This is a genomic window from Phycicoccus avicenniae (assembly GCF_050496545.1).
GTDB lineage: Bacteria > Actinomycetota > Actinomycetes > Actinomycetales > Dermatophilaceae > Phycicoccus > Phycicoccus avicenniae_A.
On the sequence record NZ_JBNVZV010000006.1, the window covers coordinates 1 to 56331 of the forward strand.

The following is a 56331-nucleotide window of genomic DNA, read 5'->3' on the forward strand; positions in this document are numbered from 1 at the left end:
GCCCCCCCCCCCCCCCCCCCCCCCCCCCCCCCCACCGACGCGTCGTCCATGATGTGGCGGGCAGCCGGCCCGCGGGGACGGAGGGGATGACGGTGGACGGACACCACGACACGGGGGGAGCGCTGCGGGCCGTGCTCGACCGGGCGGGCACGCCCTCGGTGCCCGAGGGGCTGCTCGACGAGGCGCTGGCACGCGGCGGTCGGCTGCGGCGACGGCGGATGATGGCCCGCGGGGCCGCCGGGACGCTGGGCGCCGCGGCCCTCGTGGCCGGCCTGGTCGTCACGGTGCCGGCCCTCGGCGCCGGACCGGACCGGACGGCACCGCCGGCGGCATCGGGGGCCCGGTCCACGCCGACACCCTCGGCCTCGCCCTCCGGCGGCGAGGGCGCGGCAGTGCAGGCGCTGTTCCCGGACGAGGACGACCTCCGGGGGCTGCGCTACCGCGGCGGCCCGATGACGGGGCCGGACCAGCCCGCCGTCCTCGGACCGCAGATCTGCGACTCGACGGTGGTGGGCCCGGCCAGGGGCGCGGTCGACCCCGTGGACGTCGCGACCATGGGCGCGGTCCTGCCCGAGGTCACCGAGGAAGGGGTGGACGACGCGTCCTTCACCGTGGCCGCGTGGACGGACTCGAGGGGCTGGCAGCAGCTGGTGGCGGACACCGGCCCGTGCCGGTGGATCGGCGTCGAGCAGGTCCCCTGGCCCGGGGGCGACCGCCCGGACCGGCTGCTCCTCGTCGGCCGGGACGACCCCCGGTGGGTCGTGGCCGTGCGGCGGGTCGGCACCCGGTCGGTGGCGGTCAGCATCCACCGCAGCGGGACGACGGACCCGACGGTCGAGGCGGTCCGGCTGGTCGGCCTCATGGCGACGCGCCTCGAGGACTCGCCGTGGCCGGCGGTGGGCCCGTGAGGTCCGCCCGCGCGCCTCGGGCTCCGGAGGGCGTCGAGGAGTACGCCCGGGCCGCCGGCCCACGTCTCCTCCGGTTCGCGCGCAGCCTGACGCTCCACGACGCCGACGCGGAGGACCTGCTGCAGGACACGTTGGTCCGCCTCGTCGTGCACTGGCGCCGCGTGGAGCGGTCCGACGACCCCGACCGCTACGTGCGACGGATGATGGTCAACCGCTTCGTGTCGGGGCGACGGCTGGCATCGGCCCGGACCGTGACCTCCGACGCGCTCGTCGAGGCCTCTGCTCCCGTCGCGTCCGCCGGCGACGGTGCGGTCGAGGCGCGGGTGCTCGCCGACGGGATGCTCGCGCTGCTCGACCCGCGCTCCCGGGCGGTGCTCGTGCTGCGCTACCTCGAGGACCAGCCCGACGAGGTCGTGGCGGACGTGGTGGGGATCTCGACGGGCAACGTCCGGGTGATCGCGCACCGGGCGCTGACCCGGCTGCGCCCCCTGCTCACGGCGGACGAGCTCGTGCCCTGACCCGGGGCACGGGGGTCCGCACCGATGTCCGACGTGGTCGGTGTAACGAGCGGGGGAGTCGCGGCGTCGTCCATGGTGTGAGGGGCGGATGCCCCCGACGACCCGAGGGGGAGCATGGACGACGACCAGCTGCGGAGCCGGCTGCGCGAGCTCGCGGTGCTCGCCGAGCAGGACGGGCCGGCCGCCGGCGACGACTTCTTCGACCGGATCATCGACACCTCGGTCGTGGCCCGGCGCCGCCGGGCCGGGCGGGTCACCGTCCTCATGGGAGTCGCCGTCGCGGGAGCCGTGCTCGTGCCGCAGCTGTGGTCCGCCTGGACCCCGGAGCGGGCTCTCCCGGCCGCTCCGCGGACGACCACCCCGGTGACGCACTACACGTGGACCGACTGGCCCACCCCGACGACCCCCACCCCGACGCCGTCGAACGCCGTCGCCGTCCCCGACGTCCTGCCGGACCCGGCGCAGCTGGGGGACCTGGACTACTCCGAGGAATCGCCCGTCGAGTACCCCTTGTCGGCCCCCGTCTTCGGTGCCCAGAGCTGCGACCCGACGCAGGCCGACTCGCCGCCGGGACCCGACGCCACCCACCAGCTCGCCACGGTGCTGGGATCCGCGTGGACGGCCGACCAGAGCCGCTCGGTCAACATCACCGTGTCCGTGTGGTCCGACGGGCGCGGGTGGCAGCAGCTGGTCGACGACACCGGGCCCTGCCGCTGGGCGCGGGTCGCCCCGGCTCCCTGGCCCGAGGGCGCGCCGCCCGGCGACGCGCTCTACCTCGAGGGGACCTACAACGCGCACCAGTCCGTGGTCGTGCGGCGCGTGGGGCGGGTGATCGTCTCCGTCGTCACCCTCGACGTCTCGGACGCGCGGGCCCGGACCGAGGCCCTGCGGCTGGTCGGCATCGTCGTGGCGAACCTCGAGGAGTCCGGCTGGTCGTGGGCGAGCGACCGGTGAGGCGCAGGTGGCCGGCCACGCCACCGGCGGCCGAGGAGTACGTGCGGGCAGCCGGCCCGCGGCTCCTGCAGTTCGCGCGCCGGCTCACCCTGCACGAGGCGGACGCCGAGGACCTCGTGCAGGACTCCCTCGTCAAGGTGCTCGTCCAGTGGCGCCGGGTCTCGGCCGCCGACGACCCGGACCGCTACGTGCGCCGGCTCATCGTCAACACCTTCCTGTCCGGGCGGCGCCCGGCCCGCGCCCGGACGCTCACGTCCGATGCCGCCGTCGAGCGCCGCCTCGGGTCGAGCCCGCCCCCCGACGAGGCGGTCCAGGCCCGCGTCGTCCTCGAGGGGCTCCTCGGGGTGCTCGACGCCCGCTCGCGGGCCGTGCTCGTCCTGCGCTACCTCGAGGACCAGCCGGACGAGGTCGTGGCCGACGTCGTGGGGATCTCGACCGGCAACGTCCGGGTCGTCGCGCACCGGGCGCTGGCCCGGCTGCGCCCCCTGCTCACGGCGGACGAGCCCGTGGGCTGACGCGCGCCGCTCGACGCCGGGACCGTGCGGAGGGGCGCGGTCCGGGCGCCGAGATCAGGGGACACGCAGGCGTGCGGGCGGAAGCGGCCGACTTCTTGCGCATCCGCCACCTCTCAAGGCCTCGTCAGGCCCCTCCGAGGTGGCAGATGGGCAATGAGTGGGATGCAGCGGCGAGCCCCTAGGCTCGCGGGCGTGAGTGCCGCAGCGTTGCCGTCCCGCGCCCGTGTCGTCGTGGTCGGCGGGGGTGTCATCGGCACCTCGATCGCCTACCACCTCGCCCACGCCGGCGAGAGCGACGTCCTCGTCCTCGAGCGCGACCGGCTGACCTCCGGCACGACCTGGCACGCGGCCGGGCTGATGACCTGCTTCGGCTCCCTCAGCGAGACGAGCACCCGCCTGCGCCTCTACTCGCGCGACCTCTACGGACGGCTCGAGGCCGAGACGGGCCAGTCCACGGGCTTCAAGCCGGTCGGTCTCGTCGAGGCCGCCGCCGACCGCGACCGGCTCCAGGAGTACCGCCGGGTCGCGGCCTTCCAGCGCCGGCTCGGCCTGGACGTCGACGAGGTGAGCCCCACCGAGATGGCCGAGCTCTTCCCGCTCGCCCGCACCGACGACCTCGTCGGCGGCTTCCACGTGCCCGGCGACGGCCGGGTCAACCCCGTCGACCTGACGATGGCCCTCGCCAAGGGAGCCCGGGCGCACGGCGTCCGCGTCGCCGAGGGGGTGCGCGTCGAGCAGGTCCTCACCCGCCGCCGGGGCGTCGTCGAGGAGGTGGCCGGGGTCGTCACCGACCGCGGCACCGTCGAGTGCGACGTCGTCGTCAACGCGGCCGGGATGTGGGCCCGCGAGCTCGCCGCCCAGAACGGCGTCGTCGTGCCCAACCAGGCCGCCGAGCACTACTACCTCGTCACCGAGCCGATCGAGGGGATGAGCCCCGACGCCCCGGTCTTCGAGGACCCCGCCTCCTACGGCTACTACCGCGAGGAGGGCGGCGGCATGATGGTCGGCCTCTTCGAGCCGGTCGCGGCGGCGTGGAGGGTCGAGGGCATCCCGCGCGACTTCTCCTTCGGGACGCTGCCCCCCGACACCGACCGCGTCGGCCCGTTCCTCGAGAAGGCGATGGCCCGCGTGCCGGTCGTCGAGACGGCCGGCATCCGCACCTTCTTCTGCGGCCCGGAGTCGTTCATGCCCGACCTCTCGCCCGGGGTCGGGGAGGCGCCCGGCATCCACGGCTACTTCGTCTGCGCCGGGCTGAACTCGGTCGGCATCCTCTCGGCCGGCGGGCTCGGGCGGATCCTCGCCCACTGGGTGCTGACCGGCCGCCCGGACGTCGACGTCACCGGCATCGACGTCGCCCGCTTCCGCGAGCACCAGCTGCTGCCCGAGCACCGCAGGGCCCGCACCGCCGAGGTCCTCGGCACGGTCTACGCGGCGCACACGCCGGGCGTGCAGCTGGCGACCTCCCGGGGCGTCTTCCGCTCGCCGGTCCACGACCGTGTCGTCGCGGCCGGCGGGTACCTGCGCGACGTCTCCGGGTGGGAGGGCGCCGCGTGGTACGCCGGCCCGGGGGAGACCCCGCGGGCCGACCCCACCTGGGGCCGCGCCCCCTGGTTCGCGCACTGGGAGGCCGAGCACCGCGCCGTGCGCGAGGCCGCCGGCCTCTTCGACATGTCGTTCATGGGCCGTTTCGCGGTGCGCGGGCCCGACGCCCTCGCCGTGCTCGAGCACCTGAGCGCCGGAGACCTCTCCGTCGACGGCCGCATCACCTACACGCAGTGGCTCGCCGACGACGGCCGCCTGCTCGCCGACCTCACGGTCACCCGGCTCGCCGCCGACGACCTCCTCGTCGTCGCCTCCGACACCCAGCACCCCCAGGTCCTCGGGATGCTCCGGCGCGCGCTCGGTGACGCGGACGCCACCGTCGAGGACGTCACCGAAGAGCACGCGATGCTCAGCCTCCAGGGCCCGGCCTCGCGCAGGGTGATGGAAGCCGTTGCGCCGCAGACCGACTGGAGCAACGAGGCCTTCCCCTTCCGCGCCGCCCGCACGGTCGAGATCGACGGGACCGGAGTCCTCGCCGTCCGGGTGACCTACGTCGGCGAGCTCGGCTGGGAGCTCTACGTCCCGGCCGGCGCCGCGACCGCCGTCTGGGACCGGCTGCTCGAGGCCGGGGCGCCGCACGGGCTGCGGCCGACCGGGCTCGCCGCGCTCGGCAGCCTCCGCCTCGAGAAGGGCTACCGCGACTACGGGCACGACGTCGACACCACCGACGACGTCCGGACCGCGGGCCTGTCGTTCGCCGTGGCCACGGACAAGCCGAGCGGCTTCCGGGGTCACGACGCGGTCGTCGCGGCCGCCGACGCCGGACCCCCGCGCCACCGCGTGGTCTCCGTCGTCCTGGCGGACCCCGAGCCGCTGCTGTTCCACGGCGAGGTGCTGCACCGCGACGGCGAGCCGGTCGGCGACGTGCGCAGCGGCTCCTTCGGCTGGACCGTCGGCGGCGCCGTCGGGCTGGCCGGTGTCGAGCACGCAGACGGCGTCACGGCCGAGTGGCTGCGCGAGGGCCGGTGGGAGGTCGACGTCGCCGGGACCCGGTACCCGGCCGAGGTCACGCTGCGCCCGCCGTACGACCCCTCGTCGTCCCGCGTGCGCGGCTGATCCGGGAGACTGGGGGCGTGCCCCGGTCCAACCGTCGCCGACGCGACCTCGAGAGCCGTCCCCTCGGCGGCAGCACCGAGGTGGCCACCGAGCAGTGGCGCGGCCGGCCCTGGCACGTGCGTCGGCTGAGCGGCGCCACCTCGGGCCGCGAGTACGTCTGCCCCGGCTGCCACACCGGCATCCCCGTCGGCACGCCGCACGTGGTCGCGTGGCCGGCCACCGGCGTCGGCGGCGTCGAGGAGCGGCGGCACTGGCACACCCGGTGCTGGGGCGCCCGCGAGGCCGCCCGCCCCTGATCGCGCCCCGCTACGCCTCGTTCTGGCGCGGCACGAGCACTTCCTCGTAGAGGAGCAGCATCCCCGCGGCGACCGGGATGGCGAGCAGCGCCCCCAGCACCCCGAGCAGTGCGCCGCCGGTGAGGGCCGCGATGATCGTCACCGTGCCCGGCACCGAGACGGTGCGCTGCATGACCCGCGGGGCGATGACGTAGTTCTCGATCTGCTGGTAGACGACGTAGTAGACGAGCAGGATGAGCGCCGTGCGCGGCTCGTCGAAGAACGCGACGACGCAGACGAGCGAGGCGCCGAGCGTGGCGCCGACCATCGGGACGAGCCCGAGCAGCCCGACGCTCACGGCGAGCACCGCGGCGTAGGGGACGCCGAGGATGGTCATGACCAGCCACGACATGCACGCGTTGAGCGTGGCGATGGCGACCTGGCCGATGGCGTAGGAGCCGACCCGCCGCATGATCTCCTCCGACAGGGAGGCGACGCGCGGCCGGCGGCTCGCCGGGACGAGCGCGTAGGCGGCGTGCTTGACCCGGGGGAGCGAGGCCAGCAGGTAGAGGGTGAGCACGAGGACGGTGAGCACCTGGAAGACGCCGGAGAGCACGGCCCGTCCCGCACCGAGGATGCCGCCGAGGACGCCCCCGATGAACGACTGGTCGGTGAGCCGCGCGTTGACCTCGGTCTGCAGCCGGTCGATGACGTCGTAGTGCTGGTCGAGGTCGCGCACCCACCGGGCGTTGAGGAGGTCGGTGACGTAGGACGGCGCCTGCTGCACCAGCGCCCCGCCCTGGTCCACCACGGGCGGCACGACGAGGAACCCCATGACGACGAAGGCGAGGATCAGGCCGGAGAAGACGAGGGTGACGGCGGCGCCGCGCGGCATCCGGCGGGCCAGCCGGTCCACCACGGGGTTGAGCGCGAGCGCGAGGAAGAACGAGACCAGCAGCAGCGTGATGGTGGTCGCCAGCCGCCCGAGGCTGGTCCAGAGGCCGAAGGCGAGCATCGCCCCGCTCGCGCCGAAGAACCCGAGGTAGAAGGGGGAGTGCCGGTTGAGCGGCTGACCGGCGGCGCCGAACGCGGCGAGCGGGCCGGAGGTCGGCGCGGACGTCGGCCCCGGGACCGCACCGCCCTCGGGCGGGTGGGTGACGGCCTCGACGGGCAGCAGCTCGACGTCGGGCACGTCCGCCGGGTCGAGCCGGTTGCTCTCCTCGAGGGCGGCCCGCTGGCGGCGGCGGAACTCACCCCACCGCTCGACCGGCGCCCACAGCGTCGACAGCCTCACGAACACACCTCCGGCCCCTCACCCTAGTGGCGGGCGGGGGCCGGAGGTCGGTGGTCCGGGCGGTGTGGCTCAGGCGTCCCGGAACCGGTTGATCTCGGTCTCGAAGCGGGCCCGCTTCTCGGGGTCGGTGATGCCCAGGCCGGCCTCCGGCGCCAGGGTCAGCACGCCGACCTTGCCCTGGTGGGCGTTGCGGTGGACGTCGAGCGCGGCCTGCCCGACCTCCTCGAGCCGGTAGGTCTTGCTCAGCGTCGGGTGGATCAGGCCGCGGTTGACCAGCTCGTTGGCCTCCCACGCCTCGCGGTAGTTCGCGAAGTGCGAGGAGAGGATCTTCTTGAGGTTCATCCAGAGGTAGCGGTTGTCGTACTCGTGGAGGTAGCCCGAGGTCGAGGCGCAGGTGATGATCGTGCCGCCCTTGCGCGCGACGTACACCGACGCGCCGAAGGTCTCCCGGCCCGGGTGCTCGAAGACGATGTCGACGTCGTGGCCGCCGGTCAGCTCGCGGATCCGCTTGCCCAGGCGCTGCCACTCCTTCGGGTTCTGCTCGGTGTTCTCCTCGTTCCAGAACCGGAAGCCCTCGGCGGAGCGGTCGATGATCAGCTCGGCGCCCATCGCCCGGCAGATGTCGGCCTTCTCGGGGGAGGAGACGACGCAGATGGGGGTCGCGCCGCCGGCCAGCGCCATCTGGGTGGCGTACGAGCCGAGCCCGCCGCTGGCGCCCCAGATGAGCACGCGGTCGCCGAGCTTCATGTGGGCGCCGTTCTTGCTGATGAGCTGCCGGTACGCCGTGGAGTTGACCAGCCCGGGGGAGGCGGCCTCCTCCCACGACAGGTGCGCCGGCTTCGGCATCAGCTGGTTGGCCTTGACGATCGCGAGCTCGGCGAGGCCGCCGAAGTTCGTCTCGAAGCCCCAGATGCGCTGCTGCGGGTCCATCATCGTGTCGTCGTGGCCCTCGGCGTCCTCGAGCTCGACCGACAGGCAGTGCGCGACGACCTCGGTGCCGGGCTTCCACTTCGTGACGCCCGGGCCGGTGCGCAGGACGACGCCGGCGAGGTCGGAGCCGACGACGTGGTACGGCAGGTCGTGCCGCTTCGCGAACTCCGAGGTGCGGCCGTAGCGCTCGAGGAACCCGAACGTCGAGACCGGCTCGAAGATCGAGGTCCACACGGTGTTGTAGTTGATGGCGCTGGCCATCACGGCGACGAGCGCCTCGCCGGGGGCGAGCTCGGGGACGGGCACCTCGTCGACGTGGAGGGACCGGCGCGGGTCCTTCTCCTTGGTCGGGAGGTCGCCGAACATCTCGACCTCGTCCTTATGCACGGTCGCGCCGCGGTAGGACTCGGGGACGGCGAGGGCGGCGTAGGTCTCGGGACTGCGGTCACCGGAGAGGATGGCCTCGCGGATCTGCTCCATGGGGTCGTGCTCCTTCGGTGGTGCTGGGGGACAACTGGACGCGAACCTAGCGGCCGGTCCTACCCGCCGGTACTGCCTGAGACGGCAGTCACCCGTGACCCTGCTCACGACGGCGTGGGACGGCGCCGCGGGCTCCGGGATACCGTTCCGGGGTGAGTCCCGCCACCGTCAGCCGCCGCGGCCTGCTGATCGGTGGCGGCGGGCTCGTCGCGGCCGGGGGTGCGGCCGGAGCCGTGGCGCTCGAGCGGGCCCGGCACGCCGAGGTGCCGCTCTACAGCGAGACGGTCGCGTTCTCGGCCCCCTTCGTGCGCACGCTGGTCCCGGCCGGGCGCGCCGAGTCCCTGGTCCCCGGCACGCGGGTGCTCGCGGACTGCGCCGAGCGCTCGCGGCTCGTCGACGACGAGGAGGCCTGGCTCGGCGGGTGCGCCCCGTGGGTGGGGCGGGTCCGCGACGACGGCCTGCTGCGCTCGGCGCTGCTCGACCTGCGGGCGCTGACCACCGGCCTGCCGGCCGCCGTCGCCGGGTGGACCGACCGCTGGCGCTACGCCTGGCCGCGGGACACGGCCTTCGTCGCCGTCGCGCTGGCCCGGGTGGGGCGGCCCGACGAGGCGATGGCCCAGCTCTCCTTCCTCCAGGCCGTCCAGCGCGAGGACGGCTGGTTCGAGGCCCGCTACGACGTGCGCACCGGCACCACGCCGGACGACCGGCCGCCCCAGCTCGACGGGGTCGGCTGGACGCTCTGGGCGGCGGCCGAGGTCGGCGCGCGCTTCCCGGACGACGCGTCGCGGCTGCTGGCCCCGGTCCGGCCGATGCTCGTGCGCTGCGCCCGCCGGCTCCTCGCCTCCCGCGACGCCGGCACGGGGGTGCCCTCGCCGTCGTCGGACTACTGGGAGCTCGTCGAGCACACCCTCACCCTCGGCACGGCGGCCGCCGTCCTCGTCGGGCTGCGCAGCGGCACCGACGCTCTGACGCACGTCGGCGAGATGGCGCTCGCCGACCGGACGCGGCAGGCCGCCGACGAGCTCGACGCCCAGCTGCACCGCCAGTTCGGGGCCACCGGATACCCGCGCCACCTCGGGGACGACGTACCCGACGCGGCCGTCACCTTCCTCGTGGCCCCCATCGGGCCGCGCGAGCCGTCCATCGCGGTGCTCCAGGCCGTGGACCGTGCGCAGACCGCGATGGCCCGCCCGGCCGGCGGTCTCGCACCGGGGGCCGGGTGGAAGCAGGACGGCATCAGCTGGACGCCCGAGACGGCGCTGTTCGCCGCGGCCTGGGCGGCCAACGGCTTCCCGGACCGCGCCGCCCGCCTCCTCGACTGGCTCGGGGCACACCGCACCGACGCGGGCTCGCTGCCGGAGAAGGTGCTCCACGACGGGCGCCCGGCAGCGGTGGCGCCCCTCGCGTGGACGGCCTCGCTCGTCGTCATCGCGCAGCACGAGATGGTGACCGCGTGAGCGCCGCGGTGCATCGACCCCGGTGGTCGGTCGGTGTGGTCCTCGCCGTCCTCGTCGTGCTCCTCGGCGGGCTCGCCGCGCCCGCGGCGTCGGCGTCGCCCTCTGCGACCGACGCGGCGGGGGAGCGGGTCATCGTCCTCGGCGTGCCGGGCCTGTCCTGGTCGGACGTCAGCGAGACGAGCGTGCCCGTGCTGTGGCAGCTCGCCGGCGACGGTGCGGTCGGCTCGCTGACCGTGCGGACCGTGCGCTCGCGCACCTGCGAGGTGGACGGGTGGCTGACGCTGTCGGCCGGGCGCCGCGCGGCGGACGCCCCCGGCCCCTGCCTCGCGCCCGAGGCGGTCACCGACGGACGCGTCGGCGGGTGGGACCGGTACCTCGCCGCCGCACGGGCCGCCTCGTACGGCGCCCGGCCGGGCACCCTCGCCGAGCGCCTCACGGCCGCCGGGACGTGCGTGTCGGCCGACGGCGACGCCGCGGCGATCGGGGCGGCCGACCCGCAGGGGCGCGTGGTGAGCGGCGAGTGCGCCGTCGAGCTGCGCAGCGTGGCACCGCTGCCCGTGGGCCCCGGGCGGCCGGAGGCGCTGCGTGCCCTCAACCTCGAGCTGTCGCGCATCGTGTCCGACCCGGCATCGCGCGGGACCCGGCTGGTCGTGGCGGGGCTCGCCGACGGCGACGGCCCGGTGCGGCCGCGCGCGGTGGTGCTCGTCGGCGCCGGGGTCGAGCGGGGCGTGCTGACCTCGCCCTCGACGCGCCAGCCCGGGCTCGTGCAGCTCCAGGACCTCACCGCCACCCTCCTGGTCGGGGCCGGTGCCGACGACGCCGGCCTCACCGGACGCCCGGTCACCGTCGACCCCGACGACGAGCCGGTGGCCGAGCGGGTCGCGGACCGCGTCGGCTTCGAGGTCCGCTCGGGCACCCTGCGCTCGGTCAGCCCCCAGGTCACCGGATGGCTCGCGGCCGGCTTCGCCCTCTGGTGCGTGGCCGTCTGCCTCGCGTGGTGGCGCCGGCCCGGGCGCGCCGTACCGACGGCGCTCGCCGCCGCCGGGGTGGCGCTCGCGAGCGTCCCGACCGCCACGTTCGTCGCCAACCTCGTCCCGTGGTGGCACGCCGGGGCCCCGGGGCTCGCCTTCAACGGCGTGCTCGCCGTGGTCGTCGCGGCGATGACGGCCGCGGCCCTCCTCGCCGGCCGGCGGTGGCGGCACGGGGCGCTGGCCGTGGTGGCCGGCGTCTCGCTCGTCGTGCTGGGGGGCGACGTCCTCACCGGCTCGGGGCTGCAGCTCGCGTCGGTCTTCGGGCAGAACCCGACCGTCGGCGGCCGGTTCTACGGGGTCGGCAACACCAGCTACGCCGTCTACGGGGTCGCCGTCCTCACCGTCGTCGCGCTCGTCGGGTCGTGGCGGCGGCCCGGGCGTCGCTGGGCGGTCGCGCTCGCGGCCGTCGTGCTCCTCGTCGCCACCGCCCTCGAGGGACACCCGTCCTACGGCGCCGACTTCGGCGGTCCTCCGGGTCTCCTGCTGGGCGGCCTTGTCGTGCTCGCCGCCGCAGCGGGCCTGCGGCTCACCGTGGTCCGCGTGGTGACGGCGGTCGTCGCGGTCGGTCTCGTCACCGGCGCGGTCGCGGTGCTGGACTGGCTGCGGGCCCCGGCGGCGCGCACACACCTCGGCGAGTTCGTGCAGACCGTCGTCGACGGCGGTGCCGACGAGGTGATCGGGCGGAAGCTGTCGCAGAACCTCACGAACCTCGGGTCGCCGCCGCTGCTCGCCACGGCGATCGGCGTCGCCGTGCTGGCCGTCCTCGCGTGGCGGCTGGGCCGGCGCCCGGATCCGGTCGGGGGACAGGTCGCGCGTGGGACGGCGGTGCTCGCGCTGGTGGGGTTCCTCGTCAACGACTCGGGGCTGGTCATCCCCGCGTACGCGGCCCTCGTCCTCCTGCCGCTGCTCGTCGCCGCCGGCCCGGACCCCGGGCCCGAACCCCGTCGAGAGTAGAGAACACGCCGCGTGGAACGCCGGTCGGACGGCGTGTTCTCTACTCTCGACTGGTGGTGGGGGCGACGGCCCGGTGGAGGGTGCTGCCGTTCAGTGGTCGTTCCCGGCGGCCGGCTCGACGAGCTCGACGAGGATGCCGCGGGCGTCCTTGGGGTGGATGAAGTTGACCCGGCTTTCGCTCGTGCCGCGCTTGGGGGTGTCGTAGAGCAGCCGCATGCCGCGCTCGCGCAGGGTGGCGCAGACGGCGTCGAGGTCCTCGACCCGGTAGGCGAGCTGCTGGATGCCCGGGCCGCTGCGGTCGAGGAACTTCGCGATCGTCGACTCGGGGGAGAGCGGCGCGAGCAGCTGGATGCACGAGCCGGAGTCGCCGACGCCCATCATCGCCTCCCGAACGCCCTGCTCCTCGTTCGTCTCCTCGTGGAGCAGGCGCATCCCGTAGGTGGACTCGTAGAACGCGATCGCGTCGTCGAGGTCCGGGACGGCGACGCCGACGTGGTCGATGGCGGTGAAGAGGTCGCTGGCGGTCATGGATCCAGCCTAGGAGCGGTGGGCGGCCGGGGGTCGAGGGCGTGGCGGGTCTCACCGTCCCGGCGGCAGTGGTCAAGGACGCTTGACGTCGGTCACGATGTCAAGCTACCTTCACGTCAAGCATCCTTGACACACGGAGGTCACCATGGACGTCACCGCAACCCGGCGCTGGCTGCCGGCCACGCTCCTCGGCCTCGCGGTCGCGCTCGCCTTCGCGGGGCTCGTCGTCTCGCGGCGCCCGGACTGGCCGGCGGCGGTGGGGCTCACCGTGTTCACCCTGACGACCTGGCCGGTGGTCACCGTCGGTCTCCAGATGCTCTGGTTCGACCGCGCCCGCACCGACCGCGAGGTCGCGCAGGGCGAGATGAGCGTCGAGCGCACGTGGTTCCAGGAGGCGGCGGCGACGGCGTTCGTCACGTTGATCGGCGGGCTGCTGTTCCTCGACGGCGTCGGCGATGCGCTCGACGTGGGGTGGATGTCGCCCGTCGGCCTGCCGCACGCCCTCGTGCTCGGCCTCGGCACCTTCGGCCTCTCCTACCTCTGGCTGCGCGCCCGGGGCCGGTGACCGGGATGGAGAACCACGTCGCCGAGCTGCGGGCCGGGCTGGGGCTGTCCCAGGCCGCCCTCGCGGAGCGGCTCGGTGTCTCGCGCCAGACCGTGATCTCCATCGAGCGCGGCCGCTTCGACCCCTCGCTGCCGCTCGCCTTCCGCATCGCCCGGACCTTCGAACGCTCCATCGAGGACGTCTTCGTCCCTGAGTGAGAGTCCCGGGGCGCCGTCCGGGCGCGGGTGGTGAGCGTCACCGTCCGGCGGGGTCGGCAGGCCCCGGGATGGCGGTCTAGCATCGAGGCGATCCCCCACGTCCCAGACCCGGAGGCCCCCGCATGTCCACCGACCCGACCGTCATCGTCGCCGGCGCCCGCACCCCGATGGGGCGGATGAGCGGCTCGCTCAAGGGCTTCAGCGGCTCCGACCTCGGCGGCCTCGCCATCCAGGGTGCCCTCGAGAAGTCCGGCGTCAGCCCCGACGCCGTGGACTACGTGATCATGGGCCAGGTGCTCACCGCCGGCGAGGGTCAGATCCCCGCGCGGCAGGCGGCCACCAAGGGCGGCATCCCGATGTCGGTGCCGGCGCTGACCATCAACAAGGTCTGCCTCTCCGGCATCGACGCCGTCGCCCTCGCCGACCAGCTGATCCGCGCCGGCGAGTTCGAGGTCGTCGTCGCCGGCGGCCAGGAGTCGATGACCAACGCCCCGCACCTGCTCGAGAAGAGCCGCGACGGCTTCAAGTACGGCGACGTGACCATGCACGACCACATGGCCCAGGACGGCCTGTGGGACGCCTTCACCGACCAGGCGATGGGCCTGCTCACCGAGTCCGCCAACACCGGCGACCTCGCCTTCACCCGCGAGGAGCAGGACGCCTTCGCGGCGCGCAGCCACCAGCTCGCCGCGCGCGCCTGGAAGGACGGCCTCTTCGACGACGAGGTGCTCACCGTCTCCATCCCGCAGCGCAAGGGCGACCCGATCGAGTTCCGCACCGACGAGGGCATCCGCGCCGACACCACCACCGAGTCGCTCGGCCGGCTGCGCCCGGCCTTCAGCAAGGACGGCACCATCACCGCCGGCTCGGCCTCGCAGATCTCCGACGGCGCCTGCGCGGTCGTCGTCATGAAGAAGGCCAAGGCCGAGGAGCTCGGCCTCGAGTGGCTCGCCGAGATCGGCGCGCACGGCGTCGTCGCCGGCCCGGACTCCACCCTCCAGAGCCAGCCGGCCCGCGCCATCGCGAAGGCCTGTGAGCGAGAGGGCATCTCGCCGACCGACCTCGACCTCGTCGAGATCAACGAGGCCTTCGCCGCCGTCGGTCTGGCCTCGGCCAAGGAGCTCGGGCTCGACGAGGACAAGGTGAACGTCAACGGCGGCGCCATCGCCCTCGGCCACCCCATCGGGATGTCCGGCGCGCGCATCGCCCTCCACCTCGCGCTCGAGCTGAAGCGTCGCGGCGGCGGTGTCGGTGCGGCCGCCCTCTGCGGCGGTGGCGGCCAGGGCGACGCGCTCGTCGTCAAGGTCCCGGCGCAGGGCTGACCACGCTGGCCACGGCCCGCGACGTCGACGTCCCCTCCCTCGTCTCCGCGGCGCGGGAGGGGAACCCGCGTGCCGTCGCCCGGCTGATCTCGCTCGTCGAGGACGCCCACCCCGCGCTGCGCGAGGTGATGGCCGCGCTCGCCCCGGCCACCGGCCGGGCGCACGTCGTCGGCCTCACCGGTGCCCCGGGCGTCGGCAAGTCGACGACCACCAACGCGCTCGTCGCCGCGTACCGGGCACGGGGGCAGCGGGTGGGCGTGCTCGCGGTCGACCCCTCGTCCCCGTTCTCCGGCGGCGCCCTCCTCGGCGACCGGATCCGGATGTCCGAGCACGCCGCCGACCCCGAGGTCTTCATCCGCTCGATGGCCTCGCGCGGCCACCTCGGCGGCCTGTCGTGGGCGGCGCCGCAGGCCCTTCGCGTGCTCGACGCCGCCGGCTGCGACGTCGTCCTGCTCGAGACGGTCGGGGTGGGGCAGAGCGAGGTCGAGGTCGCTCGGGCCGCCGACACCACGGTCGTGCTCGTGGCGCCGGGGATGGGCGACGGCATCCAGGCCGCCAAGGCCGGCATCCTCGAGGTGGCCGACGTGCTGGCGGTCAACAAGGCCGACCGCGCCGATGCTGCGCGCACCACGCGCGACCTGCGGCACATGGTCGCGATGGCCGAGCGGGACGAGCAGGGGTGGCGCACACCGGTGGTCCGCATGGTCGCCACCTCCGGCGAGGGTGTGACCGACCTCGTCGAGGCGGTCGACGAGCACCGGGTGGCGCTCGGTCCCGAGGGGCTGCGCGCTCGACGCCGGCGCCGGGCCGCCGGTGAGGTCGAGGCGCTCGCCCTCGAGGCGCTGCGGGCGCGCGTCGCCGCGCTGCCGGGCGAGCACCGGCTGGACGCGCTCGCCGCCGAGGTGGTCGACGGCCGCACCGACCCGTGGGCCGCGGCCGACCGCCTGGTCGCCGAACTGGGTTGAGCGCGAGGAGGGGCCGTGGTCGGATGACCGCATGCCCACCGTCGACCTCGCCCGCAAGCCCGTGCTCGAGGGCCGGCTCGTGCGGCTGCGCCCCTTCTCCGTGGACGACGTGCCCGCGATGGCCGAGATCCTCTCCGACCCCGAGGTGCGCCGGCTGACCGGCAGCGTGGAGAGCACGGCGGAGGCGGAGGAGCCGGAGCCGGTCGACGAGCGCCTCACGAGCTGGTACGCCACGCGGGCCGAGCAGCCGGACCGGCTCGACCTGGCCGTCGTCGACCTCGCGACGGGACGGGTGGTGGGCGAGGTGGTCCTCAACGAGCTGGACGCCGACGCCCGCACGGCGAACCTCCGGTGCCTCGTCGGGCCGGAGGGGCGCGGCCGGGGCCTCGGCACCGAGGCGCTGCGCCTGCTCTGCGAGCACGCCCTCGGCCCCGCCGGGCTGCGGCGGCTGACCCTCGAGGTGTTCGAGTTCAACCCCCGCGCGCTGCACGTCTACGAGACGCTCGGGTTCGTCGAGACGGGCCGCCGCCCGGACGCCCTCGTCTTCGACGGGGTGTCGGTGGGGGCGGTCGACATGGAGCTGACGGCGCCGACCGGCTAGCGCGGTTCGGGTAGCTCGAGGAGCTCCATCTCGTCGAACGGGATCGGGTCGGGCACACCGGCGGTGATGGTGCTGCCGTCGGCCCGGGTGCCGCCGATGTGCGGCTTCGGGCCGAGCGTGCCGTCGAGCCGGGGGCCCTGGCCGTCGAGCGGGCGAACCACCGCGGCGCCGGGGGCGACGACCACGGTCGCGCCGCGCACGTCGAGCGTCACGGGACCGTCGCCCTCCTCGACCACGAGCTCGATCTCGGTGGGGCGCACCGAGACCCGGATGCGGGTGCCGCGCCACGTGAGCCGGAAGGTGAGCGACGTCCAGCCGGTGGGGAGGCGCGGGTCGAGGTGCAGGCCGCCGTCGTGGTCGCGCATCCCGCCGAAGCCGCCGACGAGCGCCGCCCACACCCCGCCGGCCGACGCGACGTGCAGGCCGTCGACGGTGTTGCCGTGGAGGTTCGCGAGGTCCACGTACAGGGCGCGGCAGAAGTACTCGTAGGCGACGTCGCGGTACCCGACCTCGGCCGCGACGACGGACTGCACGACCGCCGACAGCGTGGAGTCGCCCGTGGTGATCGGGTCGTAGTACTCGAAGTCGGCGCGCTTCTCGGCGGCGCTGAACCGGTGCCCCTGCAGGTAGAGGGCGAGGACCACGTCGGCCTGCTTGAGCACCTGGAAGCGGTAGATCACGAGGGGGTGGTAGTGCAGCAGCAGGGGGCGCACCTCCATCGGGGTGCGGCTGAGGTCCCACACCTCGCGGTCGAGGAAGAAGTCGTCCTGCGGGTGGATGCCGAGCCCCTCGTCGAACGGGATGTGCATCCCGGCCGCGCACGCCCGCCACTCGGTGACCTCGTCGTCGGTGACCTCGAGGGTGCGGGCGAGGCGGGCCCACTCGTCGGGGTGCTCGTCGCGCACGCGCTCGGCGGCCAGCGCGGCCTGCTCGAGGGTGAAGCGGGCCATCACGTTGGTGAAGAGGTTGTTGTTGACGACGGTCGTGTACTCGTCGGGGCCGGTGACGCCGTGGATGTGGAAGCTCGGCGAGCCGTTGCTGCGCCAGAAGCCGAGGTCGGCGTAGAAGCGGGCGGTCTCGACGAGCATCGCGAGCCCGTCGCGCAGGAGGAAGCCGGTGTCACCGGTGGCCGCCAGGTACTTCACGAGGGCGTGCGCGACGTCGGCGTCGATGTGCACCTGCGCCGTGCCCGCCGCGTAGTAGGCCGACGCCTCCTCGCCGTTGATGGTGCGCCACGGGAAGAGCGCGCCGCGCTGGGACATCTCGCGCGCACGGTCGCGGGCGGCGGGCAGCATCCGGCTGCGGAACAGCAGCAGGTTCCGGGCGAGCTGGGGCTGGGTGTAGGTGAGGAACGGCGCGACGTAGACCTCGCTGTCCCAGAAGTAGTGACCCTCGTACCCCGAGCCGGTCACGCCCTTGGCGGGCACGCCGTCGCGGTCGGCGCGCGAGCTGGCCTGGGCCAGGGTGAACAGGTTGAAGCGCACCGCCTGCTGCACCGCGTCCGCGTGCTCGTCGCCGGTCTCCGTCTCGACGTCGCTGCGGGCCCAGAAGCGGTCGAACCAGGCGCGCTGGCCCGCGTGTAGCGCGGCGACGGGATGACGGCCGGCGCGGTCGAGGGTCCGCTCGCACCGGTCGAGCAGCTCGCGCACCGGCAGGCTGCGCGAGGTGTGGATGGCGACCCGCTTCTCGATGCGGATCGTGTGGCCCTCGCGCGCCTCGACGCGGTAGACGGTCTTGGCGAGGTCGTCGTCGGCCCGCACCACGACCTCGTGGGGGTCGGCGATCTCGACGCGGTGGTCGGCGGCGACGGTGACCGTCATCCCCGAGTTCGCGCACTGGTGGCCGAGGACGAGCCGGTCCTCGTCGGCGGTGTGCAGCCGGGGGAGCAGGACCCGGCCCTCGAAGGCGCCCGCCTTGCGCGGGTCGGCCAGCGCCACGCGGCTGGCCGCCGGCTCGTGGTACTCGTCCTCGCCGTCCTGGCGGTTGAGCAGCTGGGAGGAGACGACGACCGGCGCGTCGCCGGACACCATCGTCACCTCGAGGGTGAGCAGCGCGAGGTGCCGCTCGGTCATCGAGACCATCCGCGTCGACTCCACGCGGACCCGCTTGCCCGACGGCGTGCGCCACAGGAGCGAGCGGCGCAGGATGCCGTCGCGCAGGTCGAGGCTGCGCTCGTAATCCTCGAGGTCGGCCTGCCCGACCACGAGCGGCTCGTCGTCGACGTAGACCTTCATCAGCTTGGCGTCGGGGACGTTGACGATCGTCTGGCCGGTGCGAGCGAACCCGTAGGCGCCCTCGGCGTGCCGGATGGGCCAGGTCTCGTGGAAGCCGTTGACGTAGGTGCCGTGCTCGTGGACCTCGCGCCCCTCCTCGGGGTTGCCGCGCATCCCGATGTAGCCGTTGGCCACCGCGAAGAGCGTCTCGCTGACACCGAGCTCGTCGAGGTCGGGCGTGCGCTCGACGAGGCGCCAGGGGTCGGCGGGGAAGCGGGTGCGGTCGACCGGGTCCGGGCCGACCGTGCCGGCCATCACGCGAGGTCCCCGAGGTCCGGGACGACCAGGTGCGCGCCGGCGGCGGTCAGCGCCGCCTCGCCCGCGCCGCGGTCGACACCGACGACGAGCCCGAACGCACCCGCCGCGCCGGCGCGCACGCCGGAGACGGCGTCCTCGACGACGACGGCCTCGCCCGGGGCGGCGCCGCACTCGCGCGCGGCGTGGAGGAAGGTGTCGGGGGCGGGCTTGCCCGGCAGCCCGAGCGCGGCCGCGACCCGGCCGTCGACCACGGTGACGAACCGGTCGGTGAGCCCGGCCGCGTCGAGGACGGCGGGCGCGTTGGCCGAGGACGACACGACGGCCAGCGGGACCCCGAGGTCGCGCAGGTGGTCGAGCAGGGCGACCGAGCCCGGGTAGGGGCGCACGCCGTCGCGCTCGAGCACGGTGGTGAACGCCTCGTTCTTGCGGTTCCCGAGGCCGCAGACGGTCTCGGCGTCCGGCGGGTCCGCGGGGGACCCCTGCGGCAGCGTGATGCCCCGTGCGGCCAGCAGGTCGGCGACGCCCTCGTACCGGGGCTTGCCGTCGACGTGCGCGAAGTAGTCGGCGTCGGTGTACGGCGAGGTGTCAGCGTGCTCGAAACCGGTTCTGCCGGTGTCGATCCCGGAGAAGAAGGCGCCGAACATCTCGGCCCAGGCCGCCATGTGCACCTCGGCGGTGGGGGTGAGCACACCGTCGAGGTCGAAGAGCACGGCGGCGTGCGAGCGCCAGGCCACGTTTCTCGAGCCGTTCATCCGACCCACGCTAGGGACTGTGGGGCCGAGACACCGAATCAGCCACGCCGGAGCACGCAGTAGCGTCTAGGCCGTGAGCGAGCCGGTCCGCCTCCCCTTCGACCCCATCGAACGGGCGCGCGAGCTGTGGGTCCGGCGGTGGGGCGAGGACTCCCGGGCGGGGTCGATGGCCACCGCCACCTCCGTCATGCGCGTCCAGCAGCTGCTGCTCGCCCGCTTCGACGCCATCGCCGGACGGCACGGCCTGACCTTCGCGCGCTACGAGTGCCTCGTGCTCCTCGCCTTCAGCCGCGAGGGCCGGCTCTCGATGTCGCGGATCGGCGAGCGGCTCATGGTGCACCCGACGAGCGCGACGAACATCGTCCAGCGGCTCGTCGCGCAGGGGCTCGTCGAGCGCGTCCCGAACCCGGCCGACCGGCGCGGCGCGTTCGCCGTGGTCACCGACGCCGGCCGGGAGGCGATGGAGGCCGTGACCGCCGACCTCGAGGCCGCCGACTTCGGTCTCGGCATGCTCGACGCGCAGCAGCACGACGTCCTGTTCTCCCTGTTGCGGGAGGTGCGCGTGGGGGCGCGCGACTTCACTCCCTGAGCGGCGGGATTTGTCCGGGCCCCCGGGCGTTTGTCATCGTGGAGGGTACGTCGCACCCCCGGACCTCGCCTCCGGGAGCCCCGGACCGAAGGACCCAGACCCCATGCCCAAGCTCCTCACGCGCGTCGCCGGTGCGCTGCTGGCCCTCCTCGGGCTCGCGCTCACCGTGCTCGGCGTGTGGTTCGCGACCCGCCTCGGCGGGTCGGGGACGGCCGAGTTCACCGCCCGCCCGACGGCCGGCAAGCCCGTCGTCATCCCGCCCGACGTGCTCAACCGCGTCGATGCCGACGTCGTCGTCACCGCACGGCCGAGCACCGGCGGCAGCGTGTGGATGGCGCTGGCCAACCCCTCCGACGCCCGCGACGTCCTCGGCGACGCCCAGCGCGTCGAGGTGACCGGCGTCTCGGTCCGTGACTGGGCCCTCACCACCAGCAGCCGCGGCTCCGGCCCGGCGCCGACCCTCGGCACCGCGGACCTGTGGCGGCTCCAGGACGACGCCGAGGGCCCCGTCACCCTCACCGTCGAGCAGGCCGACGCGCCGGAGACGCTCGTCATCGCCGCCGACGACGGGTCGGTCGCGTCCGTGACGCTGCGCGTCGTCGACAAGACGTGGTTCGTCGAGTCCGTCGTCGCCGCGCTCGTCGGCCTCTTCCTCCTCGCGGCCGGCGCCGTGCTCCTCTGGCCCCGCCGCCCGCACCACACCACCACCGAGTCCCCGACCACCGAGCACCCGACCACCGAGCACCAGGAGGTCGCTCCGTGACCCGCCCCACCCGACGTGTCCTCGCCGCTACCGCGGCCGCCCTCGCCCTCACCACCTCCGCGTGCGGCACGACCGACGCCCTCGTCGGCCTGCACCCGGCCCCCTCCGAGAAGGCCGTCGCGGCGCCCCTCGACGCCGAGGGTGCCACCGCCATCGCGAGCCGGCTGCTCGCGGGCGCGCAGGCCGCCGCCACCACGAAGGGCGAGAAGGGCAAGGCCGCCCGTGCCGCCGTGATGTCGGGCGACGCCCTGACCTTCGCCGACGCCGCGGCCGCCCGGAGCGCCGCCGGCGGAACCGAGAGCGCCCTCGCGAAGGAGCCGAGGCCCACGGTGCTCGCGCAGTCCCGCGGCCGGGAGTGGCCGCGGGCCATCCTCGCCACCACGCTGGACGAGGCGACCAGCACCCAGTACCTCCACGTCATGGTGTCCGGCTCGCCGGACGCGCCGTTCCGCATCACCTCCTCGGTCCCGATGCTGGCCGGGGCCGAGCTGCCCGGCCTCGGGTCGCAGGAGACCGGGGCGCCCTTCGTGAAGGTCGCCGACGGCGAGGGCCTCGCGATGACCCCCGAGAAGGCCTTCGGCGCCTACGCGGCCGGGCTGGCCCGCCCGGCCCCGAAGAAGGCGCCGGCCGGTGTCTCGGTCGACGACCCGTTCGGCACGGCGCTGGGCCAGTCCGCGGCCGTCCAGACCAAGGCCCTGGGCAAGCTCGCGACCTTCACCCAGAAGCACACCCCGACGCTCAAGAGCGCCGTCGCCTTCCGGCTCGCCGACGGCGGCGTCGTGGCCTTCGGGATGATGAGCCGCGCCGACACGATCGCCGTGCGTGCCGGTGCCAAGGAGCTCGTGCTGCCCAAGCGCTACGCGAGCCTCGTCGGCGAGAGCAAGGTCCAGAAGTCGATGACGCTGACCAGCCTCGAGCCGGTGGCGCTCGTCGTGCCCGCCGACGGCGACGTGAGCGCCATCGCCGCCACCGAGCTGCTCGTGGGCGGCAAGGGATCCTGACCCCCTGCGCGACGCCGCGACCGGACTGCGGGAGAATCCGAGCATGACGCAGACACCCGACCCCGCCGGCACCCGCGGTGCCGTCGACCTCTCCGCCGTCACGGCGATGACGACCCCCGGCGCGGCGACCGCCGGTGCGCCGCCGGCCGCCGCGGCCGGGGCCCCGGGTGCGGGCGCGCCGGCCGCCGTCCCGGAGGGACTGGTCGTCGAGGTCACGCCGGAGAACCTCCAGCAGGCGCTGACCCGCACCGTGCAGGTCGCCGGGCTGCTCGTCCTCTGGTCCTCGGGCCACCCGCAGACCCGCCAGCTCCTCGACACCGTCGCCCGGGTCGCCGCGCGCCAGGACGGCCGGGTGCTGGTGCTCACCGCCGACCTCACCGGCCACCCCGAGCTGCTCCAGGCCTTCCAGCCGCTGCTCGTGCAGGCCTTCGGCCAGGCCACCGTGCCGGCCACCTTCGGCCTGCTCCAGGGCCAGCCGGTGCCACTGTTCCCGGGCGTCGCCGACGAGCAGCAGGTCGGCCAGGCCGTCGAGCAGCTGCTCCAGGCGGCCGTCCAGAACGGCATCACCGGGCGGCTCGACCTCGCGCCGGTGGAGGGTGAGGACGAGGACGAGGAGCTGCCGCCGCTGCACCAGGCGGCCTACGACGCCATCGAGCGCGGCGACCTCGCGGCCGCCGCGACGGCCTACGAGCAGGCGCTCGCCGCGAACGAGAAGGACGAGGACGCCCGGCTCGGGCTGGCCCAGGTGCGGCTGATGCAGCGCACCGAGGGGGTCGACCTCACCGCCGCCCGCGCGGCGGCGGCCGCCGACCCCGCCGACGTCGAGGCCGCCGTCGTCGTGGCCGACCTCGACGTGCTCGGCGGCCATGTCGAGGACGCCTTCGCCCGGCTGCTCGACCTCGTGCGCACCAGTGCGGGGGAGGAGCGCGAGCGCGCCCGGACCCACCTCCTCGAGCTGTTCGCGGTCGTCGGCGCACAGGACGAGCGCGTGCGCAAGGGGCGCACCGCGCTCATGAGCGCCCTCTTCTGAGCGTGCCGCCCGAGCTCGTCGACGGCCGCGTCCGGTTCCGGTACGCGGCCGACGACCCGACCGTCACGGGGGTCGCCCTCGACTGCGACCGTGCCGTCGAGGGTTCCCGCGCCCTGACGCGCGACGACGACGCGCCGGACTGGGCGCTCGACCTGCCGCAGCCCGCCCTGGACCGCGTCGAGTACCGGTACGCCGTGGAGCGGGAGTCCGGGACCGAGGTCGTCCTCGACCCCGACAACCCGTGCACCGTGCCCACCGCGTTCGGGGACCGCTCGGTCCTCGAGCTGCCCGGCTACGAGCGGCCGTGGTGGCTGGACGCGCCGGTCGTCGAGGGGCGGTACACGACGATGGCCCTCGCCGGGGAGACCGCCGACGAGGTGCCGGTCGACGTCTGGTCGCCCGAGGACCTCGCCGACGACGAGCCCGCCCCGCTGCTGCTCGTCCACGACGGCCCCGAGTACGACCGGCTCGCGGCCGTGACCCGGTTCAGTGCGGCGCACGTGGCGGCCGGCTCGCTGCCCCCGCACCGTGTGGCGCTGACCCACCCCGTGCTGCGCGACGCGTGGTACTCGGGCTCCCCGCAGTACCTGCGCACGGTCGCCGACGCGGGGCTGGAGCGCATCGGCGAGCGGTTCGCCGTCGACCGTCCGGTCGTGGTGCTCGGCGCCAGCCTCGGCGGGCTCACCGCGCTGCTCCTCGGGATGATGGCCGCACCACGCGTCGGTGGCGTCGTGGCGCAGTCGGGGTCGTTCTTCCAGGTGCGCCACGACGAGGCCGAGAGCGGGTTCCCGTTCTTCGGCCGGATCTCGCGCTCGGTGCAGGCCGTCCTCGACATGCGGCACGCCGACCACCCCCTCGTCGTCGGGATGACCTGTGGCGCACGGGAGGAGAACGCCGCGAACAACCGCGACATGGCCGCCGCGCTGACCCGCGCCGGCCACGACGTGCGCTACCGCGAGGTCGCCGACCTGCACAACTACACGGCGTGGCGCGACGCCCTCGACCCGACCCTCACCGACGTCCTGCGGACGGTGTGGTCCTCGGAGGGCGCGCCCGGGTGACCCGCCGCTAGGGTCGTGCGGCATGGAGCAGCGCAGCGTCCGGCTCGGGGTGCCCGGTCACGACGCCGACCTCGAGGTCGTGCGGTACGGGCACTGGGGCCGGCCGGTCCTGCTCTTCCCGTCGGAGGCCGGCGCCGCCCGGGACGCCGAGGGCAACGGGATGCTCGACACCGTCGCGCCGCTGGTCGAGGCCGGCCGGATGAGTCTCTTCTGCCTCGACTCCCTCGACGGCTGGAGCTGGTCGGACTCCTCGCTGCCCACCGAGGAGCGCGCCCGTCGGGCCGGCGCCTACACGTCCTGGCTCTCCGAGCGCGTGCTCCCGTGGGTGCAGGGCGAGAGCGGCGGCAGCAGCGACCTCGTGGCCGTCGGGCCCTCGCTCGGGGCGTACCACGCGGTGCACCTGGCCCTGACCCGCGCCGACGTCGTGCCGCTGGCCATCGGCCTCTCCGGCAACTACGACCCCACGACGTGGAACGGCTGGGGCGACCTCGGCGACGCCACGTACTTCGCCAACCCGAGCGCGTACGTCGCGAACGCCGACGGCGACCACCTCGACTGGTTGCGCTCGCGCGTCTCCATCCTGCTCGTCGTGGGGGAGGGGCCGTTCGAGGTCTCACCCACACGCTCCCTGCCCGCCACCCGTGAGTTCGCGGACGTGCTCTCCCGCAAGGGAATCCGCCACGAGCTCGACGTCTGGGGCCACGACAGCGCCCACGACTGGCCCTGGTGGCAGCGCCAGCTCGCCCACCACCTGCCCCGTTTCGTCTGACCGGAAGGACCTCCGTGCCCGCACCGACCGACCACCTCGTGGGGCTGCTCCTCGGCGCCGAGGAGGACTGGCCCACCGCTTTCGAGTCCCTCGCCCGCCGGCTGGGGGTGCTCCGCGCACCCGACGGCACCGAGCACACCCTGACCACCGAGCGGATGACCATCGAGCCGTTCAACCTGCGCGACAAGCCGCGCCACGAGCTGGTCATCGACCGCCTCGCGCACTGGTACTACCACCCGCGCGAGTGGCTCAAGAAGGTCGCGCTGATGGACGACGTCTACCTGCTCAACAGCCCGTTCACGTTCCAGTCGATGGAGAAGCACTCGGCGTACTGCGCGCTGATGCGGCTCGGGTTCGACGTCCCCGAGACCGTGCTCGTGCCGTACAAGAACCCCGTCGACAACGCGCGGTGGGCCTACACGTCGGCGAAATACAACCGCGGCTTCGACCTCGACGAGATCGCCGGCTCGCTCGGGTACCCGCTCTTCATGAAGCCCTTCGACGGCGGCGGCTGGCGCGGGGTGTCGATGGTCCGCGACCCCGAGGACCTGCACCGCTCCTACGACGACTCCGGCGAGATGCTCATGCACCTCCAGGCCTCGGTCCCGGACTTCGAGCACTTCGCGCGGTCGCTCACCATCGGCCCGGAGACGATGGTGATGCGCTTCCGCCCGGACGAGCCGATGCACGACCGGTACTCCGTGGCGCACGGCTTCCTCAGCGACGAGGTCGGACGCGAGGTGGTGACGACGAGCCAGACGGTGAACGCCTTCTTCCGGTGGGAGTTCAACTCCTGCGAGATGCTGGTCAAGGACGGCGTCGTGTACCCCATCGACTACGCGAACGCCTGCCCCGACGTCGCGGTCACGTCGCTGCACTACTACTTCCCGTGGGCGATGTCGGCGCTGCTGCGCTGGACGGCGTTCTGCACCGTCACCGGTCGCAAGCCGCGCACGCAGGTCGACACCGCACCGTGGTTCGCGGTGGCCGACGACGAGGTGCTCGACCACGCCGGGCGGCTCGGCGCCTACCAGGCCCTCGCCGACGACTACTTCGAGACCGAGCGCTACCGGGCCTTCTGCGACACCACGCTCGCCCATGTCGACGAGATGGTCCTCGACTGGATCGGTTCCGACGACTTCCGCCGGCTGCTCACCTCGACGATCCAGCAGACCTACCCGCCCCAGGAGTGGGAGCGGTTCGAGGCCCACTTCGGCGGCCTGCTCGGGCTCTGGCTCTCCGACGAGCAGGCCCGCCTCGCCGCCTCGTCCGTCACCGACTGACGGTGACGCCCTCAGCGAGCGAGCCGGTCGACCCCGTCGCCGAGCGCCGCCGCCAGGCCCGGGAGAACGCCGAGTACCACCACGCGGCCGCCGCCCGCGCCGCCGAGGCCGAGGCGCGGCAGACGGCCCCGATGGTGGCCGCGTTCGCCGAGGCGATGCGCTCGGCCGGGGTCGAGCCGGTCCGGCTGCGGGCCCGCCCCTACAGCGGCGGGGGGAGCCTGCGCACCGACGTCGTCGGCTGGTACGTGCGGCGCGACCAGCGGGCCGGCGTCGGTACCGACGGCCGGTGGTACGTCCTCGTCGTGGCACCCAGCCTGCGCGGGCGGCTGGCCGGCGTCCACGTCGAGCCCGCCGACGCCCCGCTCCAGGTCGGCGCGGGCGGCCGGGACGGTGACTCGGTGGCGCTCGACGTCCTGCTCCGGCTGCGTCTCGAGGCGGGCGCGGACTTCCCCGCCTGAGCGTCAGGGCGTCCGGGCCACCGCGACGCCGTGTTCGGCGGCCACCCGCGCCACGAAGTCGGCGTACGGGGTGGGCGGTCGACCCAGCAGCCGCTCGGTGGTCGCGAGGTCCGAGCGCGACGTCGCCACGGGGAGACCCCGGATGAGGCGCATCGAGGCGAGCCAGTCCTCGAGGCGGTGCCCCGTGACGTGGGCCCGCAGCGCGGCCTCGAGCGCCGCGTCGTCGTCCCCCGCGTAGCGGACCGGCCGGCCGAGCACCGAGGCCCAGGTGGCCGCGCACTCCGGCCCGGTGACCGAGCGCGGCCCGACCACCGGGTAGGTGCCCGCCGGGAACGCCGGGTCGAGCAGGGCGGTGGCGGCGATCTCGCCGAGGTCGCGCAGGTCGACGCGGTTGAGCCCCTTGGGGTGGCACGGGTGGACGAAGGTGCCCTCGCGGACGACGTCGAGGAGGACCTCGTCGTTCTGCATGAAGTTGCTGACGGCGAGCACCACCGGGCGGGTGGCCGAGGTCTGCACCATCCGGGCCACCTCGAGCTTCCCGCGGTAGCGCGGCAGCTTGTGGCCGAAGTAGCGGCGCATGACCCAGGCGAGGAGCGGGTTGCCGGCGATGGCGACGCCGGCGAAGACCATCCGGGCCCCGGCGTCCTCGCAGGCGCGCACGACGGCGGTGCTGAGGGCCACCTCGTCCTCCTCGTGGGGGGAGATGTGGAAGACGGCCCGGATGCCGACGAGCGCGTCCCGCAGGTCCTGCGGGTCGCGCAGGTCGCCGACGCGCACGTCGAGGTCGTCGGTGGCGGCGAGGCGGGAGGGGTCGCGGACGAGCACGCGGGCGCCGGCGCCGCGACGGCGCAGGGCGGCGAGGACCTCGCGGCCCATGAGGCCGGTGCCTCCGAGGACCAGGACGTCGGACGGGGTGATGGTGGGCATCGGAGCTCCTCGGATCGGTGGGGTGGGCCGGCCCTCGCCGGTCCCGTCGCTGCTGACGGGGAGACCCTCGCGCGGCCCGCTTCGGCGCCTCTTGCGTCCGGCTTGGGCCGGACCGGCGCGGCGCAGCGCGCCGGCCCAAGTGGCGGTCAAGCGCCTCCCGTCACGGTGGTCGCAGACGGCCCCCACCGGTGGCCGACCGACCGAGGAGCACCGATGCACCCCGACACCACCGTCCTGCAGCACCCCCGCCAGCTCGACCTGCCCGGCCAGAGCCACGTCGCGGAGGGCCCCCACGACCAGACCGGCATGTACGTGATGCACCACGCCTTCCGCCGCGACCTGGACGCCTTCCGCCGCGCCGTGCCACGGACCCCCACCGGCGACGCGGCCACCTGGAAGGCGCTGGACGCGCGCTGGGCCCGCTTCGCCGCGATCCTGCACCACCACCACACCGCCGAGGACGAGGCGTACTGGCCGCTGCTCGCCGCCGTCGCACAGCGCGGGACCGACGAGGACCGGGCCGAGGTCGCGGCGATGGCCGACGAGCACGCCGGCATCGACCCCGAGCTCGAGGCCTGCGCCGCCGCGTTCGCCGCGGTCCTGGACCACCCGTGCGACGCGCACCGCAACGCGCTCGACCTGCGCGTGGCGGGCCTCCAGGAGCTGCTCCTCGAGCACCTCGAGCACGAGGAGGGCGTCGTCCTCCCGATGCTCCAGCGCATCTGGACCGACGAGGAGTTCGCGGCCGCCGAGAAGGGCGTGCAGGAGTACTACCCGGTCAAGGACGCGCCGTTCATCGTCGCCTGGGCGCTCGACGGCCTGCCCGAGGAGGGGCGCCGGCGGATGGTCGCGCTCGCCGGGCGCGCCTACGGCGTGCTGCACGTCCTGGTGCGCGGCCGCTACGCCCGCCGCGAGCGGATGACCTTCCGCTACGCCGACGCCCCGTGAGTCCCGTGGGTCAGAACCCCACCGCGGCGCGCCGCTCGGCGAGCCAGCCGAGGTAGGTCGTGAGCTCCCACTCCCGGCCCAGGGCCTCGGCACGGGCCGCGGCCCGGGCGGCCTCGTCGGGCTCGCCGAGCACGGCCAGCGCGACGGCCAGGTAGCCGTCGACGGGCCCGAAGCCGATGGAGACCCCGGCCACGACCATCCGCCCGCTCGTGGACCGCAGGGTCGCGAGGGCCTGCCGGGCGGGTGCCGGGTCGCCGGTGAGGGCCGAGATGTCCGCGCGCTCGGCGGCCTCCATCGTCGCGTGCCAGAGGTCCGGGACGGGGGGCAGGGGACTGCGGGTGATGGCCTCTCGCACCTCCTCGATGCGGCCGGCGCGGGCCAGCTGGAAGAGCATCCCGACCTCGAGGAACGGGTCGGGCGTCGCCGCCATGACCTGCCGGAAGGCCTCGGCGACCGCGGGCGTCACCTCGGGGCGCCAGGCCCCGGCGGCGAAGGCGAGGGCGAAGTCCATCGAGTCGTCGGCCGGGGTCGTCACCTCGCCGCGCAGCTCGCGCAGCCGGGCCTCGGTGGCGTCGGCCTCCTCGCGGCGGCCGGCCATGTGCTCGAGTCCGAGGCGGACCAGGCCCAGGGCGAACTCGACGTAGGGCAGCCGGCGGCGCCGGGCCAGGGCCTCGGCCGCGGCGGAGTGCTCGAGCCACCCGTCGCGGTAGCCGGCCTCGACGCAGGCGCCGGCGAGCGCGGCGTTCCCGACGGCCTCGGCGGCCTCGTCCCCGCAGGCCCGGGCCGTCTCGATCTCCTCACGGGCCAGCTCGAGGCGGCGACCGAGGTGGTGGGCGCGCCACAGCGCCATCCACGCCGTGCGGGCCGCCCAGCACCGGAGCTCGGGGTCCCCGACCCGGCGGGCCAGGGCCAGTCCCTCGTCGACGAGCGCCTCCACCTCGGGCTCGTACCCCGGCGCGTAGTAGAGCTGGAGTGCGAGGGCGAGCATGAGGCGGCACCGGGTCGGGTGGTCCTGCGCGCCCGCCGAGCGGAGCACGGTGCGCAGGTCGTCGACGAGGTCCTCGAAGACCTCGCCGTAGGCCTGCGGGAGCCAGATGTTGTAGCGGGAGAGGGCCGCGACGGCCGTGGCGACGCGCTGCGGGTCGTCGGCGTCGCGGGCGAGCCCCACCGCCTCGACGACGGCCTCGACGACCCGGCGCCAGCGGGCGGCGCGGGCCCCGACCTCCGCGTAGGCCAGGAGCAGGTCGTAGCGCTCCTCGGCGGTGGCGGCGGGGTCGAGCGCGTGGCTGTGCAGGGCGTCGGCGAGCAGGGTCGTGGCCTCGACGTTGGCCCAGTCCCGGCGGGCCAGCCCGGCCGCGGCGACGGCGGCGCGCCACGCGGCCGGTGCGTGCACCGGACCCGCGGCCCGCCAGTGCCGCGCGAGCTCGAAGGTCCGTTCCGTCGGGCCGAGGGCCAGCGCCGGGGCCGTCCCCAGGGCCTGCGCGATGCGCGCGTGGACGCGCGAGACCCGGCCGGCGGGCGCGGCGGCGAGCACCGCGTCCCGGCTCAGGGCGTGCTCGAAGGCGACCCGGCCGTCCTCGCGCACGCGGACGATGCCGATGCGCTGGGCCGGCAGGAGGCGCTCGAGCACCACCTCGGGGCTCCACCCGCCGACGTGGGCGAGCAGGGGTGTGGAGGGCTCCCGCCCGAGCGCCGCGCAGACGAGCAGCGCCTCGCGCGTGTCCTCGGGCAGGCCGGCGAGGCGCTCGGCGACCACCGTCGTGACCGAGGAGGGGACGGTGTCGTGCCACCCCCCACCGGCCAGGCCCGTCCGCGCGAGCTCGACGAGGAAGAAGGGGTTGCCGCCGGTGTCGGCGCACCACGTCGCGACGGGGGCGCGGCCGGCGTCCCCGACGAGGTCGTCGACCAGGGCAGCGGCCTGGGCCGGGTCCAGGCCCGCCGGCTCGAGGACGCCGGCGCCGTGCCGCGCGAGGACCGCGCCGAGGTCGAGCAGGGCGCCTGCGGGTTCCGGGTGGCGACGGCGGGTCAGAACCAGGGCGACCCGGTCCCCGGGGCCGAGAGCGGTGACGAGGTGGGCCAGGGCCCGCAGCGTCCGGGTGTCGGCCCAGTGCAGGTCCTCGACGACGAGCAGCAGGGGGTCGCGGCGGGCGCGCTGCCGGACGGCCCGCACGAGCGCCTCCTGCACGGCGAAGGCGCGCTGCGGCGCGTCGACGTCCTCGTCGGGCGTGGGCGCCGCGGCCGGGGGCTCGACCCCCAGCGCCTCGAGCAGCGCGTACCACGGCCAGAGCGGCGGTGCGCCGTCGTCGTGCGAGCACCGGGCCACCGCGCTCGTCGCCCCGAGGCGGCCCGCGACGGCGACGGTGTCGTGCACGAGGCGGGTCTTGCCGATGCCCGGCTCGCCGACGACCACGACCACGCCGGGGCGGCCCGCGACGGCCTCGGCGACCAGCGCCTCGAGGGTCGCGGCCTCGCGCTCGCGGCCGACCGTTCCCCAGGCGGGCGCGGACCGGGGCGCGGCGGCCGGGGCCTCCTCCGGTGCGACGGTGGGCGCGGAGCCGGAGCCGGGGCGGGACCCGGCCCCGGGGGTGTCGGTCGGGGGCTCGACGAGCGTGGACCACAGGGCGGGGTCCTGGCGCAGCAGGGCGCCCTCGAGCGCGCGGACGTCCGGGCCCGGGTCGAGCCCCAGCTCGTCGGAGAGCAGCCGCCGGTGCTCGCGCAGGTCCTCCAGGGCCTCGACCTGGCGACCCGAGCGCAGCAGGGCCAGGGCGCGCAGGCACCGGCTGCGCTCGCGCAACGGGTCCCGCGCCACCGCCTGCTCGCTCGCGGCGACGACGGCCGCGTGCTCGCCGAGGGCGAGGAGGACGACCTGGAGGTCCTCCTGCGCGCCGGCGCGCAGCTCGTCGAGGGAGGCCCGCTCGGCGAGGACGTCCGGGTGGTCGCCGAGGTCGGCGAAGGCGGGCCCCCGCCAGGTGGCGAGGGCCCGCTCGAGGGCGTCGGCGAGGGTGGCCGCCTCTGCCGCCGACGGCCAGGCGGGCGAGCGCCCGGGGCCCAGCTGGGACCACAGGGGCGCCGCGGCCGCGTGCAGCCGGCGCGCCTCGGCGGCGAAGCGCACGGCATCGACCCGCTCCGCGGGCAGCAGCAGCCGGTAGCCGTCGTCGGTGGTGGCGATGGCCGAGGACGCGGTGCGGGGCGCCAGGGCCGGTTCGAAGGCCCGGCGCAGGGTGCTCAGGTACGCGTGGAGGGTGCCGTGCGCCCCCGGGGGCGGGCCGGCGCCCCACACGAGGTCGACGACGCGGTCGGCGCTGACGTCGCGGCCGGGGGCGAGGGCCAGGGCGGCGAGGACGGCGCGCGGCTTGCGCGCGAGCGTGGCCTCGCCCCCGTCGGCCCCGACGGCGACGGTGCTCCCGAGGACTCCCACCTCCACGGGCGTCACCCTAGTGACGACGGCGCGTCCGGCACACCCCTCCGGGGAACTTCGGTGCGCCGGGCGAATCCCAAGGTCAGGCCAAGGACGGGGCCGCACGCTCTGGGAGTTGACACCGATGTCAGGAGCCGCGATGACCACCCCCGAGGACTCGATCGGCTACCGCGGGCCCGACACCGCGCAGTGGGAGGTCACCGAGGTGCCGGGCCGCCGGCGCCGGGTGACGGTGCGGCACCGGCCCCTGGCCGGGCTGCACCCGCAGGACCTCCTGTGGTGGTGGTCGCACGTCGAGGGCACCTGCCTCGTCGACGGGCTGCTGATGACTCGCTTCCGGGCCTGGCACCCGCGCGACCACGTGCTCTGGGAACCGGTGCGGGTCGGGTCGGACGGCCTGCTCGGGCCGGGCTCCCGGGTCCGCGTCGTGGAGGCCTTCGACGCCGACCCCGACCAGCGCGTCGACGTCGTGGAGCGGGTCGAGCGGCTCGACGAGCGGGGGGTCCGCCTCGTGCGGCGACGATTCGGCCTCACGGTGGCCACGGTGCAGCACTCGTGGTCGACAGGGCACCGCGGCACCGAGTGCGTCAGCGTGCTCGAGGTCGGCTCGCCGCTGCCGGGCACCGGCCCGCTCAACCTCGCGATGACCCGCCGCGCGCTCCCGGTGTCGGTGTGCCGGGCGTGGGTCCGGCACACCGTCGAGGAGACGGGTCGGCTCGAGTGCCTCGTGCCGGCGGCCCGTCAGGCCTCCAGCGCCGCCGACACCACGTCGCGCGCCTCCGCCTGCACCTGCGCGAGGTGCTCGGGCCCCCGGAAGGACTCGGCGTAGATCTTGTAGACGTCCTCGGTGCCGCTCGGGCGGGCCGCGAACCACGCCGACTCGGTGACCACCTTGAGCCCGCCGATGGCCGCGCCGTTGCCGGGGGCCTCGGTGAGCTTCGCCGTGATCGGCTCTCCCGCAAGGCTCTCCGCGGCGACGTCGCCGGGGGAGAGGGCCGCGAGCTTCGCCTTCTGCGCGCGGTCCGCGGGGGCGTCGATGCGGGCGTAGGCTGGCTCGCCGTGCCGGGTCACGAGGTCGGCGTAGTGCTCGCTCGGGGTCCGCCCCGTGGTCGCGATGATCTCGGAGGCCAGGAGGGCGAGCAGGATGCCGTCCTTGTCGGTGGTCCACACCGAGCCGTCGCGACGCAGGAACGACGCGCCCGCCGACTCCTCGCCGCCGAACGGGCCCGAGCCGTCGAGCAGACCGGGGACGAACCACTTGAAGCCGACCGGCACCTCGACCAGCCGGCGCCCCAGGTCGGCCGCGACGCGGTCGATCATCGAGCTCGAGACGAGGGTCTTGCCGACGAACCCGTCTGCGCGCCAGTCGGGTCGGGCGCCGCCGTAGAGGTACTGGATGGCCACGGCCAGGTAGTGGTTGGGGTTCATCAGCCCGGCGTCCGGGGTGACGATGCCGTGCCGGTCGCTGTCGGCGTCGTTGCCCGTCGCGACGTCGTACTCGTCGCGCCGCTCGATGAGCGAGGCCATCGCCGAGGGGGAGGAGCAGTCCATCCGGATCTTGCCGTCCCAGTCGAGGGTCATGAACCGCCACGTGGCGTCGACGAGCGGGTTGACGACCGTGAGGTCGAGGCGGTGCCGCTCGGCGATCGCGCCCCAGTAGTCGACCGCCGCGCCGCCGAGCGGGTCGGCGCCGATGCGCACCCCGGCCTCGCGGACCGCGTCGAGGTCGAGGACGTTCGGCAGGTCCTCGACGTAGTCGCCCATGAAGTCGTGGGAGTGCGCCGCCGCCCGGGCACGCGTGAAGGGAATGCGCCGTACGCCCTCCAGGCCGGCGCGCAGGTAGCCGTTGGCCGCCGCGGCGATGACCTTGGTGGCATCGGAGTCGGCCGGACCGCCGTGCGGCGGGTTGTACTTGAAGCCGCCGTCGCTCGGCGGGTTGTGCGAGGGGGTCACGACGATGCCGTCGGCGAGGCCGCGACCGGCCGGCATGTCGTCGACGCCAGAGACCTTGCCGCGGTTGGCCACGAGGATCGCGTGCGAGACGGCCGGCGTGGGGGTGTACCGGTCGGCGGCGTCCACGAGCACCGTCACGTCGTTGGCGACGAGCACCTCGAGGGCGCTGGCCCACGCCGGCTCGGAGAGGCCGTGGGTGTCGCGGCCGATGAACAGCGGTCCGTCGTAGCCCTGTTCGCGGCGGTAGTCGCAGATCGCCTGGGTGGTGGCGAGGATGTGGGCCTCGTTGAACGAGGTGCGCAGGCTCGAGCCGCGGTGGCCCGAGGTGCCGAACGCGACCTGCTGGTCGACGTCCTCGGGGTCCGGCTCGCGCGTGTAGTAGGCGGTGACGAGGGCGGCGACGTCGACGAGGTCGGAGGGCTGGGCCAGCTGTCCGGCGCGCGGGGAGCTCATGCCCTCGATCCTCGCAGAGCCAAAGGGGGCGGGGACAGCGTCGGTGTCCGCGAGATCACACGGGGAACATGCCCCAGGGGGTACAAAACGTCTACGACACGGAGTAGTACTGAAGCATGGGTACGCCACGGAAGCTGGTCGTCCTCGGGGCCGGGACGGCCGGGACGATGATCGTCAACACGCTGCGCAAGCGGCTCCCGCGCGAGGAGTGGTCGATCACCGTCGTCGACCGTGACGACGTCCACGACTACCAGCCCGGGTACCTGTTCCTGCCGTTCGGCACGTACACCCCCCAGCAGGTGCGGCGCCTGCGCAGCCCGCTCGTCCACGACGGCGTCGGGCTCGTCCTGGCCGAGGTCGAGCGGGTCGACACCACGGCCCGCGAGGTCCTCCTGCGGGACGGTCGCCGGCTGGGGTACGACCAGCTCGTCATCGCCTCCGGCACCACCCCCCGCCCCGAGCAGACCGAGGGCACCCTCGGCCCGCAGTGGCACCGGGAGGTCGGTGAGTTCTACACGTTCGAGGGTGCCCTCGCCCTGCGTGACCGGCTCGAGCGGTTCACCGGCGGCCGGCTCGTCGTGCACATCACCGAGCTCCCCATCAAGTGCCCCGTCGCGCCGCTGGAGTTCACCTTCCTCGCCGACGACTGGCTCCGGCAGCGCGGGCTGCGCGAACGCACCGAGCTGGTCTTCGTCACCCCGCTCGACGGTGCCTTCACCAAGCCGGTGGCCAGCCGGACGTTGGGAAGGCTGCTGGAGGAGAGGGACATCCACGTCGAGGCAGACTTCATGGTCGAGCGCATCGACCAGGACCGGAAGGTCCTGGTGTCCTACGACGAGCGCGAGATCGGGTACGACCAGCTCGTCACCGTCCCGGTGAACATGGGCGCGGACTTCGTCGCGGCGTCCGGGCTGGGCGACGAGCTCAACTACGTGCCCGTGGACAAGCACACGTTCCTCGCCACCGGGCACGACGACGTCTTCGCCCTCGGCGACGCGAGCAACATCCCGACGAGCAAGGCGGGGTCGGTCGCGCACTTCTCCGTGGAGGTGTTCTGCGACAACTTCGTCGAGCACGTCGCGGGTCGGCCGATGACGCACCGCTTCGACGGGCACGCGAACTGCTTCGTCGAGTCCGGGCACGGCAAGGCCCTGCTGCTGGACTTCAACTACGACACCGAGCCGCTCACCGGGACGTTCCCGCTGCCGCGCGTGGGGCCGATGACGCTGCTCGGGGAGTCCCGCGCCAACCACCTCGGCAAGCTCGCCTTCCGCCACCTGTACTGGAACGCCCTGCTCCCCGGACGCCCGCTCGGTCTGCCCGCCGAGATGTCGATGGCCGGCAAGAACCCCGCCTGACCCCACCCTGCCGAAAGGACCCACGATGACCACCACGACGATCGCCGGCCACGAGGTCGACGTCAACGAGGAGGGGTTCCTCACCCGCCCCGAGGAGTGGACCGAGGACCTCGCCCCGGAGCTCGCCCACCTCATCGGCCTCGAGCTCTCCGAGGAGCACTGGAGGCTCATCCGGTTCCTGCGCGAGGACCACGCCGCCCAGGGCGAGACCGCGACCCTGCGCCGCGTCTCGACGCAGACGGGGACGCCGGTCAAGACCCTCTTCACCCTGTTCCCCGGCAAGCCGGCCAAGAAGATGGCCTACGTCTCCGGCCTGCCCAAGCCGAAGGGCTGCGTGTGACATGACCGCCACCGACACCGCACCGACCATCGTCCCGTCGTTCGACTCGCCGGCCTCCGAGGGTCGCAAGCTCGCGATCATCTGCTCCAAGGGCAGCCTCGACATGGCCTACCCCGGACTGATCCTCGCCAACGCCGCGCTCGGCGAGGGCGTCGAGACCCACCTGTTCTTCACCTTCTGGGGCTTCGACATGATCAACAAGGCGACGATGTGCGACCTGAAGTTCTCCTTCGTCGGCAACACCGCGATGCACCCGCCCGGCCACAGCGGCATGGGGATCCACCACATGCTCGGCGCGCTGCCGGGCGCCACCACCGCGGCCACGGCGATGCTCAAGAAGCAGATCGCCGAGCAGGACGTGCCCGAGGTGCCCGAGTTCCTCGACCTGCTCGCGGCCTCCGGGGCGCACCTCTGGGCGTGCCGGATGTCGGCGGACATGAACCACCTCACCGAGGACGACCTCCACGAGGACGTCGAGGGCATCATCTCCGCGAGCGACTTCATCGAGCTCACCGAGGGCGCCCAGCTGCTGTTCATCTGAGCGAACGGTGCCGACGGGCGACGACGACCGACGAATGTGTCCGTTGTCGTCGCTTCGCGGCCGTCGGGTCAGGGCCATGGCGTCGAGGCCCCGGACGCGCGGTGTGGTGCCCACGACGTCCGATTGCTCCCGATACTGGGCCACCGCGTGACGACCGGGGCACAGGAGCAGGTGCTCCGAGGGACTGGGCCATGGCCCAGGGTTCGGAGCATCCGGACGTCACGGGAGCGGCGCGCCATCCTCCGCCCCGCCCCGCGAGCCAGGAACCCGCCCGACGCGGACGGAACGGGCCTCAGAGGGTGAGCTCGGGCTCCTGGACCTCGGTGCCCGGGACGGGCGCCAGGTAGAGCGTCGAGAGCCGGGCGGCGCGGACGGTGACCGAGTACGGCTGGTCGTTCCACGGCACCGTCTCGGCCGTCAGGACCGCGCCGGCCTGGCTCGGGCTGGAGGCCTCGTCGTAGCCGCTGGTGTCGAGGACGACCTCCCACTGCCCGGAACGCGGCACGCCGAGGCGCACCCACTCCTTGTCCTCGCCGCTGTAGTTGACGGCCGTGACGACGACGTCGCCGGTGCCGTCGGCCTTCTCGTGGCGCAGGTAGGAGAGCAGGTTGCCGGTGTTGTCGTCGGCGTCGAGCCAGCGGAACCCGGCCGGCTGGCTGTCGAGGGTCCACAGCGCGGGGTGCTCGCGGTAGAGGGTGTTCAGCTGCTTGACGAGCGCGTGCACCCGGTGGTGCGCCGCGTGGTCGAGCAGCCACCACTCGAGCGAGCGGCCGTCGGCCCACTCCTGCGGCTGGGCGAACTCGCAGCCCATGAACAGCAGCTGCTTGCCGGGGTGGCTCCACATGTAGGCGAGGAAGGCGCGCAGCGTGGCGAGCTGCTCGGGGCGCTCGCCGGGGATCTTCGTCAGCAGCGAGCCCTTGCCGTGCACGACCTCGTCGTGGCTGATCGGCAGCACGAAGTTCTCGCTGAAGGCGTACATCAGCGAGAAGGTCAGCAGGTTGTGGTGGTACTGGCGGTGGACCGGCTCCTCCTGCAGGTAGCGCAGGGTGTCGTTCATCCAGCCCATGTTCCACTTGAGCCCGAACCCGAGCCCGCCGGCGGACGTCGCCCGGGTGACCCCCGGCCACGACGTCGACTCCTCGGCGATGGTCACGACGCCCGGCACGCGCTTGTACGCGGTGGCGTTGGCCTCCTGGAGCAGCCCGATGGCCTCGAGGTGCTCGCGGCCGCCGTGGACGTTGGGGATCCACTCGCCGTCCTTGCGCGAGTAGTCGAGGTAGAGCATCGAGGCCACGGCGTCGACACGCAGGCCGTCGACGTGGAACTCCTCGAGCCAGTACACGGCGTTGGCGACGAGGAAGTTGCGCACCTCGAGCCGGCCGAAGTCGAACACGTGGGTGCCCCAGTCGGGCTGGTCGCCGCGGCGCGGGTCCGGGTGCTCGTACAGCGCCAGCCCGTCGAAGCGCGCGAGGGCGAACTCGTCGCGGGGGAAGTGACCGGGGACCCAGTCGAGGATGACGCCGATGCCCGCCTGGTGCAGCGCGTCGACGAGGTACTTGAACTCGTCCGGGGTGCCGAAGCGCGCGGTGGGCGCGTAGTAGCCGGTGACCTGGTAGCCCCACGACGGGCCGTACGGGTGCTCCATGACCGGGAGGAGCTCGACGTGCGTGAACCCGAGGTCGGAGACGTAGTTGACGAGGTGCTCGGCGAGCTCGCGGTAGGTGAGGCCTTGGCGCCACGAGCCGAGGTGCACCTCGTAGACGCTCATCGGGCCCTGGTGCGGGTCACCGGCGGCGCGGCGCTCCATCCAGTCGGCGTCGGCCCACTCGTGGCCGGCCTCGTCGACGACCGAGCCGGTGCGCGGCGGGCACTCGGTGCGCCGGGCCATCGGGTCGGCCTTGGTGCGCACGACGTCGTCCGCACCGCGGATCTCGTACTTGTAGACGTCGCCCGCACCGACGCCGGGGACGAACAGCTCCCAGACGCCGCTGGAGCCGAGCATGCGCATCGGGTGGACGCGGCCGTCCCAGCCGTTGAAGTCGCCGACGACGCGCACGGCCTTGGCCCGCGGCGCCCAGACGGCGAAGGAGGTGCCGCGCACGGTCCCCATCGGGCCGCCGTACTCGTGCACGCGGGCGCCGAGGACGGTCCACAGCTGCTCGTGGCGGCCCTCGCCGACGAGGTGCAGGTCGACCTCGCCGAGGGTGGGGGCGAAGCGGTACGGGTCGTCCTGCTCGTGCTCGACCCCGTCACCCCAGGTGACGACGACCCGGTAGTCCATGGTCCGGGTGGCGTCGGTGCGCACCCCGGTCCAGACGCCCTCGGCCTCGTGCGCGAGCTCGAGCTCCTCGTCGTCCTCGAAGCGCACGCGCACCGCCGTGGCGAGCGGCTTGAGCACCCGCAGCCGGAGGCCGCCGGGCTCCAGGTGCTGGCCGAGGAGGTCGTGCGGCTGCTGGTGGCGTCCCTGGACGAGGGCGGTGATGGCGCCCCCGACCTCGGGGCTCGGGGTGGGGGTCACGGGTGGTCTCCTTGCGAGAGGGTGGGCGAGAAGCGGTCGGTGAGGCGGCCGACGGCGCCGAGCGGGATGGCGAGCCACGCGGGGCGGTTGCGGGCCTCGTAGACGACCTCGTAGAGGGCCTTGTCGAGCTCGAAGGCGGCGAGCAGCGCGTCGCGGGCGCGGGGGTCCTCCCCGGCCTCGGCCGCGTAGCCGTCGAGGAAGGCCTGCTGCGCGGCGGCGACCCAGTCGCGGGCCGGCCGGCCGACGACCTGCTCGCGGGTGCCGCCGACGTAGTCGAAGCTGCGGAGCATCCCGGCGACGTCGCGGACCCACTGGTCGGGCAGCGACCGTTCGGCGAGCGGGCGCAGCGGCTCGCCCTCGAAGTCGAGGAGCACCCACCCGCGCTCGGGGGAGTGCAGCACCTGGCCGAGGTGGTAGTCGCCGTGGATGCGCTGCAGGTCCGGCCAGGGCGCGGCGGCCGCGGCGGTGAGGACCGCCTCGACGGCCCCGCGCACCTGCTCGAGGTCGGGGACGGCGTCGACCGCGGCGTCGAGGCGGCCGCGCATCCCCGTGAGGATGGCCTCGACCTGCTCGGGGGCGGTCGGCGTGGTGCCGAGGACGTCGGCGAGCGTGCGGTGCACCTCGGCGGTGGCCGTGCCCAGCTCGCCGGCCGGGCCGGAGAAGTCGGTGCCGTCCTCCGCCGCGCGCAGCGCGACCCGCCACGCGTCCTCGACGCCCGGCAGGAACTCCTGCGCGAAGGCGAGGTGGCCGGTGGCGGGTCGGTCGCCCTCGGGCGTGGGGTGCGGCCAGCCGCCGGTCACGGACCCGACGACCGCCGGGACGCGGCTCGACCCGGCGTCGACGAGCGCGCCCTGGAGCACGATGTCGGGGTTCTCGCCGGGGGAGAGCATCCGGAAGACCTTGACGATGACCGGCAGGTGGCGGCCGTCGTCGGTCTCGGTGTCGAGGATGACCGAGGTGTTCGACTGCTCCCCACTGAGGACCCGCGCGGACCGGACGTGCACCTGGGCGTCCCAGCTGGGCTGCGGCACACCGGAGACCGAGTCGTCGATCGCGTCCGTCTCCGACGACGAGGCCGCCCGGACCCGGCCCTGCACGAGCTCGAGGAGCCGCTCGGCGTACACCGGGTCGTGCGGCGCGTCGTAGACCCACCGCTTCCCGAGCACCGAGTGCTCCATCGTGCCGACGAGGGCGTGGTCCGCCGAGGCCAGCGGCTCCCCGCGGTAGGTGAGGGGCACCTGGTAGACGACCGGCTCGTCACCCGACTCGTCGGCGACGAGCATCGTCTCGATGCCCACCTCGCCGGAGGGGTCGTCGAGCCGCCAGGACGCGAGCCGGCGGACCCGGGGCGCCCGGCCCTTGGCCGCGTACCAGCGCTGCGAGCCCATCCACGCGTCGACCAGCTCGCTCTTGGTCGGCCTCAGGCTGGCGCCCGTGTGGATCTCAGCCACGGTCGCCCCCGGCGGGCGGGTCGAGGGCCAGCCAGAAGAAGTCGCGCGACCCGAGGGTGATGGTGAGCGTCCCGTCGGCCCCGACGTCGGGGAAACCGGTGCCGCCGAACAGGTCTCGCGTCCAGGACCCGGCGAACTCCTCGGGGAGGGTGATCGTCGTGGCCTGCGGGCGCGAGGACAGGTTGTTGACGCACAGCACCGCCCGGGCCGAGCGGTCCTCGACGTCGCGGTCCCGGCGGTCGGCGCGCACGTACGCGAGCACCCGGTCGTGCGAGGAGTCGCAGACGGTGAACTCGCCGAGCCCGAACACCGGGTGCTCGCGCCGGACGGCGAGCATGCCGCGCACCCAGTGCAGCAGCGAGGAGCCGGAGGCCATCTGCGCCTCGACGTTGACGTGGTTGTAGTGGTGGACGAGTGACTGCACGACGGGCAGGTAGAGCTTGCCCGGGTCGGCGGTGGAGAACCCGGCGTTGCGGTCGGGGGTCCACTGCATCGGGGTGCGCACGGCGTCGCGGTCGGCGAGCCAGATGTTGTCGCCCATCCCGATCTCGTCGCCGTAGTAGAGGCACGGCGAGCCGGGCAGCGAGAGCAGGAGCGCGTGGATGAGCTCGATCTCGGGGCGGCTGTTGTCGAGCAGCGGGGCCAGCCGCCGCCGGATGCCGACGTTGGCGCGCATCCGCGGGTCCGGGGCGTACCAGCCGTACATGGCGGCGCGCTGCTCGGGTGTGACCATCTCGAGGGTCAGCTCGTCGTGGTTGCGCAGGAAGGTGCCCCACTGCGAGCCGGTCGGGATGGCCGGGGTGTCGGCGAGGACGTCGATGATCGGCGCCGCCCGCTCCTCGCGCAGCGCGTAGTAGAGCATCGGCATCACCGGGAAGTGGAAGCACATCTGGCACTCGGGGGCGTCCTCGGTGCCGAAGTAGTCCACGACGTCGCTCGGCGGCTGGTTGGCCTCGGCGAGCAGGATCCGCCCCGGGTACTCGGTGTCGACCATCGCCCGCAGCCGGACGAGGAAGTCGTGCGTCTTGGGGTGGTTCTCGCCGTTGTGCCCCTCCTCCTCGAACAGGTAGGGCACGGCGTCGAGCCGGAAGCCGTCGATGCCCATGTCCATCCAGAACCGGACGACCTCGAACATCGCCTCGTGGACGGCGGGGTTCTCGAAGTTGAGGTCGGGCTGGTGGCCGAAGAAGCGGTGCCAGAAGAACTGGCGCCGGATGGGGTCGAAGGTCCAGTTGGAGGTCTCGGTGTCGACGAAGATGATCCGCGCGTCGGTGTACTTGTCGTCGGTGTCGGACCACACGTAGAAGTCGCCGTAGGGGCCCTCGGGGTCGCTGCGCGAGGCCTGGAACCACGGGTGCTGGTCGCTCGTGTGGTTCATGACGAAGTCGGTGATGATCCGGATGCCGCGCGCGTGGGCCTGGTTGATGAGCTCCTTGAACTCGGGCAGCGTCCCGAACTCCGGCAGCACCTGGGTGTAGTCGGAGATGTCGTAGCCGCCGTCGCGCAGCGGGCTCGCGTAGAACGGCGGCAGCCAGAGGCAGTCGACGCCGAGCCACTGGAGGTAGTCGAGCCGGTTCATGATGCCGGCGAAGTCGCCCTCGCCGGAGCCGTTGCTGTCGCCGAAGGCGCGCACCAGCACCTCGTAGAAGACGGCAGTGCGGAACCACTCGGGGTCGTGGCGCAGGCCGGGCTGGTTCATGCCGAGCCCGGGGTGGCTGTGGCCCATGCCGGGGATGACGCTCACCAGGGCCTCCTCACGGAGACGACGTGGCACGGTTCGACCTCAGGACCGAGCCGGACGTAGACGTCGCGCTGCCACGTCCACACCTGGTCGGTGACGAGGTCGTGGGCCTCGATCGAGTCGCCGGGCTGGAAGCCCATCGCCGGCAGGTCGAGCCGCAGCGTCGTGGCCCGCGTGGAGTGGGGGTCGAGGTTGGCGACGACGAGGACGACGTCGTGGGTGCCGTCCGGGAGCGTGCGGCGCTTGGAGAAGGCCAGGAAGTTCTCGTCGTCGACGTGGTGGAACGCGATGTTGCGCAGGCGGTGCAGCGCCGGGTGCTCGCGGCGGATCTCGTTGAGCCGGGTCAGCCAGCCGGCCAGCGACTGGCCCTCCTTCGCTCCGCCGGGCTCGTAGTCCGCCCAGCGCCGGTCCTTGAACTCGTACTTCTCGTTGTCGATCTGCTCCTCGGCGCCGGGCCGGGCGACGTGCTCCATCAGCTCGTAGCCCGCGTAGATGCCGTACGTCGGCACGAGGGTGGCGGCGAGGGCGCTGCGCACCTTCCACGCCGCCGGGCCGCCGAACTGCATGTACGGCGTGAGGATGTCGTGGGTCGTCGGCCAGAACGAGGGACGCATGTAGTCGGCCGCCTCGCCCGAGAGCTCCACGAGGTACTCCCGCAGCTCGGCGGCGGTGTTGCGCCACGCGTAGTAGGTGTAGCTCTGCTGGAAGCCGACCTTGGCGAGTGTGTGCATCATCGCCGGCTTGGTGAACGCCTCGGCGAGCCAGACGACGTCCGGGTGGTCCTCGGCGACGTCGGCGATCAGCCACTGCCAGAACTCGACCGGCTTGGTGTGCGGGTTGTCGACGCGGAAGATCTTGACGCCGTGGTCGATCCACACCTGCACGACGCGGCGTACCTCGGCGTAGATGCCCGCCGGGTCGTTGTCGAAGTTCAGCGGGTAGATGTCCTGGTACTTCTTCGGCGGGTTCTCCGCGTAGGCGATGGTGCCGTCGGCGCGGGTGGTGAACCACTCCGGGTGGCTCTCCACCCACGGGTGGTCGGGGGAGCACTGGAGGGCGAGGTCCATCGCCACCTCCATGCCGAGCCGCTCGGTCTCGGCGACGAAGGCGTCGAAGTCCGCGAAGGTCCCGAGGTCGGGGTGGATGGCGTCGTGCCCGCCGTCCGGGCTGCCGATGGCGTACGGGCTGCCCGGGTCCTCCGGGCGGGCGTCGAGGGTGTTGTTCGGCCCCTTCTTGGCGGCCTGCCCGATGGGGTGCACCGGCGTCAGGTAGACGACGTCGAAGCCCATCGCCGCGATGGCGGGCAGGCGCTTCGCCGCCGTCCGCAGCGTGCCGGTGCGCCAGCGGTGCTCCTGCTCGTCGTAGGTGGCCCCCTCGCTGCGCGGGAAGAGCTCGTACCAGGCGCCGTAGAGGGCGCGCTCGCGCTCGACGAGCAGCGCGTGCTCGGCCGAGGGCGAGACCATGTCGCGCAGCGGGCGCGCACCGAGCTCGATCTCGACGGCGGCGTCGGTGCCGGCCTTGAGCCGGACCAGGTCGGCGCGCGCGGTGTCGCGCAGCGTGGTGACGGCGGCGACGAGGACCTGCTCCTGCTCGGCGGTGCGCTCGACCTCGTCCAGGGCCCGCTCGAGGACGAGCGCGCCCTCCTCGAGCATCAGCTCGGTGTCGACGTCGGCGGCGACCTTGATCGTGGCGTCGTGCTCCCAGGTGCCGTAGGGGTCGGACCAGCCCTCGACCCGGTAGGACCACCAGCCGGTGCGGTCCGGGGTCACCCGGGCGACCCAGGTGTTGAGCCCCTCGTTCGTGCACGTCATCGGGTGGTGGTGCTCGACGCCGTCGGGGTCGGTGAGGACGACGGTCGCGTTGACGGCGTCGTGGCCCTCGCGGAAGACGGTCGCGCCGACCTCGATCTCCTCGCCGACGACCGCCTTCGCCGGGCGGGCGCCGTGGTCGACGACCGGTCTGACGTCCTGGACCGGGATCCGGCCGATCGGGACCTGCGGAGGGGCGGTGCGGAAGGCATCACTCACCCCACCGAACCTACACGGACGGGGGGTGGCCGCAGGGCCGCGCCCGGTGTGCGGTTCAGGCGTGCCAGATCCGCTCGAGGTAGTCACGCATCGAGCGGTCCGAGGAGAAGAAGCCCGAGCGCGCGACGTTGAGGATGGCCGAACGTGACCAGCCGTCCTCGTCGAGGTAGGCGGCGTCCACGCGCTCCTGGGCGTCGAGGTAGGGCTGGAAGTCGGCCAGCGCCATGAACGCGTCCTGGTGGAGCAGGTTGTCGATGACCGGCGCGACGGCCTGGCGGTCGCCGTCGGTGAAGTGGCCGCTGGCCAGGAGGTCGATGGTGGCCCGCAGCCGCGGGTTCTCCTCGTAGTAGCTCGACGGCGAGTAGCCGGGGCGCAGCCGCTCGACCTCGGGCTCGGTCATCCCGAAGAGGAAGAAGTGGTCGTCGCCCACCAGCCGGCGGATCTCGACGTTCGCGCCGTCGTCGGTGCCGATGGTCAGCGCGCCGTTGAGCGCGAACTTCATGTTGCCCGTGCCCGAGGCCTCCTTGCCGGCGAGCGAGATCTGCTCGGACAGGTCGGCGGCGGGGATGAGCTTCTCGGCGAGGGTGACGTTGTAGTTGGCGGGGAAGGCGACGGCGAGCCGGCCGGCCACGCGGGGGTCGGCGTTGACGACGTCGGAGACGGCGTTGACGAGGAAGATGATCTCCTTGGCCATGTGGTACCCGGGGGCGGCCTTGGCCCCGAAGACGAAGGTCCGCGGCACGACGTCCTCGGCCGCGACCCGCCCGGAGAGCACGCCCTCGTAGAGCGAGACGATGTGCAGGAGCTTGAGGGTCTGGCGCTTGTACTCGTGGAGGCGCTTGACCATGACGTCGAGCATCGTGTCGGGGGAGAGCTCGAGGCCGTCGCGCACCCGGAGCAGCTTGACGAGCCGGTCCTTGTTGTCGCGCTTGACGGCCCGGAACGCCTCGCGGAAGGAGGCGTCCTCGGCGTACGGCTCGAGCTCGCGGAGGCGGTCGAGGTCGGTGACCCAGCCGTCGCCGAGGGTGTCGGTGAGCAGCTCGGAGAGACGGCGGTTGGCCAGCCGCACGAAGCGGCGCGGCGTGATGCCGTTGGTGACGTTGGTGAACTTCTGCGGCCACATCTCGCTGAAGTCGGGGAGCACCTTGTCGCGGAGCAGCTGGCTGTGCAGCTCGGCGACGCCGTTGACCTTGGCGCCGGCCACGGTGGCGAGGTAGGCCATCCGGACGGCGCGCTCGGGGTACTCGGCGATGACCGACATCCGGCGGGCGCGCATCTCGTCGCCGGGGAAGGCCTCGCGGACCTCCTCGAGGAACTCCTCGTTGATGCGGTAGATGATCTCCAGGTGGCGGGGCAGGAGCCGCCCGAGCAGCTCGACGTTCCAGACCTCGAGGGCCTCCGGCAGCAGGGTGTGGCAGGTGTAGGCGAAGCACTTCTTCGTGATCTCCCACGCCTCGTCCCACGCGAACCCCTTGCGGTCCATGAGGATCCGCATCAGCTCGGGGATCGCGATGACCGGGTGGGTGTCGTTGAGCTGGAAGATGATCCGCTCGTGCAGCCGGCGCAGGTCGTAGTCGGCGGGCAGCGTGTTGTCGATGAAGTCGTGCAGCGAGCAGGCGACGAAGAAGTACTGCTGCTGCAGGCGCAGCTCCTTGCCCTGCGGCGTGGAGTCCTCGGGGTAGAGGACCTTGCTGATGTTCTCGGCGAAGGTCTGGGCGCGCACGGCCTCGGCGTAGTCGCCGGAGTTGAAGATCTGGAGGTCGAAGTCCTGCGTGGCCCGGGCGCTCCAGAGCCGCAGGGTGTTGACGACGCCGTTGCGGAAGCCCGGGACCATGTAGTGGTACGGCATCCCGAGCACCTGCCAGCCCGGCACCCACGTGGTGCGCTCGGTGCCGTCCTCGTCGGTGGTCGTCTCGGTGTGCCCGCCGAAGGAGACGAGGACCTGGCGCTCGGGGTGCGGGAACTCCCACGGGTTGCCGAGCGAGAGCCAGGAGTCGGGCAGCTCGACCTGGCGGTCCTGCTCGAAGGTCTGCCGGAAGATGCCGTACTCGTAGCGGATGCCGTAGCCGATGCACGGCACGTCCATCGTCGCGAGGGAGTCGACGAAGCACGCGGCGAGCCGGCCGAGGCCGCCGTTGCCGAGGCCGGGCTCGACCTCCTGGGCCCGCAGCGCGGCGATGTCGATGCCGCAGCGGCGCATCGCGTCCTCTGCGATGTCCTGGAGGTTCGTGGCGAGCAGGTTGTTGCCGAGCTGGCGCCCGAGCAGGTACTCGGCCGAGAGGTAGCCGATGGTCTTCTGCTGCGCCTGGCGGCGGCGGGCGCCGGTCTCGAGCCAGTCGGCCATGAGGTAGCGGCGGACCGTGCGGGCCAGGGCGAGGTACTGGTCGTTGACCGTGGACTGCGACAGCAGCGTGCCCTGGCCGTAGTTGAGCTCCGCGAGGAAGGTCTCGACGAAGCCGTCGACCGTGGTCTGCGGCGACACGACCGGGCCGGAGGCCAGCGGGTGCGTGGTGCGGAAGGCCGGACCGATCCGCCGGACGTCGGTCGACGGGGACTCGTCGGAGACGACGGAGTGGCTGGGCGCGGTGTCGGTCATTCGGTCTCGTCCTTCGGGCCGGGGAGGCGGTCGGGCGCACGCGACGGTGGTGCGCTGGACAGCGTAGCCACGTGGTGCGGAAACGCTTGCACACTTCGCCCGGGAACGCAGCGGGTCGGTCAGGATCCGGGCGCGGGCACCAGCCGGTCGCGGGTGACGTCGGCGAGGGTGCGGCAGCCGGTGAGGGCCGCGGTGAGGTCGAGCTCGGCGCGCAGGTTCCGCAGCACCTCCTCGACGCCCTCCTGCCCGGCGATCGCCAGCCCGTAGACGTGCGGCCGCCCGATGCCCACCGCCGTGGCCCCCAGCGCGAGGGCGACGAACGCGTCGGCCCCCGAGCGCACCCCGCTGTCGAAGAACACCGGCAGGGCGCTGCCGTGCGCCCGCAGGGCGTCGACCACGCCGGGCAACGCATCGAGGGCTCCGACCGACCGGTCCACCTGCCGCCCACCGTGGTTCGACACCCACACGGCGTCGATGCCCTCGTCGGCGGCCCGGGTGGCGTCGTCCGGGTGGAGCACGCCCTTGAGGACGACGGGCAGGGAGGTCAGCTCGCGGAGGCGGGGCAGGTCGGCCCAGGTGAGGGACGGGCGGGAGAAGACGTCGAGGAAGGTCTCGACCGCGGCGCGGGGCACGGGCGAGGTCACGTTGTCCCGCGTCGACCCGGGGTGGTTGCGGCTCATCGACAGCAGCGTGCGGACGGCGGCCGGAGTCGGGCGGGGCTGCGGCTCGGGCTCGCGTGCGGCGGCAGCGGCGACGCGCTCCTCGACGAGCCGCCGGAACACGGGGTCGGAGGTGTACTGCGCGATGCCCTCGCCGCGGGCGAACGGCAGGTGCCCGAGGTCGAGGTCGCGGGGGCGCCAGCCGAGGTAGGCGGTGTCGAGCGTGACCACCAGTGCCTCGGCACCGCAGGCTTCGGCGCGGTGCACGAGCGAGGCCGCGAGGTCGTCGTCGCGGCTCCAGTACAGCTGGTACCAGAAGCCGGTGCGGCCCAGGGCATCCGCGACGTCCTCCATCGGCACGGACGCCTGGGTGCTGAGCACCGGCGTGACGTCCAGGGCGCGGGCCCCGCGCGCGACGGCGAGGTCGGCGTCGCGGTGTGCGGCCGAGAGGACCCCGACGGGCGAGACAAGGAACGGGCTCGCGTGCCGACGCCCGAGCAGCTCGACGGAGAGATCGCGCTCGGAGGTGTCGACCAGCATCCGCGGGACGACGCGCCACCGGTCGAAGGCGCGGAGGTTGGCGCGGGCCGTGGCCTCGCCGCCGGCCGAGCCCGCCACGTAGGCGAACCCACGGCGCGACATCGCCTTCTCGGCGGCGGCCTCGAGGCGCGCGCCGTCGGTGGGGACCTCCGGCCGGCGCCCGAAGGAGCCCGCCCGGTAGATCGCCGCCTGCGCGACGCGTCCGATGCCCTCGGCCACCTGCTCCCCACGTCCGGTCACGACCGCCTGTCTACCCGATGCGGCCGCTCGGCGGAACCCGACCGCGCGCCGGGTCCGGCGCCGCCTAGGGTGCCGGTGTGCAGCGATTCGCCTGGGCCCCGTGGGGGCTGCTCCTCGTCGTCCTCGACCTGCGGGTCGGCCTCTGGGACGTGCTGCCCGACGTCGTCGGCTACGTCTGGCTCGTCGTGGCCCTCACGGGCGCCGAGAAGGTCGGCCGGCCCTTCCTGCTCGCCCGCTCGGCGGCGATGGTCGGCATCCCCGCCTCGCTCGTCAGCGGCACGCCCGTCGGTGGGGTGAGCCGGGCGCTGCTCGTCGCCGCCCTCGTCGTGGGGGCGATCGCCTTCGCGCTGGTCCTCTACGGTCTGGCCACGGGCGTCCTCGAGAAGGTGGAGGACGAGGGCGCGCGCCGGTGGGCCGGTCGGATCCGGACCGCGGCGCCGGTCGTCGGGGTCCTGCTCGTGCTCACCGACCCGGCCGTCTATCTCGTGACCACCGGCTCCTCCCTCGCCGTCCCGGTGTCCTTCCTCTGGCTGCTCGCCCGCATCGTCGAGGCGATTGCCGGCGTGCTCACCGTCGTCCTGCTCCAGCGGGTCACCCGCGCCGGGGTCATGCCGACCACCTGACCCCCCACGCGAGGAGGCCCCCGACCCGTGACGGGTCGGGGGCCTCCTCGGCTCGGGCGGCGCTCAGCGCAGGAACGGGACGGCCCGGTCGAGCAGGCCGCGCTCCTTGAGCTCCGCGCGCAGCGGGATGTCGTCGTCGATCCAGCCGGACTGCTTGATGCCCCAGAACGAGGCGTGGTCGGGGCCGTAGCCGAGGAGCTGCTGGTGCAGCGGCGAGAGGTTCTTGAACCACTCGGAGTCCTGGTCGGCGACGTCCTCGTCGAGCGGGCGGATCCAGCGGTACGTGTAGCCGATGAACATCAGCTTGCGGATGCGCTCGCTCTTGTTCATCGAGCGGCTGTGCCAGATGCGGCGGTCGAAGATGAACGCGTCGCCCGGCTCGAGGCAGACCTCGATGGCGCCCTCGGGCTCGATGATGGGGTCGCCCGGCTTCTCGGGGCGGCCGGCGAGGGTGTTGTTCTTGTGGCTGCCCGGGATGACCTTGGTGTTGCCGTAGCCCGGCTCGGAGAGGTCGGTCAGGGCGTAGCAGATCTTCGTCATGAACATCGGACGCACGTCCATGTCGATGTCGGAGTTCTGCCGGTAGCCGTCCTGGTGCCAGTTCCAGAAGGGCGGCTCGTCCTTCGGGGGGTTCACGTCGATGTGGTTGTGGTGCGTGTAGATGTTCCAGCCCATCGTCCCCCAGATGTAGGGGAAGGTCGTGGGCCAGGTGAGCAGCTCGGGGAAGCGCGGGTCCTTGTGCAGCCAGCCCATGACGTGGATCGACTTATCCGGGCGGCGGCGGTCGGCGGCCTCCTCCTCGGCGTAGATCCGGTCGACGGCGTCCTCGAAGTAGGCGCGGTCCTCCTCGGGGAGCGCCCCCTTGATGACGACGAACCCGTCGCGGTCGTACTGCTCGCGGATCGCCGGGTCGAGCGGCTCGAAGCCCGTCGGGGCCTGAGTGGTCGCGGTCATGCGCGCTGTGCTCCTCACGTGGTGCCGGCTCCTGCGGGGGCACCGCTCCCGCTGCACGTCCGCGCTGGCGGACACGCCGTTCCCGTCAGTGTAGGACGGCGGGCGCGACACGCCGGGAGGCGCCGCTGAGGGGTGGCTGTGAGCGTCGTCGGACCGGATGCTGCCGGCGCGCGAGCCCTCTTCCGGTGACCGAGCCTCCTGCAGAGGGCTCGACGACAGGAAGGCGGCTCGGCCGCGTCAGGTGACGTACACGCGGAGCGAGGTCGGCGCGACGGTGACCGGGCCGGACTCGGGGTCCCCGAGGTCGCGCGGCCGTTCGTCGGCGCTGTCCCAGGCGAGCCGTCCGGTCGTGCCCTCCGGCAGCCGGACCTCGACCGGCCGGGTCGAGCCGTTGACCACCAGCAGCGCCCCCTGCCCGTCCTCCTCGACCGGGGCCAGCGCCATCTGGAGGACGCGGGCGCCCTCGTCCTGCCAGCGCCCGCCCATCGGCAGGCCGTCGGCGGCGTACCACTGCACGTCGAGGGTGCCGTCGTCGTCGACCTCGCGCCCGGTCAGCCACACCCGCTGGCGCAGCACGGGGAGCGCCCGTCGGACGGCCAGCAGGTGGCGCGTCGTGGCGAGCAGGTCCTCCTGCCACGGCGCGAGGTCCCAGTCGACCCAGGTGATCTCGTTGTCCTGGCAGTACGGGTTGTTGTTGCCGCCCTGGGTCCGTCCGAGCTCGTCGCCGGCGGTGAGCATCGGGACCCCGGACGAGAGCAGCAGCGTGCCGAGGAGGTTGCGCAGCGCCCGGCCCCGCGCCGCCAGCACGTCGGCGTCCTCGGTCGGCCCCTCGGCACCGTGGTTCCACGAGCCGTTGCCGTCCGAGCCGTCGCGGTTGTCCTCGCCGTTGGCCTCGTTGTGCTTGTGGTCGTAGGTGACGAGGTCGGCGAGCGTGAAGCCGTCGTGCGCGGTGACGAAGTTGACCGATGCCGTGGGCCCGCGGTCGCGCGCGCCGAAGAGGTCCCGCGAGCCGGTGAGCCGGGTGGCCAGCTCCCGGGCGTCGTGGGACGGCTGGCCGTGGGCGGCGGCCCGCACGTCGCCGACCCAGAACCGGCGCACGGTGTCGCGGAAGCGGTCGTTCCACTCGAGGAACGGCGGCGGGAACTGGCCTGTGCGCCAGCCGTGCATCCCCAGGTCCCACGGCTCGGCGACGAGCATCACGCGGGAGAGCACGGGATCGGTCCGCAGGGCGACGAGGAACGGGTGGTCGGGGTCGAAGTCGTCGCCGCGGCCGCGCCCGAGGGCGACCGCGAGGTCGAAGCGGAAGCCGTCGACGTGGTACTCCTGCACCCAGTGCCGCAGGCTGTCGAGCACCATCCGGCAGACCACCGGGTGCCGCAGGTCGAGGGTGTTGCCGCACCCGGTCACGTCGATGTCGCGGCCGCGCTCGTCGAGCCGGTAGTAGGCGCGCTGGTCGAGGCCACGCCACGAAAGGGTTGCGCCGGAACGGGACTGCTCGGCGGTGTGGTTGTAGACGACGTCGAGGACGACCTCGATGCCCGCCGCGTGCAGCAGCTTCACCATGCCCTTGACCTCGTCGACGACGCCCTGCGGGTCGCGGGCGGCGGCGTACGCGGCGTGCGGCGCCATGAAGCCGAGGGTGTTGTAGCCCCAGTGGTTGACCATCCCCCGGCGCACGAGGTGCGGCTCGTGGGTGAAGGCCTGGACGGGCAGCAGCTCGACGGCGGTGACGCCCAGCGAGAGCAGGTGCTCGACCGAGGCCGGATGCGCCAGACCGGCGTACGTGCCGCGCAGGTGCTCGGGCACGCCGGGGTGCAGCATCGTCTGGTTGCGCACGTGCGCCTCGTAGGCGACGGCCTCGCCCCGCGAGCGGCCGGGCGCGCGGTCCCCGCCCCAGTCGAACGAGTGGTCCACGACGACGCCGCGCGGCACGTGACCGCGGCTGTCGAGGCCGGACAGCTGCTCGAGCTCACCGTGCCAGGAGCCGTCGACGGTGTGCCCGTACAGCTCCGGACCCCAGGTCACGCCGCCCTCGAGCGCTCCCGCGCACGGGTCGAGGAGCAGCTTGGCGGGGTTGTGCAATAGCCCGCGCTCGGGGTCCCACGGCCCGTCGACCCGCAGGTTGTACCGCGTTCCCGCGCCGACGCCCGGGACGAAGCCGAACCACCAACCGTGGGCCCGCTCGCGCAGCGGCACCCGGCGCTCGCTCGCGCCCTCGACGTCACCGGCCTCGAAGAGGCAGACCTCGACCGAGTCCGCGTGCCCCGCGTACACCGCGACGTCGGCGCCCCCGGCGACGAGGGTGACCCCGGGTGGGGGAGGGAGGTCGCGGGTGGTCGGGCCCGGAGGGGCCGGGCGGGACCGGGACGGCATGCAGGGACCCTAACCGGGGGACGGGTGGGCGGCGGGCGGTTCCGGCGAGCTCAGGCGCGCAGTGCCTCGGCCAGCTCCCGCACGTGCTCCACGAGCAGCCCCATGTCCTCGTCGGTGTGCGCCAGCGAGACGAGCCACTGCTCGTCGAGACCGGGCGGCGTGAGGATGTTGCGGTTGACGCCCCACAGCCAGGACAGCTCGGCCATCGCGAAGTCGGTCGCCTTGTAGTCGCGGTACGTGCGCACCGGCGTGGTCGACCACGTGACGCAGCCCTTGACGCCGAGGCCGACGGTGTGGGCCGGCAGCTCGAACTCGTCGATGACGCCGTCGATGGCGGAGAGGGCTCGCACGTTGATGTCCTCGGTGGCGGCCAGCGCCTCCGGGGTGCAGATCTCGTCGACGGCCTTGGCGGCGGCCATCACGAGCGGGTTGCCGTTGTAGGTGCCGAAGTGGGCCATCCGGCCGTCGACGACGACCTCCATGACCTCGCGGGTGCCGCCGAAGGCCGCGAGCGGCAGGCCGCCGCCGATGGACTTCGCCAGGGTGATGAGGTCGGGCTTGACGCCGAGGCGCTGCGCGGCGCCGGCGTACCCGGCGGTGAGGCCGGTCTTCACCTCGTCGAAGAGGAGGACGACACCGTGCTGGTCGCACAGCTGCCGCACGCCCGCGAGGTAGCCGGCGTCGGGGACGACGATCGAGAGGTTCTCGACGACCGGCTCGACGACCATGACGGCGATGTCGCGACCGTGCTCGGCGAGGACCGCGCCGAGGCGGTCGAGGTCGTTGTAGGGGACGACGTGCACGGTGCCGGCCTCGACGTCGAAGGGCACCTCGGGCACGGGAGCCTCGGCCGGGCCGATGTCCTCGAGCGCGGGCTTGACCGACACCTGCAGCGCGTCGTAGCCGCCGTGGTAGCCGCCCTCGATCTTCACGACGGCCTTGCGGCCGGTGTAGGCGCGGGCCGCGCGGATGGCGTACATCAGCGACTCGGTGCCGGAGTTGGTGAACCGGATCATGTCGAGGCCGAAGCGCTCGCAGAACCGCTCGCTCATCTCGGTGGCCTGCGGGGACGGGGTGACGAAGAGGGTGCCGGTGTCGGTGAGGGCGCGCTGCACGTGCTCGACGACGGTCGGGTTGAGGTGGCCGACGAGCATGGCGCCGAAGCCCATCGACAGGTCGAGCATCCGGCGGCCGTCGACGTCGGTCAGCCACGCGCCGCGCGCGGAGGCGACCGAGACGGGGTAGGGGTCCCAGTGCTGGAACGAGGAGGTGACGCCGAGCGGCAGCGTGCGGGCGGCGCGGGTGTTGTGCTCGCCGGAGGCCGGGGTGCTGGCCGTGAACCGGTCCCACTCGGCGGCGAGGAGGGACTCGACCCGGGCCGGGTCGACCGGCGTGCTCGAGGCCGGCAGCCGCCGGTAGGTGGCGGGGTCGTGGGCCGGGTAGGTCGTCGTCGTCTCGGTCGCGGTCATCGTGGCTCTCCTCGCACGTTGTGATTCCGTGGCGGTCGGGCGCCGTCACGCACCATCACGCATCTCTGGCCGCGAATGTACTACCGGATCCATCGCGACGGCGACCTCACCTCCGGCGAGGGCCCCGCCCGTCGAGCCCCGGCCCCGCCCCGACCCCGCGCGCCGCGTGGATACGGTGGACCCATGACCGACCCCAGCTCGCTGCCCAACTTCCCGCCGCCCGCGAACGAGCACCCTCTGCGCGGGCGCGTGCTCGACGTCCTCGTCGACCTCGGGCTCGCCCCGAACATCGACGGCGACGGTGACGTCGCCTTCACCGTCAACGAGCAGCAGCTCTTCGTGCGGTGCACCGAGGGCGACGTCGAGGTGATGCGGGTCTTCGGGCAGTGGCAGATCCAGGACGAGCTCATCGGCGACCGGCTGAAGCTGCACGAGACGTGCAACGAGATCAACCTGCACATGAACCACGTGAAGACCGGCATCGCGGGCACGACGCTCGTCGTCACCGGCGAGCACGTCGTCACCCCGGGCGCCGACCTCAACGTCCTCACGCAGGTGTCGGTGCAGGTCATCCTCTCCGGGGTCCACCTCTGGCACCAGCGCGTCCTCGGGCTCGACCCCGAGACCGGCGAGCCGACGGGGGAGGGGCAGTGACCGACCTCGTCCGCCTCGAGGTCGAGGACGGCATCGGCACGGTCCGCCTCGACCGTCCGCCGATGAACGCGCTCAACGCCGAGATCCAGCACGGCCTGGTCGCGGCGTGCCGGGAGGCCTCGGAGCGCAAGGACGTCTCGGCCGTCGTCGTCTGGGGCGGCGAGAAGGTCTTCGCCGCGGGCGCCGACATCAAGGAGATGGAGACGATGTCGTCCACCGACATGGTCGACCACTCCGCCCTGCTCCAGGACTTCACCCGGTCCCTGGCCCGCATCCCCAAGCCGACCGTCGCCGCGATCACCGGGTACGCGCTCGGCGGCGGGTGCGAGGTCGCGCTGGCCTGCGACTGGCGGGTGGCCGCCGACGACGCGAAGCTCGGCCAGCCCGAGATCAACCTCGGCATCATCCCGGGCGCCGGCGGTACCCAGCGCCTCGCCCGGCTCGTCGGGCCGGCGAAGGCCAAGGACCTCGTGTTCTCCGGCCGCTTCGTCGACGCCCAGGAGGCCCTGGCGATCGGCCTCGTCGACCGCGTCGTCCCCGCGGCCGAGGTGTACGCCACCGCCCGTGGGCTCGTCGAGCGCTACGTCGGCGGCCCCTCGTACGCCCTGCGCGCGGCCAAGGAGGCCATCGACCGCGGGCTCGAGGTCGACCTGGAGAGCGGCCTGGAGGTCGAGCGGATGCTGTTCGCCGGCCTCTTCGCGACGCAGGACCGGGCCATCGGCATGAAGCACTTCGTCGACAAGGGCAAGGGGCCGGCGCCCTTCGAGGGCGCCTGAGGGCTCACGCCCCCGGAGCGCTCGGGAAGCTCGACTGCGCGAGCACGGTGCCGTCGGCGTCGAGGACCTCGAAGCCGGCGGCATCGGCGCGCAGCACCGACGAGTTGAGGTTGCAGACCATCGAGCGGGGGCCGGTGCCGACGAACTCGCCTGCAGGGTAGTCGCGCCCGTCCTCGCCGAGCACCACGACCCGGTACCGGTCACCGGCCGCGAAGCCGCTGGCGGTCAGCCGTACCTCGACGCCCCAGGTGTGGGGGACGACTCCGGCGCTCGCGGTGACGCCGGACGCCTCGACGGCCACGGGCACCGCCTCGAACGGCTGGGGCGGCGGCTCGGTGAGCCGGACACCGGTGAGCGTCAGCGCCGCGGCCACCGCGGCGGCGGCCGCGGCGACCCCGGCCGTCCGCCACGCGCCGGGTCGCCGCACCCGCCGCTGCTCGGTGGCGACGGCGGCACCGACGCGCTCGAGCAGGTCGGCCGGCGGCTCCGCGAGCTCGGGGGCCCGGCCGCGCAGCGCGGCCAGCGCGCCGGCCGCGGGGGTCAGCTCGGCGAGGTCCGCGCGGCACGCGGCGCAGGTGTCGAGGTGGGCCTCGAGAGCGGCCGCGTCGGTGGCGTCCAGGTGGCCGAGCAGGTACGGGCCGACGAGCACCCGGACCGCCTCGTGGTCGGGCCCGCGCAGGGCCTCCTCGGCGTCGGTCATGGCTCCACTCCCATCTCCTCCATCGCGACCCGCAGCGCCTTGAGCCCGTAGAACACCCGGCTGCGGAGGGTGCTCACGGGGATGCCGAGGGCGGCCGCCACCTCGTCGTAAGGGCGGCCGAGCAGGTAGGTCTGGGTCAGCGCCTCCCGGTGCGCCTCGCCGAGCCGGCCGAGCGCCTCCTCGACGAGCCAGCCGTGCACGAGGGCGTCCCAGTCGTCGGTCGGCGGCGCCCCGCGGGCCAGGGTCTCGTGGTCGGCGAGGGCGCGCAGCCAGGGCCGGGCCTCGCGCACCCGGTGCAGGTCGATGCAGACGTTGCGGGCGATGCCGAAGAGCCAGGTGCGCAGGGCCGCGACCTCGGGGTCGTACCGGTCCCGGGCCCGCCAGGCCCGCAGGAAGGTCTCCTGCACCGCGTCCTGCGCGAGCCCGGCGTCCCCGAGCGTGCGCAGCGCGAAGCGGTAGAGCTCACCGCCGTGGGCGGTGTACGCGGCGCGGACCCCCTCCTCCTCGGCGAGGGAGGGGGTCCGCGGGCGTCGGATCGGCACGAGGGGGTCGGTACGGGTCAGCGACCGGTCGGGACGGCGAGGTCGTGGACCTGGAGGCCGCGCGGGAAGGAGCCCTCGCGCTTCACCGAGCCGCCGAGCAGGTCGACCGCGTAGAGGCCGGCCTTCCCGCCGACGGTCAGC

49 protein-coding genes (1 of these 49 only partly in view) are annotated in these 56331 nt (G+C 73.9%); 29 read left to right on the plus strand and 20 right to left on the minus strand.

The features are described from left to right. The first annotated feature begins 92 nt into the window (after window positions 1-92). The 6 genes from ACQZ2A_RS06670 to ACQZ2A_RS06695 all read left to right on the plus strand — a co-directional run bounded on the left by ACQZ2A_RS06670 (window position 93) and on the right by ACQZ2A_RS06695 (window position 5849). On the plus strand, window positions 93-908 hold the full coding sequence (locus ACQZ2A_RS06670) for a hypothetical protein (protein WP_430208656.1): 816 nt from the start codon (window positions 93-95) through the stop codon (window positions 906-908). Then, on the plus strand, window positions 905-1426 hold the full coding sequence (locus ACQZ2A_RS06675) for a sigma-70 family RNA polymerase sigma factor (RefSeq protein WP_430208658.1): 522 nt from the start codon (window positions 905-907) through the stop codon (window positions 1424-1426). Before ACQZ2A_RS06670 ends, ACQZ2A_RS06675 begins: the two co-directional genes overlap by 4 nt. A 114-nt stretch (window positions 1427-1540) precedes the next feature. Further along, window positions 1541-2380: a hypothetical protein gene (locus ACQZ2A_RS06680; RefSeq protein WP_430208660.1), complete on the plus strand. Its 840-nt coding sequence runs from the start codon at window positions 1541-1543 to the stop codon at window positions 2378-2380. Further along, a complete protein-coding gene (locus ACQZ2A_RS06685) occupies window positions 2377-2895 on the plus strand; it encodes an RNA polymerase sigma factor (RefSeq protein WP_430208663.1) in 519 nt (172 codons plus the stop codon). The genes ACQZ2A_RS06680 and ACQZ2A_RS06685 overlap by 4 nt, the downstream gene beginning before the upstream one ends. Before the next feature lie 192 nt (window positions 2896-3087). Then, complete coding sequence (locus tag ACQZ2A_RS06690) at window positions 3088-5553, plus strand: GcvT family protein (RefSeq protein WP_430208665.1); 2466 nt, start codon at window positions 3088-3090, stop codon at window positions 5551-5553. A gap of 17 nt (window positions 5554-5570) precedes the next feature. Next, complete coding sequence (locus ACQZ2A_RS06695; protein WP_430208668.1) at window positions 5571-5849, plus strand: hypothetical protein; 279 nt, start codon at window positions 5571-5573, stop codon at window positions 5847-5849. 10 nt (window positions 5850-5859) lie between these two features. Here the strand turns inward: ACQZ2A_RS06695 and ACQZ2A_RS06700 are convergent, their stop codons facing one another. Together ACQZ2A_RS06700 and ccrA are read right to left on the minus strand one after the other, a co-directional pair. Then, a complete protein-coding gene (locus ACQZ2A_RS06700; RefSeq protein ID WP_430208671.1) occupies window positions 5860-7122 on the minus strand; it encodes an AI-2E family transporter in 1263 nt (420 codons plus the stop codon). A 69-nt stretch (window positions 7123-7191) separates the two neighbouring features. Then, the gene (gene ccrA / locus ACQZ2A_RS06705; protein ID WP_430208674.1) at window positions 7192-8532 is read right to left on the minus strand and encodes a crotonyl-CoA carboxylase/reductase; all 1341 of its coding nucleotides are present in this window, start codon (window positions 8530-8532) and stop codon (window positions 7192-7194) included. Between the two features lie 152 nt (window positions 8533-8684). On the opposite strand from ccrA, the gene ACQZ2A_RS06710 reads away from it, so the two are divergent. Beyond that, the gene (locus tag ACQZ2A_RS06710) at window positions 8685-9989 is read left to right on the plus strand and encodes a hypothetical protein (RefSeq protein ID WP_430208677.1); all 1305 of its coding nucleotides are present in this window, start codon (window positions 8685-8687) and stop codon (window positions 9987-9989) included. Then, on the plus strand, window positions 9986-11974 hold the full coding sequence (locus ACQZ2A_RS06715; RefSeq protein WP_430208680.1) for a hypothetical protein: 1989 nt from the start codon (window positions 9986-9988) through the stop codon (window positions 11972-11974). The genes ACQZ2A_RS06710 and ACQZ2A_RS06715 overlap by 4 nt, the downstream gene beginning before the upstream one ends. 90 nt (window positions 11975-12064) lie before the next feature. Here ACQZ2A_RS06715 and mce read toward each other — a convergent pair whose 3' ends face one another. Then, on the minus strand, window positions 12065-12502 hold the full coding sequence (gene mce / locus ACQZ2A_RS06720; RefSeq protein ID WP_430208682.1) for a methylmalonyl-CoA epimerase: 438 nt from the start codon (window positions 12500-12502) through the stop codon (window positions 12065-12067). A 145-nt stretch (window positions 12503-12647) separates the two neighbouring features. Between mce and ACQZ2A_RS06725 the strand changes: the two genes are divergently transcribed. The 5 genes from ACQZ2A_RS06725 to ACQZ2A_RS06745 all read left to right on the plus strand — a co-directional run bounded on the left by ACQZ2A_RS06725 (window position 12648) and on the right by ACQZ2A_RS06745 (window position 16152). After that, a complete protein-coding gene (locus ACQZ2A_RS06725) occupies window positions 12648-13067 on the plus strand; it encodes a hypothetical protein (protein ID WP_430208684.1) in 420 nt (139 codons plus the stop codon). Window positions 13068-13072: 5 nt separating this feature from the next. Next, window positions 13073-13264 (plus strand): helix-turn-helix transcriptional regulator, encoded by a 192-nt coding sequence (locus ACQZ2A_RS06730; protein ID WP_430208686.1) that lies wholly within the window; start codon window positions 13073-13075, stop codon window positions 13262-13264. A 122-nt stretch (window positions 13265-13386) separates the two neighbouring features. After that, a complete protein-coding gene (locus ACQZ2A_RS06735; RefSeq protein ID WP_430208688.1) occupies window positions 13387-14586 on the plus strand; it encodes an acetyl-CoA C-acetyltransferase in 1200 nt (399 codons plus the stop codon). Between the two features lie 5 nt (window positions 14587-14591). Continuing rightward, window positions 14592-15551, plus strand: coding sequence for a methylmalonyl Co-A mutase-associated GTPase MeaB (gene meaB, locus ACQZ2A_RS06740; RefSeq protein ID WP_430209147.1), 960 nt, complete (start codon window positions 14592-14594; stop codon window positions 15549-15551). A gap of 31 nt (window positions 15552-15582) precedes the next feature. Continuing rightward, window positions 15583-16152, plus strand: a complete 570-nt coding sequence (locus ACQZ2A_RS06745; RefSeq protein WP_430208691.1) for a GNAT family N-acetyltransferase — start codon at window positions 15583-15585, stop codon at window positions 16150-16152. Here ACQZ2A_RS06745 and ACQZ2A_RS06750 read toward each other — a convergent pair. Both ACQZ2A_RS06750 and ACQZ2A_RS06755 read right to left on the minus strand, forming a co-directional pair. Then, a complete protein-coding gene (locus ACQZ2A_RS06750; RefSeq protein WP_430208693.1) occupies window positions 16149-18680 on the minus strand; it encodes a glycoside hydrolase family 65 protein in 2532 nt (843 codons plus the stop codon). The two genes, ACQZ2A_RS06745 and ACQZ2A_RS06750, sit on opposite strands and share 4 nt — an antisense overlap. Beyond that, window positions 18680-19435, minus strand: coding sequence for an HAD family hydrolase (locus ACQZ2A_RS06755; RefSeq protein WP_430208696.1), 756 nt, complete (start codon window positions 19433-19435; stop codon window positions 18680-18682). Before ACQZ2A_RS06755 ends, ACQZ2A_RS06750 begins: the two co-directional genes overlap by 1 nt. Window positions 19436-19508: 73 nt before the next feature. Here ACQZ2A_RS06755 and ACQZ2A_RS06760 point away from each other — a divergent pair, with 73 nt between their 5' ends. From ACQZ2A_RS06760 to ACQZ2A_RS06795, 8 genes are all read left to right on the plus strand, one after another. Then, window positions 19509-20024 (plus strand): MarR family winged helix-turn-helix transcriptional regulator, encoded by a 516-nt coding sequence (locus ACQZ2A_RS06760; protein WP_430208699.1) that lies wholly within the window; start codon window positions 19509-19511, stop codon window positions 20022-20024. A gap of 103 nt (window positions 20025-20127) precedes the next feature. Beyond that, a complete protein-coding gene (locus tag ACQZ2A_RS06765; protein ID WP_430208702.1) occupies window positions 20128-20787 on the plus strand; it encodes a hypothetical protein in 660 nt (219 codons plus the stop codon). Then, the gene (locus ACQZ2A_RS06770; RefSeq protein ID WP_430208705.1) at window positions 20784-21788 is read left to right on the plus strand and encodes a hypothetical protein; all 1005 of its coding nucleotides are present in this window, start codon (window positions 20784-20786) and stop codon (window positions 21786-21788) included. Before ACQZ2A_RS06765 ends, ACQZ2A_RS06770 begins: the two co-directional genes overlap by 4 nt. 43 nt (window positions 21789-21831) lie before the next feature. Further along, window positions 21832-22818: a co-chaperone YbbN gene (locus ACQZ2A_RS06775; protein ID WP_430208707.1), complete on the plus strand. Its 987-nt coding sequence runs from the start codon at window positions 21832-21834 to the stop codon at window positions 22816-22818. 2 nt (window positions 22819-22820) lie between these two features. Then, the gene (locus ACQZ2A_RS06780; RefSeq protein WP_430208710.1) at window positions 22821-23879 is read left to right on the plus strand and encodes an alpha/beta hydrolase-fold protein; all 1059 of its coding nucleotides are present in this window, start codon (window positions 22821-22823) and stop codon (window positions 23877-23879) included. A 22-nt stretch (window positions 23880-23901) separates the two neighbouring features. Next, window positions 23902-24648 (plus strand): esterase family protein, encoded by a 747-nt coding sequence (locus tag ACQZ2A_RS06785; RefSeq protein WP_430208714.1) that lies wholly within the window; start codon window positions 23902-23904, stop codon window positions 24646-24648. Window positions 24649-24662: 14 nt separating this feature from the next. Then, window positions 24663-25931, plus strand: coding sequence for an ATP-grasp domain-containing protein (locus ACQZ2A_RS06790; protein ID WP_430208717.1), 1269 nt, complete (start codon window positions 24663-24665; stop codon window positions 25929-25931). Window positions 25932-25933: 2 nt separating this feature from the next. Next, on the plus strand, window positions 25934-26389 hold the full coding sequence (locus ACQZ2A_RS06795; protein WP_430208720.1) for a hypothetical protein: 456 nt from the start codon (window positions 25934-25936) through the stop codon (window positions 26387-26389). 3 nt (window positions 26390-26392) lie between these two features. On the opposite strand, the gene ACQZ2A_RS06800 is transcribed toward ACQZ2A_RS06795, so the two are convergent. Next, window positions 26393-27316, minus strand: a complete 924-nt coding sequence (locus ACQZ2A_RS06800) for an SDR family oxidoreductase (protein WP_430208723.1) — start codon at window positions 27314-27316, stop codon at window positions 26393-26395. Between the two features lie 213 nt (window positions 27317-27529). Here ACQZ2A_RS06800 and ACQZ2A_RS06805 point away from each other — a divergent pair, with 213 nt between their 5' ends. Next, window positions 27530-28264: a hemerythrin domain-containing protein gene (locus ACQZ2A_RS06805; RefSeq protein ID WP_430208725.1), complete on the plus strand. Its 735-nt coding sequence runs from the start codon at window positions 27530-27532 to the stop codon at window positions 28262-28264. A gap of 10 nt (window positions 28265-28274) precedes the next feature. Here ACQZ2A_RS06805 and ACQZ2A_RS06810 read toward each other — a convergent pair whose 3' ends face one another. Next, the gene (locus ACQZ2A_RS06810) at window positions 28275-31688 is read right to left on the minus strand and encodes a BTAD domain-containing putative transcriptional regulator (RefSeq protein WP_430208727.1); all 3414 of its coding nucleotides are present in this window, start codon (window positions 31686-31688) and stop codon (window positions 28275-28277) included. A gap of 133 nt (window positions 31689-31821) precedes the next feature. On the opposite strand from ACQZ2A_RS06810, the gene ACQZ2A_RS06815 reads away from it, so the two are divergent. Further along, a complete protein-coding gene (locus ACQZ2A_RS06815; RefSeq protein WP_430208730.1) occupies window positions 31822-32511 on the plus strand; it encodes a hypothetical protein in 690 nt (229 codons plus the stop codon). On the opposite strand, the gene pgm is transcribed toward ACQZ2A_RS06815, so the two are convergent. Continuing rightward, window positions 32424-34088, minus strand: a complete 1665-nt coding sequence (gene pgm / locus ACQZ2A_RS06820) for a phosphoglucomutase (alpha-D-glucose-1,6-bisphosphate-dependent) (RefSeq protein WP_430208732.1) — start codon at window positions 34086-34088, stop codon at window positions 32424-32426. The genes ACQZ2A_RS06815 and pgm overlap by 88 nt on opposite strands. A gap of 116 nt (window positions 34089-34204) precedes the next feature. On the opposite strand from pgm, the gene sqr reads away from it, so the two are divergent. From sqr to ACQZ2A_RS06835, 3 genes are read left to right on the plus strand one after another with little or no spacing between them, the layout of a single operon-like run. After that, on the plus strand, window positions 34205-35446 hold the full coding sequence (sqr, locus tag ACQZ2A_RS06825) for a type III sulfide quinone reductase, selenoprotein subtype (protein WP_430208735.1): 1242 nt from the start codon (window positions 34205-34207) through the stop codon (window positions 35444-35446). Between the two features lie 25 nt (window positions 35447-35471). Next, window positions 35472-35786 (plus strand): TusE/DsrC/DsvC family sulfur relay protein, encoded by a 315-nt coding sequence (locus tag ACQZ2A_RS06830; RefSeq protein ID WP_430208738.1) that lies wholly within the window; start codon window positions 35472-35474, stop codon window positions 35784-35786. Between the two features lies 1 nt (window position 35787). Further along, window positions 35788-36327: a DsrE/DsrF/DrsH-like family protein gene (locus ACQZ2A_RS06835; RefSeq protein ID WP_430208740.1), complete on the plus strand. Its 540-nt coding sequence runs from the start codon at window positions 35788-35790 to the stop codon at window positions 36325-36327. A 292-nt stretch (window positions 36328-36619) separates the two neighbouring features. Here the strand turns inward: ACQZ2A_RS06835 and glgB are convergent, their stop codons facing one another. From glgB to ACQZ2A_RS06865, 6 genes are all read right to left on the minus strand, one after another. Then, window positions 36620-38845 carry a 1,4-alpha-glucan branching protein GlgB gene (glgB, locus tag ACQZ2A_RS06840; protein ID WP_430208743.1) on the minus strand — a complete coding sequence of 742 codons (2226 nt, stop codon included), beginning with the start codon at window positions 38843-38845 and terminating at the stop codon, window positions 36620-36622. After that, complete coding sequence (locus ACQZ2A_RS06845) at window positions 38842-40296, minus strand: maltokinase N-terminal cap-like domain-containing protein (protein WP_430208745.1); 1455 nt, start codon at window positions 40294-40296, stop codon at window positions 38842-38844. Before ACQZ2A_RS06845 ends, glgB begins: the two co-directional genes overlap by 4 nt. Then, window positions 40289-42022, minus strand: a complete 1734-nt coding sequence (treS, locus tag ACQZ2A_RS06850; protein ID WP_430209150.1) for a maltose alpha-D-glucosyltransferase — start codon at window positions 42020-42022, stop codon at window positions 40289-40291. Before treS ends, ACQZ2A_RS06845 begins: the two co-directional genes overlap by 8 nt. A gap of 14 nt (window positions 42023-42036) precedes the next feature. Beyond that, on the minus strand, window positions 42037-44064 hold the full coding sequence (locus tag ACQZ2A_RS06855) for a maltotransferase domain-containing protein (protein ID WP_430208748.1): 2028 nt from the start codon (window positions 44062-44064) through the stop codon (window positions 42037-42039). Window positions 44065-44119: 55 nt separating this feature from the next. Further along, complete coding sequence (locus ACQZ2A_RS06860) at window positions 44120-46660, minus strand: glycogen/starch/alpha-glucan phosphorylase (RefSeq protein WP_430208751.1); 2541 nt, start codon at window positions 46658-46660, stop codon at window positions 44120-44122. A gap of 119 nt (window positions 46661-46779) precedes the next feature. After that, window positions 46780-48099: an alpha-hydroxy-acid oxidizing protein gene (locus ACQZ2A_RS06865; protein WP_430208753.1), complete on the minus strand. Its 1320-nt coding sequence runs from the start codon at window positions 48097-48099 to the stop codon at window positions 46780-46782. 77 nt (window positions 48100-48176) lie between these two features. Between ACQZ2A_RS06865 and ACQZ2A_RS06870 the strand changes: the two genes are divergently transcribed. Further along, window positions 48177-48722: a hypothetical protein gene (locus ACQZ2A_RS06870; protein ID WP_430208755.1), complete on the plus strand. Its 546-nt coding sequence runs from the start codon at window positions 48177-48179 to the stop codon at window positions 48720-48722. A 63-nt stretch (window positions 48723-48785) separates the two neighbouring features. Here ACQZ2A_RS06870 and ACQZ2A_RS06875 read toward each other — a convergent pair whose 3' ends face one another. The 3 genes from ACQZ2A_RS06875 to ACQZ2A_RS06885 form a co-directional block, all read right to left on the minus strand. Then, window positions 48786-49676 carry a phytanoyl-CoA dioxygenase family protein gene (locus ACQZ2A_RS06875; protein WP_430208758.1) on the minus strand — a complete coding sequence of 297 codons (891 nt, stop codon included), beginning with the start codon at window positions 49674-49676 and terminating at the stop codon, window positions 48786-48788. A 237-nt stretch (window positions 49677-49913) separates the two neighbouring features. Continuing rightward, window positions 49914-52049, minus strand: coding sequence for a glycogen debranching protein GlgX (gene glgX / locus ACQZ2A_RS06880; protein WP_430208761.1), 2136 nt, complete (start codon window positions 52047-52049; stop codon window positions 49914-49916). 50 nt (window positions 52050-52099) lie between these two features. Beyond that, complete coding sequence (locus ACQZ2A_RS06885; protein WP_430208763.1) at window positions 52100-53518, minus strand: aspartate aminotransferase family protein; 1419 nt, start codon at window positions 53516-53518, stop codon at window positions 52100-52102. Between the two features lie 183 nt (window positions 53519-53701). On the opposite strand from ACQZ2A_RS06885, the gene ACQZ2A_RS06890 reads away from it, so the two are divergent. Together ACQZ2A_RS06890 and ACQZ2A_RS06895 are read left to right on the plus strand one after the other, a co-directional pair. Beyond that, entirely contained in the window at window positions 53702-54172 is a 471-nt protein-coding gene (locus tag ACQZ2A_RS06890; protein ID WP_430208765.1) for a T3SS (YopN, CesT) and YbjN peptide-binding chaperone 1, read from the plus strand. Then, complete coding sequence (locus ACQZ2A_RS06895) at window positions 54169-54948, plus strand: enoyl-CoA hydratase/isomerase family protein (RefSeq protein ID WP_430208767.1); 780 nt, start codon at window positions 54169-54171, stop codon at window positions 54946-54948. Before ACQZ2A_RS06890 ends, ACQZ2A_RS06895 begins: the two co-directional genes overlap by 4 nt. A 4-nt stretch (window positions 54949-54952) precedes the next feature. Here ACQZ2A_RS06895 and ACQZ2A_RS06900 read toward each other — a convergent pair whose 3' ends face one another. The 3 genes in view from ACQZ2A_RS06900 to ACQZ2A_RS06910 are tightly spaced (at most 17 nt apart) and all read right to left on the minus strand, a layout consistent with a single transcriptional unit that may run on beyond the window. Further along, complete coding sequence (locus ACQZ2A_RS06900) at window positions 54953-55648, minus strand: anti-sigma factor family protein (protein ID WP_430208769.1); 696 nt, start codon at window positions 55646-55648, stop codon at window positions 54953-54955. Beyond that, window positions 55645-56190, minus strand: coding sequence for a sigma-70 family RNA polymerase sigma factor (locus ACQZ2A_RS06905; RefSeq protein WP_430208771.1), 546 nt, complete (start codon window positions 56188-56190; stop codon window positions 55645-55647). Before ACQZ2A_RS06905 ends, ACQZ2A_RS06900 begins: the two co-directional genes overlap by 4 nt. A gap of 17 nt (window positions 56191-56207) precedes the next feature. Next, window positions 56208-56331 carry the final stretch of a DUF4394 domain-containing protein gene (locus ACQZ2A_RS06910; protein ID WP_430208773.1) on the minus strand. 719 nt of this gene lie beyond the right edge of the window, so the window shows 124 of its 843 coding nt (coding positions 720-843); the start codon falls outside the window, past its right edge — the gene reads right to left on this strand; its stop codon occupies window positions 56208-56210.

Excerpts from the sequence above, each read along its gene's own strand:
- ACQZ2A_RS06835 (WP_430208740.1), top strand. The coding sequence starts at position 35,788 with ATGACCGCCACCGACACCGCACCGACCATCGTCCCGTCGTTCGACTCG.
- sqr (WP_430208735.1), top strand. The coding sequence starts at position 34,205 with ATGGGTACGCCACGGAAGCTGGTCGTCCTCGGGGCCGGGACGGCCGGG.
- ACQZ2A_RS06890 (WP_430208765.1), top strand. The coding sequence starts at position 53,702 with ATGACCGACCCCAGCTCGCTGCCCAACTTCCCGCCGCCCGCGAACGAG.
- pgm (WP_430208732.1), bottom strand. The coding sequence starts at position 34,088 with ATGAGCTCCCCGCGCGCCGGACAGCTGGCCCAGCCCTCCGACCTCGTC.
- ACQZ2A_RS06800 (WP_430208723.1), bottom strand. The coding sequence starts at position 27,316 with ATGCCCACCATCACCCCGTCCGACGTCCTGGTCCTCGGAGGCACCGGC.
- ACQZ2A_RS06785 (WP_430208714.1), top strand. The coding sequence starts at position 23,902 with ATGGAGCAGCGCAGCGTCCGGCTCGGGGTGCCCGGTCACGACGCCGAC.
- ACQZ2A_RS06745 (WP_430208691.1), top strand. The coding sequence starts at position 15,583 with ATGCCCACCGTCGACCTCGCCCGCAAGCCCGTGCTCGAGGGCCGGCTC.
- ACQZ2A_RS06875 (WP_430208758.1), bottom strand. The coding sequence starts at position 49,676 with ATGACCGCGACCACTCAGGCCCCGACGGGCTTCGAGCCGCTCGACCCG.
- ACQZ2A_RS06775 (WP_430208707.1), top strand. The coding sequence starts at position 21,832 with ATGACGCAGACACCCGACCCCGCCGGCACCCGCGGTGCCGTCGACCTC.
- mce (WP_430208682.1), bottom strand. The coding sequence starts at position 12,502 with ATGACCGCCAGCGACCTCTTCACCGCCATCGACCACGTCGGCGTCGCC.
- ACQZ2A_RS06680 (WP_430208660.1), top strand. The coding sequence starts at position 1,541 with ATGGACGACGACCAGCTGCGGAGCCGGCTGCGCGAGCTCGCGGTGCTC.
- ACQZ2A_RS06900 (WP_430208769.1), bottom strand. The coding sequence starts at position 55,648 with ATGACCGACGCCGAGGAGGCCCTGCGCGGGCCCGACCACGAGGCGGTC.
- ACQZ2A_RS06755 (WP_430208696.1), bottom strand. The coding sequence starts at position 19,435 with ATGAACGGCTCGAGAAACGTGGCCTGGCGCTCGCACGCCGCCGTGCTC.
- glgX (WP_430208761.1), bottom strand. The coding sequence starts at position 52,049 with ATGCCGTCCCGGTCCCGCCCGGCCCCTCCGGGCCCGACCACCCGCGAC.
- ACQZ2A_RS06750 (WP_430208693.1), bottom strand. The coding sequence starts at position 18,680 with ATGGCCGGCACGGTCGGCCCGGACCCGGTCGACCGCACCCGCTTCCCC.
- ACQZ2A_RS06730 (WP_430208686.1), top strand. The coding sequence starts at position 13,073 with ATGGAGAACCACGTCGCCGAGCTGCGGGCCGGGCTGGGGCTGTCCCAG.
- treS (WP_430209150.1), bottom strand. The coding sequence starts at position 42,022 with ATGGGCCACAGCCACCCCGGGCTCGGCATGAACCAGCCCGGCCTGCGC.
- ACQZ2A_RS06805 (WP_430208725.1), top strand. The coding sequence starts at position 27,530 with ATGCACCCCGACACCACCGTCCTGCAGCACCCCCGCCAGCTCGACCTG.
- ACQZ2A_RS06765 (WP_430208702.1), top strand. The coding sequence starts at position 20,128 with ATGCCCAAGCTCCTCACGCGCGTCGCCGGTGCGCTGCTGGCCCTCCTC.
- ACQZ2A_RS06815 (WP_430208730.1), top strand. The coding sequence starts at position 31,822 with ATGACCACCCCCGAGGACTCGATCGGCTACCGCGGGCCCGACACCGCG.
- ACQZ2A_RS06735 (WP_430208688.1), top strand. The coding sequence starts at position 13,387 with ATGTCCACCGACCCGACCGTCATCGTCGCCGGCGCCCGCACCCCGATG.
- ACQZ2A_RS06830 (WP_430208738.1), top strand. The coding sequence starts at position 35,472 with ATGACCACCACGACGATCGCCGGCCACGAGGTCGACGTCAACGAGGAG.
- ACQZ2A_RS06860 (WP_430208751.1), bottom strand. The coding sequence starts at position 46,660 with ATGACCGACACCGCGCCCAGCCACTCCGTCGTCTCCGACGAGTCCCCG.
- ccrA (WP_430208674.1), bottom strand. The coding sequence starts at position 8,532 with ATGGAGCAGATCCGCGAGGCCATCCTCTCCGGTGACCGCAGTCCCGAG.
- ACQZ2A_RS06885 (WP_430208763.1), bottom strand. The coding sequence starts at position 53,518 with ATGACCGCGACCGAGACGACGACGACCTACCCGGCCCACGACCCCGCC.
- ACQZ2A_RS06725 (WP_430208684.1), top strand. The coding sequence starts at position 12,648 with ATGGACGTCACCGCAACCCGGCGCTGGCTGCCGGCCACGCTCCTCGGC.